Source organism: Alcaligenes sp. SMD-FA (assembly GCF_025960365.1).
Taxonomy (GTDB): Bacteria; Pseudomonadota; Gammaproteobacteria; order Burkholderiales; family Burkholderiaceae_B; genus Alcaligenes; species Alcaligenes aquatilis.
Window position 1 is genome coordinate 1,084,176 of the sequence record NZ_CP110108.1, and the last position, 57,671, is coordinate 1,141,846.

Genomic DNA, 57,671 nt, shown 5'->3' on the forward strand with positions numbered 1-57,671 from the left:
GGGTATGGCTAAACTGGTGGCAGACAAGCTGATTGCGCAGGGTATCGATACAGCGATTTTTGATCAGGTACAGCCCAATCCCACTGTAGGTAACGTCAATGCAGGCTTGGAAGCGCTGAAAGCACACGGTGCAGATATGATTGTCTCCCTGGGCGGCGGCTCCTCCCACGACTGTGCTAAAGGTGTGGCCCTGGTTGCCAGTAACGGTGGCAAGATTGCCGACTATGAAGGGGTCGATAAATCCGCCAAGCCGCAACTGCCGCTGCTAGCCATCAATACCACCGCTGGCACAGCGTCAGAGATGACACGCTTTACCATCATTACCGACGAAACCCGCCACGTGAAGATGGCGATCATCGACCGTCACATTACTCCGTTCTTGTCAGTGAATGACTCAGAACTGATGGAAGGCATGCCCGCCTCGCTAACCGCTGCCACCGGCATGGATGCCCTGACTCACGCAGTCGAAGCCTATGTATCGACCATTGCCACTCCCATTACCGACGCCTGTGCGGTGAAAGTTGTCGAGCTGGTTGCTAAATACTTGCCTATCGCGGTGCGTGAGCCGCATAACAAAAAAGCCCGTGAACAGATGGCGTATGCCCAGTTTTTGGGAGGGATGGCATTTAATAATGCGTCGCTGGGCTATGTGCATGCTATGGCTCACCAGTTAGGTGGTTTCTACGACCTGCCGCATGGTGTTTGCAATGCCCTGCTGCTGCCGCATGTACAGGCTTTCAATATGCAAGCGGTAAAAGGGCGTTTGGACGAACTGGGTAAGATATTGTCGGACAACAATCCTGACCTCAAAGGTCTGGATGTGATTGCAGCAATTAAAAAGCTGGCCGATATTGTGGGGATTCCGAAGTCGCTGGAAGAGCTGGGCGTGAAGCGGGAAGATTTCTCAGTTCTGGCTGAGAACGCGCTCAAGGATGTGTGTGGCGCGACTAATCCGATTCAGACGGATAAGAAGACGATTGTGGGTATTTTTGAAGAGGCGTTTGGGGCGAGGTAAGAGCTGGCAGACTGAATACTGTGTTCGTTAAAGTTAGTGGTATCAAGTCTGCCGTTGCCCAGCCCAGAAGGCCACTCGGTGAATCTGGTAGGCAGGAAAAAGGGGCTGTAAAAACAGCCCCTTTTTTGCGCGTACCGCACTGGGCGGCACGACGTCTTTCTTACATCACGCGGCTGCGGTATTCGCCAGTGCGGGTGTCGATTTCGATCTTGTCGCCGATGTTGCAGAACAGAGGCACGCTGATTTCGGTACCTGTGTTGATCTTGGCAGGCTTTAACACTTTACCGGAGGTATCGCCTTTCACGGCAGGTTCGGTGTAGGTGATTTCGCGCACGATGATGGTGGGCAGTTCAACCGAGATGGCACGACCTTCGTAGAAAACGGCCTCAACGGACATGTTTTCTTCCAGGTAGTCCAGGGCGTCGCCCATGCTTTCGGCTTCGATTTCGTACTGGTTGTACTCTTCGTCCATGAAGACGTACATGGGGTCAGCGAAGTAGGAGTAAGTGCATTCGCGCTTTTCAAGCTGGACAACTTCAAATTTTTCGTCAGCTTTGTGCACGGCTTCGCTGTTCGAGCCGGTCAGCAGGTTCTTGAACTTCAGTTTGACAACGGCGGAGTTGCGACCGGATTTGTTGTATTCCGTTTTCTGAACGACCAGAGGGTCGCCATTGACCATCGCGACGTTACCAACGCGCAGTTCTTGTGCGGTTTTCATTAAAAAAACTCCGAATGGGACAGGCTCCGCCAAACGCAGTGTCAGGGAGCTTTTAAGAAGTAATCTGTTATTTTAGCGTTTTCGGGCGACTTGGGTGTAAAAACTCAGCAAACTGCTGGCCAAATCGGCTTGTTCAGCCAGTTTTGTACTATATGCACGGGCTTCTTGTTGCCATAGACGCAACACCTGCGGTTCCAGACTGCGGCGCAAGGCGGCGGCAGCACCGGCCTGATCCGCACTGCTCCAGGCCAGATGCAGGGCTTGAACCGGCTCGGGTAGATTGCCGGTATCCAGCCAGGCTTGCAGCTTGTCCAGATGGGCCTGTTCTTCCTGTACGTAGGGCTGCCACAGCATGGGTTGCCCGGCCCAGATGGCACGTACCAGGGAATCTTCGCCACGTACTATATTCAGTGCGCTACGCCATAGCAGGGCATCAAAGTCGGCCTGATTCACAGCAGGGATGCGTTGGATCAGCAGGTGGCCTTTGGCTAATTCCGGGAGGTGCTGGGCAACGGACTCGGGCACCAGCAGCAGGGTTTTCTGCTGTAGCGAGGACAGCACTTCGGGCAGAGCCAGCACGGGTGCATCGGGATAGCAGAACAGGAACATTTGCTGCATCTCGCCCTGGAGCAGGGCTTGGACGTGTTTCTGCGATACGCCCAGACGGTTCAGCATGGCCTGATAGGCCGTATCGTCCTTCAAGAAGGTGTCGCGGCGGGCCAGCAGATCGCTTTCACGCAGCAGGCCCCCTGTTTGCGGGACAAAGCCGGGAAAGAAGAAATATTTGTTCGCCCCACCTGCTTGCGGGGAGGGCAGGCCGTGGCAGCCCTGTACCCAGGGCTCGGCGCTTAGGTAATCCAGATTGATCCACACATGGCTGTCGGCCTTCAGTTGCCGAGTCATGGTCTCGGGCGGCTCGCAGGCAAAGGCCTCGATGACGAAGGGGTGTGGCGCGGGGTAGTCTTGGCGCGCGTTGTGCCAATGTTCGATATCTACACCTTGTAGACGCTGGCTTTGCAGGCTGCTTTGGATTTCGGACTGGATGCGGCTAAAGCTGTGCAGATCATCCACCCACAGGCGTAGCTGGGCGACCTCGGGTCTGGCAGCCAACTGACGGGCCAGCCGCCAGCACACGCCTATATCCCCCAGATTGTCGATAACACGGCAAAACAGGTCTATGGATACAGGCTGGGAAACAGTAGCGGTGTTCAATTTAGTGCAGTTGTACGGGGTCCAGATCGATTTCGTCCGGCAGTTCCGGGTGCTGCATCTCGCCGTTAATGTCCGGAAAGAAAGGCGCGTTGCAATCGTCGCAGGTCTCGGTGGAGTGTAGGCCCGGCAGGCGCTGAATCTGGACCAGGCCCAGGGTACTGAGCAGGGCAGCAATGACGTCCGGGATGTCGACATGGTCATCGCTGTGGAAAGAGGACTCGGCCTCTTCCTGACTTAATACAGGCCAGATACAACCATAAATGACGGTAGGCGAGGAAATGGTGCTAAAACCCACGCGGTACTCTTCAATCTGCTCTTCACCGCAGGCGACGATGACGGCACGCAGTTGGTCGGGCGAGAGCTTGACCGCCGTTTGCAGCCAGGTGATGCCAGCCTTCAGAGCCAGTGGGCGAATCTCACGGTCCGACTCGCGGTTGTTCATGTAATACGCGTTAGGAGCCAGAAACTGCAGTTGGCAGCCGGTAAACAAAGGCGTGACGATGGCGGAATAACGCGCTACCCATTGTTCGACGCAACGCAGGTGCTCAGCTTGCAGATTGTCGCTGGATTGCTGCCAGCGAAACAGGGCTTGGCCTACCGGAGCCATGACTACGCCAATCAGAAAGCGGGCGTCGGCCAGCAGGCTGCTGGCTTCTTCTGGCTTGTTCACAGGGGCAGGGTCTTGGCTGTGGCCCAAGGCTTGCGCGGTCAGGCTGCGCGTCCACGCGTAGGCTTGCTGATAGGTTTGCGGCATCTCGTCGTAATTGACCAGATTGGGCAGCAGGGCGCACATTGTGCCTTCGGCCAGAACGGTGGCGCGTAAGGACTCTTCCAGTTCCTTGTGCTGTTGGGGCTTGAGTTCGCCTTGGGGTAATTGATAGCGTGTCCAGGCGGTCAGCGGAGCTGAAAACAGCAAGGCGTCGTACAACACGCCTTCATGCTCGATTTGCTGACATTCGGCGTGGGACTCGGCCAGTTCCATTAAAATTTCGTAATGCTGACTTTGCTGTTGGCTGCCCAGCAGTTCCAGCGTCTGTTCAACAGCCGTATTACGTCGTCCGCTATAGAGCTTGTCCAGCAATTTGGCGGTCAGCCCTTGCCAGTAGCGGTCTTCGATCTGCGAGCCAGAACGAACCAGCGCGTCCGTGTAATTGAGCAGCCGCTGGATTTCTTTGGGTTGTTGGGCGAGCAGTTTGGAGTTGAGTTGCGACATGGACATACAAAACCGGTAGAGGGACAGCTTAGTTTACCCTTTGCTACGACCGGGGTGTGTGAATGAGGGAAGCTCCCTAGAAAGGAGCGTGAGGCAAAAAACCGCCGCATCCGGAAATGCGGCGGCTTCTGTTGTGATGCGACTTGGCTGAGATCAGTACAGTACCCTGGGCAGCCAGAGGCCGATGTCAGGGAACAGGTACAGGACGATAATCGCCAGGATCTGGATCCCCATGAAGGGCAGCATGCCCAGGAAAATCTGGTTCAGGGTGACATGGGGTGGCGAGACGCCTTTCAGGTAGAAGGCCGACATGGCAACCGGCGGCGACAGGAATGCCGTCTGCAGGTTCAGTGCGACCAGCAGACCGAAGAACAGCGGATCGATCTGGTAGTGCGCCAGCAGCGGCAGGAAAATGGGCATGAAGATAATGATGATCTCCGTCCATTCCAGTGGCCAGCCCAGCAGGAAAATAACAACTTGAGCCAGGATCATGAACTGGATGGGCGTCAGATCCATCGACAGCACCCAGTTATTGATCAGTTCTTGGCCGCCCAGCAAGGCGAAGGCGGCCGAGAAGATACTGGAGCCGACGAACAGCCAGCAGACCATGGCACTGGTCTTGGCGCTGAGGTACACCGATTCGCGCACCATGGAAAAGTTCAAGCGGCGATAGGCAAAGGCCAGCAGGATGCCGCCCAAGGCCCCCAAGGCCGCCGCCTCGGTGGGGGTACAAAGGCCGACGATGATACTGCCCAACACGGCCAGGATCAGCATGGTCAGCGGAAAGAAGGAGCTGAGCAGCATCTTGAAGATTTCCAGCCGAGCGAAATTCAGCATGGCGTAGTAGAACAGCAAGGCCAGACTGCCCACGATCAGAAAGATCCAGAATGTCATCGGCGCAGCCTGGCGCTCTGCTGTCCTGGCTTCTTCGGTGGCCGCTGCCTGCGGGGCGGGAGCCCCTGTACCCAGCTCGTTTGTACCCAGCGAAACGAGTGGCTCACTACCTTCGGGTTCGGACAGACCGCCAGCCCCCGGAGGTTCTGCCAGCCCGCCGCCACTGTAGTCATTGTCGAAACTACTGAAACCGCCGCCCATTTCCTGCAGCTCGTAGTGCTCGGCGGTCTTGGGCGCGGTGACCGATTGATAGCTAAAGCCCATGACAGCGAGGAAGATTGCAGCGGGCAGCAGGGCGACTGCCAGATTTTTTAACAGCAGCTTCATGGGTACATCGACATTGCGAGGCCCCTTCATGGCGCTGATCAGGCCGGGCACAGCACGGTCCGTGATGGTTTCCTTGATGGTTTGCGCGAAGGCGGGCAGTGGCACAATGCGGTCTTCCGCCGAAAGAGGGGGCGCGACGCTGGGCTTGAGCTTGGCCAGGATGATCACGTACAGCACGTACATTACGGCCAGCAAGAGGCCTGGGAAGAAGGCTCCAGCATACAGTTTCACGACCGAGACACCGGCGACAGCGCCATACAGGATTAGCAGCACGGAGGGGGGCAGCAAAATACCCAGGCAGCCTCCCGCAGTAATGGAGCCGGCTGTCAGTTGTACGCTGTAGCCCGCCCGCAGCATCGCGGGCATGGCCAGCAACCCCATCAGAGTCACCACCGCACCTACAATGCCAGTGGCTGTGGCAAAGATGGCGCAGGTGGCAATAGTGGCCACCGCCAGCGAACCAGGGATTCGTGCCATGGCCAGGTGCATGCCCTGGAACAGGCTTTGGATCAGGTTTGCGCGTTCAACCAGATAGCCCATGAAGATGAACAAGGGCACCGCAATCAGGACATCGTTGGTCATGACGGCGTAGGTGCGCAGAACCATTAGGTCCAGGGTCTGCTGGATAGCTTGCTGTGTGCCCATGTTGCGGTACGCAAGCCAGGTAAAGATCACTCCCATCCCCATCAGCGTAAAGGCTGTGGGAAAGCCCAGCATGATGGTGACGACAATCAGGGCCAGCATGAGCAGGCCCAAATGACCATTGGTCATGTCCGCAGGTGCCGGCATGAACACGGCAATGCTCAGAACAATGCCGATCAGGATAGTAAGCCCGAACCAGATTTCTTTTCTCATGTCGGACTCCCTTTTTTGCCGCCGACTTTGACAAAGGCATCCAGTTTTTTAATATCGTCGCTGTTGACGTCCACCATGTCCATGAGCTTGTCCACATCGACTTCTTCAACGTCCTTGTCGCGCGAAGGCCATTTCCCGTCCCGCAGACAGCGCACGCAGTACACCATTTCCACAAAGCTTTGCAGTAGAAGGCACAAGCCTGCCAGCGGGATGATGGCTTTGAACGGGTAGATGGGCGGTCCGTTAGCCGTAATGTTCGAGTGCTCCATGATGGCCCACGACTCGGCAGCGAAGTAGTAGCCGGCCCAGAACATGGCGACCACACCGGGAATAAAAAACAGGATGTACAGGACCAAGTCCAGGCCCGCCTGCAGGCGGGGCGGGAAAAAACCGTACAGCACATCCCCACGGACATGGCCGTTCTTGGAGAGCGTATAGGCGCCGGCCATCATGAACAGGCTGCCATACAGCATGTTCATCATGTCAAAGGCCCAGGCGTGCGGGTTGGATAAAACGTATCGAGAGAAAACCTCGAAGGAAACGAACAGGGTCAATGCCAGGATTAGCCAGCCGAACAACTGGCCTATCCACGTATTGAACCGGTCGATAAAGGCCAGGATTTTCTGCATGGTCGGGTCACCTTGCTGGCGCGGAAAGGGTCTGATGTGTGTCGACTGCGGCTTTGGGCGCGGCCGGCCTGGAGTCAGGGAGGAGACGTCATCCACATCCGAGTAGACGGGATGACGCGGTACGATTGCCGATAGGAGCTAGCTTTAGGCTTGGGGGGCCTTGCGGCCGAAGTAGTGGTTGTAGGCCATACGACGGTTATTGTTGGTGTCCATGTCCCACGCCATGGCACGTGCCGCGAATGCGCGTTGCGACGCGTCGATTTCCTTGAAGAGGGGGTTGGTCTCCGCCTTTTTGGCGATGATCTGGTCCCAAACAACCAGTTGTTGCTGCAAGATGGCGTCAGGCGTTTTGTAGAATTTGACGCCGTCTTCCTTTTGCAGGCGCTGGTAGTCTTGCGAGTAACGGTCAACCGCCTTCCAGGACATGTCGGCCGATGAGGCCTCGACCGCGTTGTCGACAATGGCTTTCAGTTGTGTCGGCAAGGCGTTGTATTTGTCCTTGTTGAACATGATCTCGAAGGTTTCGGAGGCCTGGTGAAAGCTTTGCAGCATGCAGACCTTGGACACGTCCGGAAAACCCAGGGCGCGGTCTGATGTGGCGTTGTTGAACTCGGCACCATCGAGCAGGCCGCGGTCCAGGGCGGGGACAATTTCACCGCCTGGCAGCGCGTTGACGGCAGCCCCCATTTCGGTGAACAGGTCGATAGCCAGGCCATTGGTACGGAATTTCAGGCCCTTGAGGTCTTCGGTCTTGGCGATGGGTTTTTTGAACCAGCCGAACGGTTGTGTGGGCATCGGGCCGGTCAGGAACGAGACGACATTGCCACCGATGGCATCGTACAGCTTGGCCAGCAACTCCTTGCCGCCACCGTATTTGTGCCATGCCAGCACCATATTGGCGTCCATGCCGAAGGCCGGACCAGACGAAAATAAAGCCAGGGCATTTTGCTTGCCGTAGTTGTAACCCAGTACGCCGTGGCCGCCGTCCAGCGTTCCCTTGGAGACGGCATCCAGCAGGCCAAAGGCCGGTACCACTGCCCCGGCGGGCAAGACTTCGATTTTCAGGTCTCCACCGGTCATATCGTTGATTTTCTTGGCAAAATCGAGGGCGAATTCGTGGAAGATGTCGACGGTGGGCCAAGTGCTTTGAAAGCGGAAGTTGATGGGACCCTGCGCGCGAGCGATGGCAGGAAAGCCCATCGTTGCTGCAGCCGCGGTGCCGACTGCCGCACCGCCCAGGAACTTGCGCCGAGATGCGCCAGTGTGTTCGTGTGGCGCGGTGCTTTTTTTGATCCTGTTTCTCATGAGGTGTGTCTCCGAAGTGGCTGTAAGCGTTCGAGAGCAAACTGCAGCAATCCGATACTGTTTTTCAGCTTTTCTTCAGTTTGCTTTCAGCTTTATAGGCGATTCAAACGCCAGACGTACATAAGGAGTAACCACAATGATAGTAGGGGTATACCCGTGGGCAGCCAATCGTGCATATGTGCACGGCCAACGTCGGCTGACGCTTGATACCCAGGCTTTTTTGTCTGTGTCTTGACAGGTGGATCATTTCAAAGGGGCAAAGAAAAACGCCTTCGCCGCATGAAGCGGCGAAGGCGTTTTTTGCAAGCGCTAGGGCTTACAGACCTACGGAGTCAGCAATTTCCTTGAACTCTTCGATCTGGTCGAAGTTCATGTAGCGATAGATGTCTTCGCTATTGGCTTGCAGGACACCCATGTCGGCCAGGTACTCTTCGCGGGTCGGGATGCGACCCAGACGCGAGCAGATGGCGGCCAGTTCAGCCGAACCCAGGAACACATTGGTGTTCTTGCCCAGACGGTTGGGGAAGTTACGGGTACTGGTGGACATGACGGTGGCGCCTTCGCGAACCTGTGCCTGGTTACCCATGCACAGCGAGCAACCGGGCATTTCCATACGAGCACCAGCCACGCCCAGAACGCCGTAGTGGCCTTCTTCGCTCAACTGTTGCTGGTCCATCTTGGTCGGAGGAGCGACCCACAGACGGGTTGGAATGTCGCGCTTGCCTTCCAGCAGCTTGGAGGCAGCACGGAAGTGACCGATGTTGGTCATGCAGCTACCGATAAACACTTCGTCGATCACGGTGCCGGACACGTCGGACATGGTTTTCACGTCATCAGGGTCGTTGGGGCAAGCGACGATAGGTTCGTGGATTTCAGCCAGGTCGATGTCGATAACAGCCGCGTACTCAGCGTCTGCATCGGGTTCCAGCAGCTCAGGGTTGGCCAGCCAGGCTTCCATGTTCTTGATACGACGCGAGATAGTGCGCTCGTCCTCGTAGCCATTGGCAATCATCCACTTGAGCAGCGTGATGTTGCTGTTCAGGTATTCGATGATGGGCTCTTTGTTCAGACGAACGGTACATGCAGCGGCGGAACGCTCAGCCGACGCGTCGGACAGCTCGAAAGCCTGTTCGATCTTCAGGTTAGGCAGACCTTCGATTTCCAGGATGCGACCGGAGAAGATGTTCTTCTTGCCGGCTTTTTCCACGGTCAGCAAGCCTTGCTTGATGGCGTACAGAGGAATGGCGTTAACCAGGTCACGCAGCGTGACGCCGGGCTGCATTTCGCCCTTGAAGCGCACCAGTACGGATTCTGGCATGTCCAGAGGCATCACACCGGTAGCCGCAGCAAAGGCCACCAGACCGGAACCGGCGGGAAAGCTGATGCCGATAGGGAAACGGGTGTGCGAGTCGCCACCGGTACCCACGGTATCGGGCAACAACATGCGGTTCAACCAGGAGTGGATGATACCGTCGCCTGGACGCAGGGAAACACCACCACGCGTGCTGATGAAAGCAGGCAGTTCGTGGTGAGTTTTAACGTCCACAGGTTTGGGGTAAGCGGCGGTGTGGCAGAAGGACTGCATCACCAGATCGGACGAGAAGCCCAGGCAAGCCAGGTCTTTCAGTTCGTCGCGAGTCATTGGGCCCGTGGTGTCCTGGCTGCCAACGGTGGTCATGCGTGGTTCGCAGTAAGTACCGGGGCGCACGCCTTGACCTTCAGGCAGGCCGCAAGCACGGCCAACCATCTTCTGGGCCAGGGAGAAGCCTTTACCGGAGTCGGCAGGGCTTTGTGGCAGGCGGAACAGGGTGGTTGGGGGCAGACCCAGTGCTTCACGAGCACGGGTGGTCAGGCCACGGCCAATGATCAGGGGAATACGGCCACCAGCGCGCACTTCGTCGAACAGCACGTCGGACTTGACCTGGAATTCGGAGATCAGTTCGCCATTTTTGAAGGCTTTGCCTTCGTAGGGACGCAGCTCAACCACGTCGCCCATTTCCATGTTGGAAACGTCCAGCTCGATAGGCAAGGCACCGGCATCTTCCATTGTGTTGTAGAAGATAGGAGCAATCTTGCTGCCCAGACATACGCCACCAAAGCGCTTGTTGGGAACGAAAGGAATGTCTTGGCCGGTGAACCACAACACGGAGTTGGTAGCCGATTTACGCGAAGAGCCGGTACCGACCACGTCACCTACGTAGGCAACCAGGTGGCCCTTTTCTTTCAGGGATTCGATAAAGCTGACAGGGCCTTTCTTGCCGGGCTCTTCAGGTTCGATACCTGGGCGTGGGTTCTTCAGCATGGCCAGCGCGTGCAGCGGAATGTCCGGGCGGCTCCAGGCGTCAGGGGCGGGGGACAGATCGTCCGTGTTGGTCTCGCCGGTGACTTTGAAAACAGTGACGGTCAGGCTTTCGGGGACTTCAGGACGGCTGGTGAACCACTCGCCGTCGGCCCAGCTTTGCAGCACTTCTTTTGCAAAGGCATTGCCCTTTTCGGCTTTTTCCTGAACGTCGTGGAACGAGTCAAACATCAACAGGGTGTTTTTCAGACCGTTGGCAGCGATCTGGCCCAGTTCGGGCGAATCCAGCAGATCGATCAGAGGGCTGATGTTGTAGCCACCCAGCATGGTTCCCAGCAGCTCAGTGGCACGCTCGCGGCTGATCAAGGCACAGGTTTCTGTGCCCAGCGCGATAGCGGCCAGGTAAGAGGCTTTGACTTTGGCAGCATCGTCTACACCGGCGGGGACGCGGTGCGTCAGCAGGTCGACCAGAAATGCTTCCTCACCGGCAGGTGGGTTCTTGATGAGCTCGATCAGCTCGGCGGTCTGCTGAGCTGACAAAGGCAGCGGGGGAATGCCCAGAGCAGCGCGCTCGGCAACATGTTCGCGGTAAGAGTCCAGCATAGTGCGGGTGCCTATCGGTAAATGGTTGATATGAAAATGCAATAAATCGCGTGTTGCCCCAATTGTAATTTGAAGCGCACAGCGAAGCAATGGTCTTATATCTTATATAAGACTTGCAAAAGGCCGAATATTGCTGGGTTCAGGCCTGCAAGTCGGCGTATTCAGGGTGGCGGCGTAGATAGACCACGGCATAGCTGCAAATCGGGCGTACTTTCCACTGTTGGTTTTTCGCCGTCTCCAGTGCAAAGCGGGTCAGTTGCCCTGCAATGCCGCGGCCTTCCAGTTCGGGCGGCACGCGCGTATGGGTGATGCTCATGATGGCATCATCCAGTTCGTATTCGATCACGCTGCGCAGGTTTTCAACATCGCAGTAAAACAGATGTGCTTGCGGGTCGTGGTGGATCTCGGTGGTCAAGGCAGGCTCCTTCAAGTGGGGTTGGAGTGCAGGGCGATTAGAATCCAAACGGCCAGCATGCTGATCATGCCCAGAAAGCAGCCGCCCCACAGTCCCATCAGGGGCCATTTGACGCCCATGGGAACCTCGTCGGGCTGGACGTGCCTGAGCAAACGGTTGGCATTGCCAAACAGCGAGCTTTGGCGTTTGGGAAAATTCAGCCGTAAAAAATAATCCAGCAGTATGCCGGCCTTCAGGGGGAAACTGAGTTTTTCCCAGGGGTACTGGTCCAGATAAGGGTGGCGTAGCACCTGGTTGCTGCGGCGCAGATTGAACAGCAATAAATAAGCACCGGACACGAGTGTGGTCAGGGCACAGGCAATCATCAGAGTGCCGGCTAGCGGCAGGGCGTAGCGTACAAATTCAGAGAGCATGGAAGTCACCAGCAAGACGGCCCCGCGTGCGTAATGCAGCGGGGCCGTGAGTTAGATCACAGGCGAATAATAGCCCAGGATCTGTGACTTATGGGCGCTGGTCCAGAGGCACAAAGCTTTGGTTTTCAGGGCCAATGTAGTTGGCGGTAGGACGAATAATCTTGTTGTCCACGCGCTGCTCAATCACGTGAGCCGCCCAGCCAGCCGTACGCGCGATCACGAACAAAGGCGTGAACATGGCGGTAGGCACGCCCATGGTGTGGTAGGACACGGCCGAGAACCAGTCCAGGTTGGGGAACATTTTTTTCACTTCCCACATCACGCTTTCCAGACGCTCGGCAATGTCGTACATGCGGGTGTTGCCATCGGCCACGGCCAGCTCTTTGGCCACCGATTTGATGACTTCGTTGCGTGGGTCGGAGATGGTGTAGACGGGGTGACCGAAGCCAATAATGACTTCCTTGTTTTCCACACGCTTGCGGATGTCTTCTTCAGCCTGGTCAGGTGTCTCGTAGCGCTTCTGGATTTCAAAAGCCACTTCGTTGGCACCGCCGTGCTTGGGACCGCGCAGAGCGCCGATCGCACCGGCAATCGCGGAGTAGAAGTCCGAACCCGTACCGGCGATCACGCGGCTGGTAAAGGTGGAGGCGTTGAACTCGTGCTCGGCGTACAGGTTCAGCGACACATGCATGGCTTTTTCCCACTCGGCCGAGGGCTTTTCGCCATGCAGCAGGTGCAGGAAGTGCGCGCCGATGCTGTCATCGTCGGTTTGCACATCAATCATTTCGCCGTTGTGGCTGTAGTGGTACCAGTACAGCAGGGCTGAACCCAGGCAAGCCATCAGACGGTCGGCAATGTCGCGCGCGTCGGGCAGGTTGTGGTCGTCTTTTTCAGGCAGCACGCAGCCCAGAACCGATACGGCGGTGCGCATCACGTCCATGGGGTGGCTGTGGGCAGGCAGGGTTTCCAGAGCGGTTTGCAGGGCCAGAGGCAGGCCGCGCAGGCGCTTGAGCTTTTGCTTGTACGCGCGCAGTTCGTCGCGGTTGGGCAATTTGCCGTGAATCAGCAAATGCGCCACTTCCTCAAATTCGCAAGCCTGGGCCAGATCCAAGATATCGTAGCCGCGATAGTGCAGATCATTGCCACTGCGACCGACCGTGCACAAGGCGGTATTGCCTGCCACAACGCCAGACAGGGCAACAGATTTCTTGGGCTTGAAGCCAGTGCTAGGGGTGTTCTCAGTACTGCTCATAAAGGTCTCCTGGTTGCTGGGCAGCCAGCACGAGGCTGGCTGCTAAATGGGGTTTTACCCGCGCAAAGGCCCTGTCAAAGGGCCGGGCGGGAGCCTGTGGGGGCTCAGGACTTCTTGTTTTTCTGGAACAGCTTGTCGAGGCTTTGCTCGTAAGCATGGTAGCCGATACGATCGTACAGTTCTTCACGAGTCTGCATCAAATCGATGACATTTTTTTGATGTCCGTCACGACGGATCGCCTGGTAGACAGTTTCGGCGGCCTTGTTCATGGCGCGGAAGGCGGACAGGGGGTAGAGCACCATGGCCACATTGGCCGAAGCCAGTTCTTGCACGGTGAACAAGGGGGTTTGACCGAACTCGGTAATGTTGGCCAGCACAGGCACATCCAGTGTTTCGGTAAAGCGGCGGTATGTGTCCAGGTCGTAGCAGGCTTCAGCAAAAATGCCGTCTGCACCCGCTTGCACGCAAGCCTGGGCACGTTCCAGGGCGGCGTCCACACCTTCAACCGCAATCGCGTCGGTACGAGCCATGATGAAAAATTCTGGGTCGGTACGGGCGTCAACAGCGGCCTTTACACGGTCTGCCATTTCGCCGGTGCTGACGATTTCTTTGCCGGGGCGGTGACCGCAACGCTTGGCACCCACCTGGTCCTCGATGTGGCAAGCGGCGGCGCCGAACTTGATCAGGCTTTTGATCGTGCGGGCGATGTTAAAGGCCGAAGCACCAAAGCCGGTATCAATGTCCACCATCAATGGCAGATCGCATACATCGGTGATGCGGCGAATGTCAGTCAGCACGTCATCCAGGGTGTTGATGCCCAGATCAGGCAAGCCCAAAGAGCCAGCCGCTACACCGCCACCCGACAAGTAGATGGCGCGGTAGCCGGCGCGTTGGGCCAACAAAGCGTGGTTGGCGTTGATGGCGCCGATGATTTGCAAAGGCTGTTCTTCACGCAGGGCCTGGCGGAAACGGGCGCCTGCCGATGTCAGTTGGTTTTGGCTCATTTGGGGCTCCAGATCACAAGATAAGAAAATGTCGTCAGCGTGATGCTGCGATGGGTTATTACTTTTAAAGCAAATGCTGTGCCAAGTTCAGCGGTGGGGATGATGAAAGCTCTGAAGCCAGACGAGGCGGGAATGTCTTGAGCGCTCGCAGGTGTCCCTCTTTTTTACAAATACGGTATTTCATTGTTTTGTGTTTCAATATTGAAACGTAATTTGAAACAATGTCGCATTGTTGATGCCTGGGTGAAATCACATGCCTTATCCTTCCTCCCCTCCTGCTCGGCTGCGTCTGGTGGCTTTTGGCCTGCATGGACTGCGTTCTCTCTTGGAAGAGTTGGTGCCGCAGTTCCGCGCCCAGGCCGAAATCCTGATCGTGGACAAAGCCTATGGCGAGGCTGTGCAAGCCGTGCAGGTTTTGCGACAAACCGGTGCAATCGACGTTCTGGTGTCCGCTGGTTCCAACGGCAGTTATTTGCGTGAGCATCTGGACTTGCCGGTGATGCTGGTGCATCCGGGTGGCTTTGACATTATGGGCAGTCTGGCCTCGGCACAGGCCGAGCGTAAAGCCGTGGTGACCTATGGCGAAATGCCGCTGGAACTAATGGAGTTCGTGCAGCGTTTTGATCTACCCGTGGAGCTACGCAGCTATCGCAGCGAGGCTGATGCACGTAGCTGTGTTCAGGATTTGAAAGAACTGGGCGTGGAGTGGGTGCTGGCCCCCGGTCTGGTGGTGGATCTGGCGCGTGAGAATCAAATGGAGGGCGTGCTGCTGTATTCACAAGGAGCCGTTCGGCAGGCGCTGGAATCCGCTATCGAACTGGCCCGTGTTGCGCGCGCTGAAGCGGCCCGTCGGGATCGCTTGAATACGATTCTGGCGCAGTTGCGTGACGGTGTGGTGTCAGTGGACAGGGACGAGCGGATTGAAACCGTTAACCCGGCCATGGAGGCCTGGTTGGGCCAACCCGCCCAAGCCGTGATTGGCCGCCGCTTGGGTTCCTTGTACCCCGAACTGGATCTGGCCGGTACGCTGCGCAGCCTGGAAGTGCAACTGGATACGGTGCAGCAAGTGGCTGGTCGCACCGCGATTGTGACCCGTATGCCGATTTTGGAGCAGGGGCGCTTGAGCGGGGCCGTGCTGCTATGCCAGGACCCGGCTGCGATTCAGCGATTGGACCGCAGTTTGCGTTCACGCAGTCAGCAAGTGGCATCGCGTCATGCCCGGTACGAGTTATCCGATCTGGTGGGGCAAAGTTCGCCCATGTACAAGCTGCGTGCCCAGGCTCAGGCGTGTGCACAAAGCACGGCGACCACCCTGATTATCGGCGAGAGTGGTACAGGTAAGGAGCTGCTGGCTCAAGGGATTCATAGTGCCAGTGCCAGACGCGCACAGCCCTTTGTAGCGGTGAACTGTGCCGCTTTCCCCGACAGCCTGCTGGAAAGCGAGCTGTTCGGCTATGTAGAAGGCGCATTTACAGGCTCCAGCCGGGGCGGCAAAGTCGGGCTGGTGGAAGCGGCTCACACTGGCACCCTGTTTCTGGACGAGATCGGGGAAATGCCCTTGCCCTTGCAAACTCGTTTGCTGCGTGTGTTGCAAGAAAAAGAAGTCCTGCGTATTGGGGCGATTGAACCCACGCCGGTGGATGTACGTGTGATTGCGGCCACTCACCGGGATCTGGCCGCGCAAGTTAAAGAAGGCGTGTTCCGTCAGGATCTGTTTTATCGTTTGAATATTCTGGTGCTGCGTTTGCCGCCCTTGCGTCGGCGTACACAGGATTTGCCGGAACTGGTGGAGCATCTCTTGGCAAAAGTGGCCCAGCGTCTGGGTGGGGCTGTAACACTGAATCCGGATTGGCTGGCTGAGTTGTTGGAGCTGGGTCGTCACTACTCCTGGCCCGGCAATATCCGCGAGTTGGAAAACCTGATCGAACGTTTGATGGTCCTGGGCACAGTGCAAGGCGATCAGGCTGTGGTGCTGGAAGATATTGCGCCGGAGTTGCGGGCGGTGGTGGCCGAGCCTGCCATGCCAGCGCTGCGCGATCAGCAAGAGCGCAGCGAACAGGAGCATCTGGCCAAGGTGTTGGAAGAGTGTGGTGGGAATCGCGCCCTGGCCGCCCAGCAACTAGGGATCAGTCGCAGCACTTTGTGGCGGAAGTTGCGAAAAATGTGATGTCGGCCCCTGTGTGCCAGAGGGGGGACACAGAAGGCCGTTTTTTAGGTCTGTTGCACGTCTTGATGAGCCCTGCTTAAAGCCAGTAATAGAAAACTGATCAGTACGGAGGCCAGCAGGTTGTAGCTCAGGCCGATTACAAAGGCAGAGGCATATTGTTCCGCCTGGGATGAGGCAGCGCTGCTAGCGTTTTGCCCTGCATTAAAGAGTAGTCCAACGACGGCAACCCCAAGGGCGGCTCCCACCTGCTGGATGCTGGAAATGACGCCTGATGCCATGCCTGCCTGGGCCTCGTTTACAAAACCCAGAACCAGATTCAACAAGGGGGTCATGATCAAACCTTGGCAGGCTCCTAAAAAAATTAAGGCCGGAATCAGGTGGACGGGTTCTGTCTGTGCGCCTGCCCAGGCAACCTGGCCGATCAGCCAGGCAAACGAGACGGCGTAGCCAGCAGCGCCAAGCGTAATCACACGGGTGCCGTAGCGTGTAACAAGTCGTGGTGCACTGAGAGAGGCTGCCACAAAGCCCACGCTGGCGGGGGCGAAAATACTGCCCGCGTGGAACGGACTTAAGCCCAGCCCACTTTGCAGTAAAAGAGCAAAGCAGAGAAAGAAAGAACTGGCGGTGGAGTACACCAACAAGACCAGTAGGGCTCCCAAGGCAAAACGGGGCTGTGCCAGAAGCTGCATATCCACCAAGGGTGGGTGTCCTGCGCATCGGCGCCTTTCTTGTTGCTTGTAAAAAATGACGAATAACAAGCCGGCTGCGGCCAGAGCGGCTAGGCTGGAGACAGGCCAGCCGTGCTCCGAACTTTGGATCAGGGGGATCAGTAGCAGGCCCAGGGCAAGGCTGATCAGGACTACGCCTGTACTATCTAGCCCTTGGCCGTGCGGGGCTCGGGTTTCAGGGATATAGCGGGCCAAGGCAATGGCCAGCAGCCCTATGGGGATATTGATCAGGAAAATGCTGCGCCAACCCAGGCCGAACAGGTCGGCATGAATTAGCCAGCCTCCCAGTATTTGCCCGGCAATGGCGGCTAGCCCCAGGGTCATGCCCAGCAAGCCAAAGGCGCGGCGGCTGTGATCGCCCTCAAAGTTGACCCGAATGGAAGCATAGACCTGGGGAAAGAGTAGGGCGGCAGCCAGGCCCTGCAATACCCTGGCGATGATCAATAAAAAAGCGGTGGGTGCCAGACCGCATAGGGCCGACGCCAGCGTAAAACTCGCCATGCCGATGATAAAGAGTCTGCGTCGGCCAAATAAATCGCCCAGCCGTCCGCCTGTAATGAGCAGCACGCCAAAAGCCAGTTCGTAGCCCGCCACGATAAAGCCGATCTGGCTGAAGCTGGCCGCTAGCTGGTTCTGGATATTGGGAATGGCGACATTGACAACGAATAGATCAAAAATGGTGACAAAGCCCGCCAGAAGTAATACTGACAGGCCCAGCCAGGCAGGAGTGTGGGAGGCGCCGGAGGGGGAGTGTGGAGAGTGAGTCTTGGAGTTCATGATGTGTGCTTCAGGTAAAAACCTGTGTATTCTTGAACTCTTTTTAAGCCATTACAATTTAACTGCTTATGCTATTACTGAAAGCAATGGGGTTCTGGTCATGAGAACGCTGGAACGAACGCGCCCGGACCTGTCAGCCTTTTTGCGGGCTTGTCGTGAACGGCTTTTGCCCGAGGAGGTGGGCTTGCCCAGCGGCGGGCGCCGTCGGACTCCGGGGCTGCGTCGTGAGGAAGTCGCCGCGTTGGCAGGGGTCGGGCTGACCTGGTACACCTGGCTGGAACAAGGGCGTGATATCGGAGTGTCGGCCCGCTTTTTGGATAATCTGGCTCGTGTCTTGAAACTGGACGCCGCCGAACGGCGCCACTTGTTTTTGCTGGCGCATGAGCGCCTGCCTGCCGAGCCAGGAGTCACCTGGTGTGTTTTGCCGCCCTTGGTGCGACGCTTGATGCATGATTTGCCTCATCCAGCGTTTGTTTTGAATCTGCGCTGGGATGTCCTGGGCTTTAATTCTTTGGCCGATGAGGTGCTGGGCTTGGGGGCGTATCCGCAGGGGCAGCGCAATCTGCTGTGGCAGATGTTTACGAACCCCGCTTTGCACGCACGCTTTGTGCCCTGGGAGGCACAGGCTTTGGCGATGTTGTCTGGTTTTCGCCGTGATTTTGCCCGCGCAACGGAAGGCACGGATATTCATGAGTTGGCCGATGAGCTCAAGCGTGTGTCACCCGAGTTCAAAATGGGATGGGAGCAGCATGATGTGCAGCCGCCTTGCGGTGGACGGCTTTGTTTGACGGTGCAAGGAGAGCGGCGCGAGTTTGAGCAAACCTCGCTCATCATTGATGAGAGCCGCCATTTGCGTCTGGTGGTGTATGTACCCGCTTTGCAGGACGGTAAAGGCGATGGAAGCGGTCCAGGCTAGTGTTGTATAGGGCTTGTAAAGTGCAAGCCGTAAGTGCTCAGTCGTGCTCTGATAGTGATGGCAGGGCACTGACCGTACGTGCCGGGTTTCAAGCACTTGGCACCAAGGACTTGGCATCGAGCATCAGATAGCGGGCAGCAGGCAGCCGGCAAAAAAAATCCCCGCCGATCAGGCGGGGATTGCAGACACTGGCGGCTTAATTAACCCAGCAGGTCTTTCACACCGTCGCGCTCTTCCAGCAGCTCGTTCAGGGTGTGGTCCATGCGCTCACGCGAGAAGGCGTCGATTTCCAGACCTTCAACACGCTTGTACTCACCGTTTTCGGTGGTGACAGGGACGCCGTAGATGATGCCTTCAGGAATGCCGTAGGAGCCGTCCGAAGGAACACCCATGGTGACCCATTTGCCGTTGGAGCCCAGGACCCAGTCACGCACGTGGTCGATGGCCGCGTTGGCAGCCGAAGCAGCCGAGGACAGGCCACGGGCTTCGATAATGGCAGCGCCGCGTTTGCCCACGGTGGGGATGAAGGTTTCGCGGTTCCAGGCCTGATCGTTGATGATGGCGTCAATCTTCTCACCGTTCACCGTGGCAAAGCGGGTGTCAGGGTACATGGTGGGCGAGTGGTTGCCCCAAACAATCAGGTTTTCGATGTCAGCAACAGCCTTGCCGGATTTGGTGGCCAACTGCGACAGGGCGCGGTTGTGGTCCAGACGCAGCATGGCGGTGAAGTTCTTCGCTGGCAGATCAGGAGCGGACTTCATGGCGATGTAGGCGTTGGTGTTGGCAGGGTTGCCGACAACCAGAACCTTGACGTCGCGGCTGGCCACTTTGTTCAGGGCACGGCCTTGGGCGGTGAAGATCTGGGCGTTGAAGGCCAGCAGGTCTTTACGCTCCATACCTGGGCCGCGAGGACGGGCACCGACCAGCAGGGCGATATCAGCATCTTTGAATGCGGTTTCAGGGTCGCTGTGGGCGGACATGCCTTGCAGCAGCGGGAAGGCGCAATCGTCCAGTTCCATCATGACGCCCTTCAGGGCCTTTTGGGCTTTCTCGTCGGCGAGTTCCAGCAACTGCAAGATTACAGGCTGGTCTTTGCCCAGCATTTCGCCAGAAGCGATGCGAAACAGCAGGGCGTAGCCAATCTGGCCAGCAGCGCCGGTAACGGCGACGCGCATTGCGGGTTTGGACATGAGAGTGAGACTCCGTTTTTGGGTTTGAAGACGGTGACGAAAAACACAGTTTAAATCTTTTGCAGACCGGACGGCTGGCGTGGAAAATGGTTTTTCGCAAGAGGAAAAGCCTCTTTTTTCACTGCGCAGACTAGACCAAAACGATAGCGGCGTCAAACGTCTTATATCTTATATAAGACATAAGAGCGTTAGACATTCGGGGCCGGTCATGCGAAAATTAGTGCACTGTCTATTTTATGAACAAATGCGCGCTGCAGGCTGTATTGATCGCGCATTTTTTATGAGCCCCATGTCTGATAACGTGCCGCCGCTACGCGCCCAGGAAATCGAAAAATCCGCTCCTAGCGCGGCCTATAGCCCTCTGTACCAACAGATCAAGGCTTTGTTGCTGCAGGGGCTGGATCGTGGCGAATGGAAGCCCGGCGAGGCCATCCCCAGCGAGCTGGAGCTGGCCGCCCGTTTTCAGGTCAGCCAAGGGACGGTACGCAAGGCCATTGACGAATTGGCGGCTGACAATCTCCTGATTCGTCGCCAGGGCAAGGGTACTTTTGTGGCCACCCATCACGAGGCCCGCGTGCGCTTTCGCTTTTTGCGCCTGGCCCCGGACGATGGCAAACCCGTTGCTTCCCAAAGCCGTATTCTGGATGTCCGCCGCATGAAAGCGCCCACGGATGTGGCTGTGCTGCTGGATTTGCGCACCTCCGATATGGTGGTGAACCTGCGTCGTGTCCTGTCCTTTGATCAGGCCCCGACTATTTTTGACGATATCTGGCTTCCCGGCTCTGTCTTTAAGGGGCTGACCCTGGAAGCTGTTGAGCAGAACAGGGGCCCGATGTATGCCTGGTTCGAGAGCAAGTTTGGCGTGAGCATGGTGCGCGCCGATGAAAAGATTGGTGCTGTCAGTGCGACCGCAGAGGCCGCCTCGGTCCTGCAGGTCGCTGTCGGCTCGCCGCTCCTGCACGTGGAACGCGTGTCCTATACCTATGGTGATCGACCGATGGAATTGCGCCGGGGTTTGTACCTGACCGAGCGCTTTCATTACCGAAACACGCTTAGCTAGTTCGGCGGCATACGGTATTTGATACTGCACCGTAGTGTCAAATAGGTGAAAATACCAAGGTTAAAAATTTTATGACTTTTTTTTATCTACTTCGAGGCCATCATGTCTGATACCGCACCCAAGCAGCGTCCGCAGTATCGCAATGTCAGCTTGCCGCAGATATTGAGCTACCGCATGCCCCTGGCTGCAAAATCGTCGATTTTGCATCGTGTCAGTGGTGCATTGCTGTTTCTTTGCCTGCCGCTCGTTTTATTGCCACTGTTCTCTTTGAGCGTCAGCTCTCCAGAGTCTTTCGAGACCTTGCGCAGCTACGTCGACAACCCTGTCTGTAAGCTGATTCTTCTGGTCCTCATCTGGGGTTACCTGCACCACTTCTGTGCCGGTATCCGCTATCTGACCTTGGACCTGCACCTGGGTAACGACAAAGAGTCCGCCAAGAAATCGGCCGGTCTGGTGTTCGGGGTTAGCTTGGCGCTGACCGTTGTGTTTGGTTTGAAACTGTTTGGGGTGTGGTAATGGCTAATCGTGAGCGCATTGGCGTAAACCGCCTGGTAGTGGGTGCCCACTACGGTACCTTGGACTTTCTGGCGCAGCGTGTCACCGCAGTCATCATGGCCATCTACACCGTGGTCATCATCGGCGGCATTCTGTTTAGCAGTGAACTGAATTTCGAGACCTGGCGCGGCCTGTTCTCGTTCACGGTCGGCTCCCTGCCTCTGGGTCAGTTGCTGGCAACTTTGTTCTTTCTGTCCTTGTCCTGGCACGCCTGGATCGGTGTGCGTGACATCTGGATGGATTACGTCAAGCCCGCTGGCCTGCGCTTGTTTCTGCAAGTGTTGACCTTGCTGTGGCTGGTCGCCAGTGTCGTCTTTTTTGCAAAAATTATCTGGAGTCTCTAAACCGTGGCTTCCATCACAAAATCTTTGCCCCGCCGTCAGTTTGACGTAGTGGTGGTCGGTGCCGGTGGCGCCGGTATGCGTTGTTCCCTGCAATTGGCTCAGGCCGGCTTGTCCGTTGCCGTGCTCAGCAAGGTGTTCCCAACCCGCTCCCACACCGTGGCGGCTCAAGGTGGTGTCAGTGCCTCTTTGGGTAACATGAGCGAGGACCACTGGTACTGGCACATGTACGACACCGTTAAGGGTTCGGACTGGCTGGGCGACCAAGACGCCATCGAATTCATGTGCCGTGAAGCTCCTCACGCTGTGTACGAGCTCGAGCACTTCGGTATGCCGTTTGACCGTAACCAGGACGGTACGATTTACCAGCGTCCATTTGGTGGTCACACTGCCAACTTCGGTGAAAAACCGGTTCAACGTGCCTGTGCCGCTGCTGACCGTACCGGTCACGCCATGTTGCACACCCTGTATCAGCGTAACGTGGCTGCCCGTACCCAGTTCTTCGTGGAATGGATGGCGCTGGATCTGCTGCGTAACGAAGCTGGCGACGTTCTGGGCGTGACCGCTCTGGAAATGGAAACCGGCGAAATCTACATTCTGGAAGGCAAGCGCGTGGTGCTGGCGACCGGTGGCGCTGGCCGTATCTGGGCGGCTTCCACCAACGCCTTCATCAACACCGGTGACGGCCTGGGTATGGCTGCTCGTGCCGGCCTGCCTTTGCAAGACATGGAATTCTGGCAATTCCACCCCACTGGCGTTGCCGGTGCTGGTGTACTGATTACCGAAGGTGTGCGTGGTGAAGGCGGTATCTTGCTGAATAAAGACGGCGAGCGCTTCATGGAGCGTTACGCTCCCACCCTGAAAGACTTGGCCCCACGTGACTTCGTGTCCCGTTCCATGGACCAGGAAATCAAGGAAGGCCGCGGTTGTGGCGATGGCAGTTACGTGGTTCTGAAACTGGATCACTTGGGTGCCGACGTCATCAAGAAACGTCTGCCCTCGATTCGCGAAATCGCGATCAAGTTCGGTAATGTGGACCCCATCAAAGACCCGATCCCCGTGGTTCCAACCATCCACTACCAGATGGGCGGTATCCCCACGAACTATTACGGTCAGGTTGTAACCCAGACACCTACAGGCGAGAGCAAGATCGTCAACGGTCTGTACGCTATCGGTGAATGTGCCGCGACTTCCGTGCACGGTGCCAACCGTCTGGGTACGAACTCCCTGCTGGACCTGATCGTGTTCGGTCGTGCTGCGGGCAACCATATTGTGGATTCGCACCCCGAGAAAGATCACTCCCACCAGGAAATCAACGAGTCCTCTATCGAGTTCTCGCTGGAGCGCGTCAACCGTCTGGAGTCCCGTACGTCGGGCGAAAAGGCGCAGGACGTGGGCAACAAGATCCGTGTGGCCATGCAGGCCCACTGCGGCGTGTTCCGTACTCTGGATCTGCTGCACAAGGGGGTCGACCAGATCGATTCCCTGGTTCCCGAAGTCAAGGATATCTACTTCAAAGACAAGTCCAAGGTGTTCAATACCGCCCGTATTGAAGCGCTGGAAGTGGCCAACATGATCGAAGTGGCTCGCGCTACGACGAAGTCGGCCGCCAATCGTACGGAAAGTCGCGGTGCTCATGCCCTGAACGACCACCCAGAACGTGACGACGAAAACTGGCTGCGTCACACCTTGTGGTTCTCGGAAGGCAGCCGTCTGGAGTACAAGCCTGTCCAGATGAAGCCTCTGACAGCCGAAACGATTCCGCCCAAGGCCCGGACTTTCTAAGCAGGATACTGACATGAGCCAAAAACGTAAGGTCAAATTTGAAATCTATCGCTACGATCCTGATAAGGACGAGCGTCCCTACATGCAGAAAATCGAAGTCGAGCTGGAACCTACCGACAAGATGCTGCTCGATGCGATCCTGCGCATTAAAAACGACATGGACGACAGCCTGGCGCTGCGTCGCTCCTGCCGTGAAGGTGTGTGCGGTTCCGATGCCATGAACATCAATGGCAAGAACGGTCTGGCCTGCACCACCAACATGCGCGACTTGAAAGAACCTGTGGTCTTGCGCCCACTGCCAGGTCTGCCGGTTATCCGTGACCTGATCGTGGACATGACCCACTTTTTCGATCAGTACCATTCGGTCAAGCCGTTCCTGATCAACGATGCGCCTCCTCCAGAGAAAGAGCGTTTGCAAACGCCTGAGGCCCGTGAGGAGCTTGATGGTCTGTACGAGTGCATTCTGTGCGCCTGCTGCTCGACCTCTTGCCCATCGTTCTGGTGGAATCCTGACAAGTTCGTCGGTCCTGCTGGTTTGTTGCAAGCCTATCGTTTCATTGCTGACTCGCGTGACGAAGCAACGGGTGAGCGTCTGGATAATCTGGAAGATCCATACCGCTTGTTCCGCTGCCACACGATCATGAATTGCACGGACGTCTGTCCAAAAGGACTGAACCCATCGCATGCCATCGGCAAGATCAAAGAAATGCTGGTGCGTCGCGGTATCTAAAAAGGTGGGTATGTACCGATGAGAACATTGACGGAATTGGAGCGTGCGCGCCTGCGTTGGCGTGCGCGCCGGGGCTTGCTTGAAAACGACTTGATGATCACCCGTTTTCTGGATCAATACGAAAACGAGCTGACTGATCAGGACGTCTCGGCCCTGACCCGCTTGTTCGAAATGGACGATACAGTTTTGCTGGATGTCCTTCTGGCTCGCTCCGAGCCAGAAGGGCAGTACGCCACACCGGACATTCAGCGACTAGTAGACATTATGCGAAAGCTATAACCATTGAGGAAAAAAGTGATGGAATTGTCAGATAAAAAAGCCACGCTATCCTTCTCCGACGGTAGCCCTTCGGTTGAGTTCCCTGTACACAAGGGCACCGTAGGTCCGGACGTGATCGATATCCGTAAGCTCTACGGTCAGACAGGTATGTTTACCTATGACCCCGGCTTTATGGCAACGGCGGCTTGCGAATCCGGTATCACCTACATTGATGGCGACAAAGGCCAGTTGATGTACCGTGGTTACCCGATCGACCAGTTGGCACAAAAGTGCGATTTCATGGATGTGTGCTACCTGATCCTGAACGGCGACTTGCCAAACGCAGATCAGAAGCAGGAGTTTGATTCCCTGGTCACGAACCACACCATGGTTCAGGAACAGATGCAGCATTTCCTGCGTGGCTTCCGTCCGGACGCTCACCCCATGGCAATACTGACTGGCCTGGTCGGTGCCCTGTCGGCGTTCTACCATGACTCCACAGACATCACCAATCCTCATCACCGTCATGTGTCGGCTATCCGCTTGATCGCCAAGCTGCCTACTTTGGTTGCGATGGCGTACAAGTATTCTTTGGGACAGCCTTTCATCTATCCCAAGAATGATTTGTCCTACACCGGCAACTTCTTGCGCATGATGTTCGCTACCCCTTGCGAAGACTACAAGGTCAACGAAGTGGTTGAGCGTGCTCTGGATCGTATCTTCATCCTGCATGCAGATCACGAGCAAAACGCCTCGACTTCCACCGTGCGTCTGTGCGGTTCGTCTGGCACCAATCCTTTCGCTGCGATTGCTGCGGGTGTTGCCTGCTTGTGGGGTCCTGCCCACGGTGGTGCAAACGAAGCTTGCCTGAACATGCTCGAAGAGTTGCAAGCCAACGGCGGCATCGACAAGGTTGGCGAGTTCATGGAGAAGGTCAAGGACAAGAACTCGGGCGTTCGCTTGATGGGCTTTGGTCACCGTGTCTACAAGAACTACGACCCACGCGCCAAGCTGATGCAAGAGACTTGCAAGGAAGTTCTGGAGGCCCTGGGCCTGGAGAACGATCCTCTGTTCAAACTGGCCATGGAACTGGAGCGTATTGCTCTGGAAGATCCGTACTTCGTCGAACGCAAGCTGTACCCCAACGTAGACTTCTACTCGGGTATTGTTCAGCGTGCTATTGGTATTCCAACATCCTTGTTCACCGCTATCTTCGCCCTGGCTCGTACCGTAGGCTGGATCGCTCAGTGGAACGAAATGTTGTCCGATCCAGATTACAAGATCGGTCGTCCACGTCAGCTGTACGTGGGCCCAACCCAGCGCGACGTACCTGATCAGCGTTAATCACGGTGGGCTCAGAGGCCTGGATCAATCCAGGTATCAGTAGTCATTGTGCTAACTGAGCCCCTGGTTTTATGCAAGTGCACCAATATGTGGTGCACTTTTTTTTCGCCCTTTTTTTCTTTATCGGGGCACTGTTCAGACATGCTCTTGATACAACGAATCCAGTACAGACCAGGGTTCAGGGCTGCAGGAGCTGGTGGTTGAAACGGGAGAGCCGCTGCTCGCGGGCACTATTTTCTTCCGACTGCCGGACTTTGGCCTGCACATGATCCAGATGCCTGTTGATCTGGTCTCGGGCCAGATCAGCATTGCCTTCCAAAATAGCGTTCATTACGGCTTCATGCTGTTGGGTCAGTATCTCTACTTCGCGTGCATTGTCGAACTCGAACATGGCACGGCGGTTTTCCTTGACGGTGGAAAAGACCAGTTGGAACAAGCCATTCATGATCTGCAAGAGCACCACGTTGTGAGAGGCTTGGGCAATCGCCAAGTGAAAATGAGCATCAGCGCGGGCTGATAGCTCGGTATCCTGATTTTGTTGGTGCTCAACCATGATGTCAAAGCACTGCTTGATCCGTTTTTTATCCTCTTGTGTGGCCCGCATGGCAGCGTGCCAAACCGTACTGGCCTCCAAGGCTCGCCGTGCCTCCAGCACATCGTAGCGATACAAGGGGTCCTGGCTAAGGAGTTGCTCCAAAGGAGCGATGGCTTGGGCGGGCCAATTGATCAATTCGCTTTTCTGCACGAAGGTGCCGCCTCCTCGACGCGTAAACAAGACACCCTGTGAACTGAGTGTGCGTAGTGCTTCCCGTATGGGTACGCGGGACACATTCAGTTGGTCGGCTAACTGGCGCTCGGAGGGAATCCGGTCACCAGGCTGCAGTTGCTCTTGCTGGATGAGCTGGATAATTTTTTCCGTAATCTGGTCTGAGAGACGTGTTTTAGCGTGTGTAGTCATAAATTAATTCTAAGTGGTAAGACCAATTCTTGTTTTTAGTGCCAGTATAGGGGTGAAAAAGGCTAAAAATATCAGGGTTTATGCCGGTAAATAAAAAGTGGTAATACCTCTATCATTCTCCAAGCGACAACAAGAGGGGGGCTGCACTAAGCCGAGGCTGACACCATGGTCTTAGGGCGCTTTCCACACAACGTGCGATCGATACGAAGGAGAACTGGAGATGAATCTTTTATACACCCTGATGGCCCTGGCGCCATTGTTGGTTGTGTTTTTGTTGATGGTGGTGCTGGGGCGCTCGGCGAAACTGTCTATGGGTACGGCCTATATTGTGACAGCCTTGCTGGCTTTGTTCGCGTGGGGCAGCCAGGCCGAGGTTGTTGCTGAAGCCACGCTCAACGGGGTGATGATCGCTCTGACCTTGCTGTTCATTGTCTTTGGAGCCATCCTGCTGCTGAACACCCTCAAGGTGGGCGGCGCGCTAGCAGCCATTCGCCAGGGCTTTATGGATATTTCACCTGACCGTCGTGTGCAGGTCATTATTGTGGCGTGGTTATTTGGATCCCTGATTGAGGGCTCATCGGGTTTTGGAACACCGTCTGCTGTCGGTGCCCCTTTGCTGCTGGCTTTGGGATTTCCCGCGATGGCGGCCGTGATGTCGGTTCTGGTCATTCAGTCCACACCGGTTTCGTTTGGCGCGGTTGGCACACCCATGCTGGTCGGTGTGCGCTCGGGGGTCGATAACAAGCTTGATGTAGCCGCGGCCATCGCTCCTATGCAGCCGATGGAGTATTTGCAGCAGATTGTCGAGAACGTGGCACTGATTCATGCCTTGACCGGCTTTGTGATTCCTTTGTTGCTGTGCGGCTTGTTGACGCGTTTCTTTGGTGAGCGTCGGTCCTTCGCGGAAGGCTTGGGCGCCTGGAAATTTGCCTTGTTTGCCGGCGTGGCTTTCACTGTTCCGTATTACTTGATTGCAGTGGTTTTGGGGCCAGAGTTTCCGTCCATGCTGGGCGCGATGGTAGGGCTGGTGATTGTCGTGACGGCAGCACGCAAGGGCTGGTTTGCGCCATCCAAGACCTTTGACTTCCCCGATCGCAGTCAGTGGCCTTCCCATTGGCTGGGCACGGTTGCCATGGACAATGTTGAAAGCAAGCAGACGTTTTCTGTGCTGCGAGCCTTCTCGCCCTATGTGCTGGTTGTGTTGCTGCTGATTTTTACCCGGACTGTCCCTGCTGTGAAAGCCTGGCTGACCGGTCCGTCTGCGACGATCAAGATTGAAGCGTTGTTTGGTACGAATATTACAACGTCGGTACAGTTGTTGTTTTCACCAGGTGCGATCTTGATTCTGGTGTCCCTGGCATGTATCGCCATCTTTCGCATGAATGGACAGCAGTATATGCAAGGGGTCACGCAATCGCTGCGCACCATGGGCAGTGCTGCGCCTGCCTTGTTGCTGGCTGTGCCTATGGTGCAAGTGTTCATCAATTCGGCTGCTGCCGATGGCTCGATTGCCAGCATGCCCTTGGTCCTGGCCCAAGGTGCGGCGGCTGCTGCCGGTCAAGCGTGGCCAACGATTTCACCCTGGGTAGGTGGCTTGGGGGCCTTTATCGCTGGCTCTAATACGGTCAGCAATATGATGTTCTCGTACTTCCAGTTCTCGACAGCCCAGCAAATTGGTTTGAGTGTGGATCAGTCCGCCATCGTTGTGGCCCTGCAAGCAGTCGGCGGCGCGGCTGGCAATATGATTTGTGTGCATAACGTCGTGGCGGCGGGCGCCGTGGTTGGCATGTTGGGACGAGAAGGGGAGATTGTGCGCAAGACCCTGATTCCCATGGTTTATTACGTTATTCAGGCCGGCTTGATTGGGCAGGCTTTGATTACAGGTGCCGTAGGCTGGTGGCTGGCTGCCGCTGTTTTCCTGGCCGTGACCATCGGTGGTTTGAGCTTGTCTCGGGGCCGTCAAATGGCTCCGGCGATGGCGTAACGCGAGCGCCTGTCGTACATAACAGGGCTTGAATGAGGAATAAAAAACCGGATGTCGCATAAAGCGACATCCGGTTTTTTTATAGCTAGACAGGATTAGCTGTTTTGCTGGGCTTCTTGCTGGGCATCCACAACAGCCAGGGCTGTCATGTTGATGATGCGACGCACCGTGGCGCTGGTGGTCAGGATGTGGATGGGGCGAGCTGCACCCAGCAGGATGGGGCCCATGGCCACACCGTTGCTACCGGTCATCTTCAGCATGTTGTAGGTGATGTTGCCGGCGTCCAGGTTAGGCGTGATCAGCAGGTTGGCCGAACCGCGCAGCGTGCTGTCGGGGAAAGCTTTCAGGCGGATCTTCTCGGACAAGGCGGAGTCAGCGTGCATTTCGCCGTCCACTTCCAGGTCGGGAGCGCGTTCAGCCAGGATCTGACGAGCCTTGGCCATCTTGCGCGAGGACTCGGTCTGGCGGCTGCCAAAGTTCGAGTGCGACAAGAGCGCAACGCGAGGCACCACGCCAAAACGGCGAACTTCCTCAGCAGCCTGGATCGTCATGTCGGCGATTTGCTCGGCTGTAGGGTTCTCGTTCACGTGGGTGTCGCACACAAACAGGGTTTGTGTAGGCAGCATCAGCACGTTCATGGCTGCGAAGGTTTGGGCTTCTTTTTTCAGACCAATGACTTGTTCGACATAGTTCAGTTGGCTGTCGTAGTTGCTGGCCACGCCGCAGATCATGCCGTCGGCGTCACCGCGTTGCAGCAGCATCACGCCGATCAGCGAGTTGTGCTTGCGAATCATGGCCTTGGCGATGTCTGGAGTGACGCCTTCACGTGCTTTGAGCTTGTAGTAGGCGGTCCAGGTTTCGGTGAAGCGATCGTCGTCTTCCGGGTCCACGATTTGCACGTTCTTGCCCGCTTCCAGGCGCAGGCCTGCTTTCTTGACGCGCATGTCGATCACGCTGGGGCGGCCAACCAAAATTGGCTGAGCCAGCTTTTCGTCCACCACGGTTTGCACGGCACGCAATACGCGCTCGTCTTCGCCGTCAGCGTAAATGATGCGCTTGGGCGCGGCCTTGGCCTGCATGTACAACGGACGCATCAGCGGGCCGGTGTGGTAGGTCATGGCGATCAGTTTCTGACGGTAGGCATCCATGTCTTCGATAGGACGGGCGGCAACGCCGGAGTCCATCGCCGCTTGGGCCACGGCCGGAGCGATCTGAACGATCAGACGGGAATCAAACGGTTTGGGGATGATGTACTCAGGACCAAAACGCAGATCTTCGCCGCCGTAAGCGGTTGCCATATCGTCGCTTTGCTCGACCTGGGCCAGCTCGGCAATGGCTTTCACGCAAGCCAGCTTCATTTCCTCGTTGATCACGCTGGCACCAACGTCCAGGGCACCACGGAAGATGAAGGGAAAGCACAGCACGTTGTTGACCTGGTTCGGGTAGTCCGAACGGCCGGTCGCGATGATGCAGTCAGGGCGGGCAGCCTTGGCCACTTCAGGGCGAATTTCAGGCTCGGGGTTGGCCAGGGCCAGAATCAGCGGCTTGTCGGCCATGGTCTTGACCATATCGGCGCTCAGAACGCCAGGAGCCGAGCAACCCAGGAACACGTCAGCATCCACCATGGCATCGGCCAGTGTGCGGGCATCGGTTTCTTGAGCGTAACGAGCCTTGTTGGGCTCCATGTTTTCGTCGCGACCTTTCCAGATGATGCCGCGCGAGTCAGCCACGAAAATGTTGCTTTGTTTCACGCCCAGGGCCACCAGCAGGTCCAGGCAGGCAATGGCAGCAGCGCCCGCACCCGAGCAAACCAGCTTGATGTCGGCGATGTTCTTGTTGACGACCTTCAGGCCGTTCAGGACAGCGGAGGACGAGATGATGGCTGTACCGTGCTGGTCGTCGTGGAACACGGGAATGCTCATGCGCTCGCGCAGCTTCTTCTCAATATAGAAGCACTCGGGGGCCTTGATATCTTCCAGGTTCACACCACCGAGGGTGGGCTCCAGCGCAGCAATGATGTCGACCAGCTTGTCCGGATCGGTTTCATTCAGTTCGATATCGAACACATCGATGCCAGCGAATTTCTTGAACAGGCAGCCTTTGCCTTCCATGACGGGCTTGGCGGCCAGCGGGCCGATATTGCCCAGACCCAGCACGGCGGTACCGTTGGTGACCACGGCAACCAGGTTGGCGCGCGAGGTGTACTTGGCGGCGGCTTCTTCGCCTTCGGCGTGGATGGCCATGCAAGCAGATGCGACGCCGGGGGAGTAGGCTAGCGAGAGGTCATCTTGATTGGCTAGGGTCTTGGTGGGGACCACCGAGATTTTCCCGGGCGTGGGATACGCGTGATAGTCCAGCGCAAGTTTGGCCAGATCGGCGTTGGCATCCATGTTGGTAAAGCTCCTGATAGGATTTTCTAGTGTAAAAGTGAATCTAATTTATAAGAAATACAGTCACCAGGTAGGTGCTGATTTGTTATAGACAGCATATGTGATGGCAACGCTGGCTGCCTGCCTCAAGGTGACCAAGGGCAGGCAGGGCTCAGTTTGGTGGAAAAGGGGCCCGCGAAGCGCGTACTTGCTGCACCCGTTTAGCATATCGGAATTTTTCCTTCATGTGGGGCGGGCCAGAGGTGTCAATCATGATTTGAGGCGCTTCTTTTGTAAGAATTCGCCCCTGTGATAGATCGATGTGTTTGTTAATGCCAACGGTCTGATGTAGTCCCTAAGCATTTTAGATGTCATTAATTGCGCCTTTTGTGTGCGGCGTTATACTAGATCGATACGGCTTGTATAAGGCGTCCTACGTTGCCTTCTGCTCCTGCTATCCGCTAACCGGCGAGGTCCGTGTCGCGGAAGGTTTTCCTGCATCTCAACACGAGTGAAACACTCGGATAGGTGAAGCGTAATAATGTCATCGCAAAAAGAACTGCTCAGTAACTCTTATCTGTTCGGGAGCAATGCTCCTTACGTCGAAGAACTCTACGAGTCCTACCTCGACAACCCAGGCTCTGTCGCCGACCAATGGCGCGAGTACTTCGATCAACTACAGCATCAGCCAGCTACTGACGGCCGCGACAGCACCCGCGATCAAGCTCACGCGCCTATTGTCGAGTCCTTCGCCCAACGAGCCAAAGCCAATGCCTTCCTGACCAGCGCGCAAGCACCGGACCTGACAGTTGCCATGAAGCAAGTGTCGATTCAGTCCATGATTGCTGCTTACCGCTCCCTGGGTGCACGCATTGCTGATCTGGATCCTCTGAAGCGCTCCGAACGCCCCAGCATCCCTGAACTGGACCCTGCTTTCTACGGCTTGACCGAAGCAGATCTGGACCAGGTCTACTCCGCCACCAACACCTACTTCACCAAAGCCGACACCATGACGCTGCGCGACATGCTCAAGGCCTTGCGTGACACGTATTCCCGTTCGGTGGGCGCAGAGTTCATGTATATCACCGACCCGGTGGTCAAGCGTTGGATCCAGCAGCGCCTGGAGTCAGTGCATGGCACAGGCTCTTTCAACGTTGAGCAAAAACGCAATATCTTGAAGCAGCTGACCGAGGCCGAAGGCCTGGAGCGCTTCCTGCACACCAAATACGTAGGTCAGAAACGCTTCTCCCTGGAAGGGGGTGAAAGCTTCATCGCTTGTATGGATGAGGTCGTTAACCACGCAGGCGAGAACGGCGTTCAGGAAATCATCGTGGGTATGGCTCACCGTGGTCGTCTGAACATGTTGGTCAACATCATGGGCAAAATGCCCGGTGATCTGTTTGCCGAATTTGAAGGCCGTCACGCTGAAGGTCTGACCGACGGCGACGTGAAATACCACAACGGTTTCTCCAGTGACTTGTCCACCCGTGGCGGTCCGGTTCACTTGTCCTTGGCCTTTAACCCCTCCCACCTGGAAATTGTTAACCCAGTGGTCGAAGGTTCGGTTCGTGCCCGTCAGGATCGTCGTAGCGACGAGGACGGCAGCCAGGTTCTGCCTGTGCTGGTTCACGGCGACGCGGCTTTTGCCGGTCAGGGTGTGGTCATGGAAACACTGAACCTGGCCCAGACCCGTGGCTACGGTACCGGTGGCACGCTGCACATCGTGATTAACAACCAGATCGGTTTCACCACCTCTGACCCACGCGATACACGTTCCACACTGTATTGCACGGATGTGGTCAAGATGATTGAAGCCCCTGTCTTCCACGTTAACGGCGACGATCCGGAAGCCGTGGTGTTCGTGACTCAGCTGGCTCTGGATTTCCGCCGCGAGTTCAAGCACGACGTCGTGGTTGATATCGTCTGCTTCCGTAAACTGGGCCACAACGAGCAAGACACTCCCTCGATGACCCAGCCGCTGATGTACAAGAAAATTGGTCAGCACAACGGTACGCGCAAGCTGTACGCCGACAAGCTGGTTGCTCAAGGCATTCTGTCCGAGAACGAGCCTGAAGATCTGGTCAAGAGCTACCGTCAATTGATGGAAGACGGCAAGCGCACGGTTGAACCTGTTCTGACAGACTACAAGAACAAGTACGCCACCGACTGGTCCGCTTTCCTGGGCGCCAAATGGACTGACCAGGCTGACACCGCCTTGCCGATGTCCGAGCTGACACGCATCGGTGAAAAACTGACTACCGTGCCAGAGGGCTTTACTGTTCACCCACTGGTTAACCGCATGCTGAACGATCGTCGTGCCATGGCACGCGGTGAAGCTCAAGTGGACTGGGGCATGGGCGAGCACTTGGCCTTTGCAACCTTGGTGAACAATGGCTACGCCATCCGTATTACCGGCCAGGACTCGGGCCGTGGTACGTTCACGCACCGTCACGCTGTGCTGCACGATCAAAAACGTGAGCGCTGGAACGACGGTACCTATATTCCTTTGCAAAACGTCTCCGAAGGTCAAGCCACCTTCACGGTGATCGACTCGGTCTTGTCCGAAGAAGCCGTGCTGGCCTTTGAATACGGTTATGCTTCGGCAGAACCTAATATTTTGACTATCTGGGAAGCCCAGTTCGGCGACTTTGCCAACGGTGCCCAGGTTGTTATTGACCAGTTCATTACGTCGGGTGAAGCCAAGTGGGGCCGTCATTGCGGTCTGACTCTGATGCTGCCACACGGCTACGAAGGTCAGGGTCCTGAGCACTCCTCGGCCCGTATCGAGCGTTTCTTGCAACTGTGCGCAGACAACAATATCCAGGTTGTTCAGCCCACCAACGGCGCCCAGATCTTCCACGTTCTGCGTCGTCAGATGATCCGTCCTTTCCGCAAGCCCTTGGTCATCATGACGCCCAAGTCCTTGCTGCGTAATAAAGATGCTACTTCGCCCTTGAGCGATCTGGCTGAAGGCCACTTCATGCCTGTGATCGGTGAAACGGATCAGGCGATTGATGCAGCCGCTGTCAAACGTGTTCTGGCTTGCTCGGGCAAGGTTTACTACGATCTGGTGAACCACCGCAAAGAGCTGGAGCGCAACGATATTGCCATTATCCGTGTGGAGCAGTTGTATCCATTTGCCCACAAAGCCTTCCAGGCTGAGCTGGCCAAGTACAGCAACGCCAAGGAAGTTATCTGGGTTCAGGACGAACCTCAAAACCAAGGTGCATGGTTCTACGTTCAGCATCACATCTACGAGAACATGACCGAAGGTCAGAAGTTGGGTTACGCCGGCCGCGCCGCGTCCGCTTCGCCCGCTGTTGGTTACCTGGCCAAACACCAGGAACAGCACAAAGCACTGCTGGAGCAGGCTTTCGGCGCTCGCAAAGGCTTCATGCTGACCAAATAACGCACCCCAAATTTTAAATACGGAAAATATAATCATGGCAATTACTGACGTTCTGGTTCCCCAACTTTCTGAATCCATCTCCGAAGCAACCTTGTTGGAGTGGAAAAAACAACCTGGCGAAATGGTTCAGGCTGATGAAATCCTGATCGAAGTCGAAACCGACAAGGTTGTCCTGGAAGTTCCCGCTCCTGCCTCGGGCGTGCTGAGCGAAATCGTCAAGGCCAACGGCAGCACCGTTACCTCCGGCGACGTGCTGGCTCGTATCGACTCCGAAGGCAAGGCCAGCGCTGCTGCTCCTGCCGCTGCCGCTGAAGAAGCTGCTCCTGCGGCTGCCCCAGCCGCTGCTGCTCCTGCCGCCAGCTCCGCCGCTTCCTCGGTTGCTTCGCCTGCCGCTGCCAAGATCCTGGCTGAGAAAGGTGTGGAAGCCAGCTCCGTGGAAGGTTCCGGTCGTGGCGGTCGCATCACCAAGGGTGACGCTCTGGAAGCCAACGCCGCTGCTGCCAGCAAGCCTGCTGCCGCTCCTGTTGCTCCTGCTACGTTGTCCCTGGACGGCCGCCCAGAGCAGCGCGTGCCCATGAGCCGTCTGCGTGCTCGTATCGCCGAGCGTTTGCTGCAATCGCAATCCGAAAACGCCATGCTGACCACGTTCAACGAAGTGAACATGCAAGCGGTGCTGGATTTGCGCAAGAAGTACAAGGATCAGTTCGAGAAAGAGCACGGCGTCAAGCTGGGCTTCATGTCCTTCTTCGTGAAAGCCGCTGTGGCCGCTTTGAAGAAATACCCCGTGCTGAACGCTTCGGTCGATGGCAAAGACGTGATCTACCACGGTTACTTCGACATCGGTGTGGCCGTTGGTAGCCCACGCGGTCTGGTGGTGCCTATCCTGCGTAACGCTGATCAAATGTCGATTGCTGACATCGAAAAGCAAATCGCTGACTTCGGTGCCCGTGCTCGCGACGGTAAACTGACCCTGGAAGAAATGACAGGCGGTACCTTCTCGATCTCCAACGGTGGTGTGTTCGGCTCCATGCTGTCCACCCCGATCATCAACCCACCTCAGTCCGCCATCTTGGGCATTCACGCCACCAAGGACCGTGCTGTGGTTGAGAACGGTCAGATCGTGGTTCGCCCCATGAACTACCTGGCTATGTCCTACGATCACCGCATCATCGACGGTCGCGAAGCCGTTCTGGGTCTGGTAGCCATGAAAGAAGCGCTGGAAGATCCTCAGCGTTTGTTGCTGAACGTCTAAGCACGTGGTCGTTTCAGTCTAGTATGTTTACGGCCAAGTGCTTGTTTCTAAGCCTTGGCCGGCTTTGTTTAAGGCCCTGGGGGCGGGTTTACACCGCCTGATTCTTTCCCGCCTGACTTCTGGACGGTCCAGTCTGCCTTTTTCACATTTATGGAATTTTTATGGCTAAGCAATTTGATGTTGTCGTAATTGGTGCCGGCCCTGGTGGCTACATCGCCGCTATCCGTGCTGCTCAACTGGGTATGAGCGTCGCTTGCGTGGACGCCTGGTCCACCGCTGAAGGCAAACCCGCTCCTGGCGGTACATGCACCAACGTAGGTTGCATTCCTTCCAAAGCCTTGTTGCAGTCGTCCGAGCATTTCGAGCATGCCAATCTGCATCTGGCCGAGCACGGCGTGGATGTCAAAGGTGTGTCACTGAACCTGGACAAGCTGGTCGGTCGCAAAGATGTCGTCGTCAAGCAAAACAACGACGGTATCTTGTACCTGTTCAAAAAGAACAAAGTTAACTTCTTCCACGGTACCGCCTCCTTTGGCGGCAAGGTTGACGGCGGCTGGTCGGTGAACGTGGCCGGTGCCAACGCCGAAGAGCTGGTTGCCAAGAACGTCATCATCGCTACGGGTAGTTCGGCTCGTGCCTTGCCGGGCGCCGAGTTCGACGAAGAGCAGATTCTGTCCAACGACGGCGCTCTGCGTCTGCCCAAGGTTCCCAAGAAGCTGGCCGTTATCGGCGCCGGTGTGATTGGTCTGGAACTGGGTAGCGTGTGGCGTCGCCTGGGTGCCGAAGTCACCATTCTGGAAGGGGCTCCCGAGTTCCTGTCCGCTGTGGATCGCGATGTTGCCAAGGAAGCCCTGAAAGCGTTCACCAAGCAAGGTCTGAAGATCAATGTGGGCGTGAAAGTTGGCGAAATCAAAAAGACGGCCAAACAGGTCACCATCAATTACGTGGACGCCGCTGGTGCCGAGCACAAGCTGGAAGCCGACAAGCTGATCGTCTCCATTGGCCGTGTGCCTAATACCGCCGGTCTGGGTGCAGATACTATTGGTCTGAAACTGGATGAGCGTGGTTTCGTGGTTGTGGACGACGATTGCGCCACCAGCCTGCCAGGTATCTGGGCGGTGGGTGACGTGGTCCGTGGCCCTATGCTGGCTCACAAAGCCGAAGAAGAAGGTGTGGCGGTGGCCGAGCGTCTGGCTGGTCAGCAACCTCACGTCAACTTCGACACCGTGCCTTGGGTTATCTACACCTCCCCCGAAATCGCTTGGGTTGGCAAGACCGAGCAGCAGTTGAAGACTGAAGGCCGTGCATACCGTGCGGGCAGCTTCCCCTTCCTGGCCAACGGCCGTGCCCGCGCACTGGGTGACACTACCGGCTTTGTGAAGGTTCTGGCTGATGCCAAGACTGACGAAGTCCTGGGCGTACATTTTGTGGGCCCTGTGGCTTCTGAGCTGGTGGCTGAAGCCGTAGCAATCATGGAATTCCGTGGCGCGTCTGAAGATATCGCCCGTATTTGCCATGCTCACCCAACCCTGTCCGAAGCCCTGAAAGAAGCGGCCTTGGCAGTGGACAAACGCGCTCTGAACTTCTGATAGACTTTCAGGGTGTTGTTGGAAAAGGGCGGGCACAGGCTCGCCCTTTTTTTCGTCACGAAAGGCTGATCAAAGCAGTCTGTACAGGCTGTGATGCGTGAGATAATTGACCGCGCAGTATGCTCAGGCCCTGCATCAAAAGCAGTACTGCTGTGGACCGCAGTGCATGCTGGCAGACCACCACCTGTCCTGGACAGGTTCTTTTATTTTCAGTGATATGAATGTTCGCGAGTATTACCATCAGGCTTTAGCGGAAAAAGGCTATCGTGCCGACCAGGCACAGGAGCAAGCTATAGACCGGTTGCAACGCTATTACGACGAGTGGGTGGAGTTTCGCAAAATGCGCTCCGGTGCCTTGCGTCGTATGTTTTCCCGCCCGGAAGTGCCGCGTGGTGTGTACCTGTGGGGTGGCGTAGGGCGCGGCAAGAGCTTCCTGATGGACGCCTTCTACCTGACGGTGCCACTCAAGCGCAAAACCCGGATTCACTTCCACGAGTTCATGCGCGGCGTACACAAAGAACTGAATCAGGTCAAAGGCATGAGCGACCCATTGGATGAGGTCGCCAAGCGTATCGCCAAGCGTTATCGTCTGATCTGTTTTGACGAGTTCCATGTCTCGGATGTGGCCGATGCCATGATTCTGTACAAGCTGTTGCTGGGCCTGTTCGAGCGCGGTACGTCCTTTGTGATGACGTCCAACTACGAGCCCTCCACGCTGTATCCGGAAGGTTTGCATCGCGACCGCATTTTGCCCGCCATTGCGCTGATCCAGAAGAATATGGACATCATGAACGTGGACACCGGTGTGGATTACCGCCGCCGTGCGCTGGAGCAGGTGAAAACCTATCTGACGCCATTGGGGCCAGAGACCACCGCCGAGCTGCAATCCATGTTTACGGCCTTATCGGACACCGCCCCCCAAGAGCCTGTACTTAGCATCGAGAACCGTGATGTGAAAGCGGTGGCCTTGTCAGGCTCGGCTGTGTGGTTTGATTTCGAGACCCTGTGCGTTAGCGCACGTTCGCAGAACGATTATCTGGAACTGGCCAACCGTTTCCAGACCGTGATCCTGTCCGACGTTCCCCGTATGACAGCCCGTGATGCTTCCGCTGCACGGCGCTTCACCTGGCTGGTGGACGTTTTTTACGATCACAAAGTCAAATTTATTATGTCCGCGGCGGTGCCCGAGGAAGAGTTGTATGTAGATGGCCCCATGGCCAATGAGTTCCACCGTACTGTCTCGCGGTTGATGGAAATGCAATCGCGCGAGTACCTGGAGTCAGAACGGCGCCAGGCAGTTATTTTGTAGGTCTTGGGCGCGGCCGGTGGCCAATGCACCTGATACCTGACCCTGACACGTAGTTTTATAAGCGTATTTTTTATCATGACGACACGAGTACTGACCGGCGTTACAACGACCGGTATTCCACACTTGGGTAACTATGCCGGGGCGATTCGTCCTGCTATCCGTGCTAGCCAGCAAGCCGATGTCGACGCATTTTTCTTCATGGCGGACTACCACGCCCTGATCAAATGTGACGACCCGGAGCGCGTAGCCATTTCGCGCCGTGCGATTGCCGCCACCTGGATAGCCTGCGGCCTGGATGTGGAAAAGGTAACGTTCTATCGCCAATCTGATATTCCTGAAATTCCCGAACTGTCCTGGATGCTGGGCTGCGTGACGGGCAAGGGTTTGATGAACCGTGCGCACGCGTATAAAGCCTCCGTGGATAAAAACGAGGCGGCTGGCATGGAGCCGGACGACGGCGTGACCATGGGCTTGTTCAGCTATCCTGTGTTGATGGCGGCTGACATCTTGATGTTCAACGCGCATAAAGTGCCTGTGGGCCGTGATCAGGTTCAGCATCTGGAAATGGCGCGTGATATCGCCAAGAGCTTCAACCATTTGTATGGTCGCGGCAAAGAGCTGTTTGTACTGCCTGAGGTGCAGGTCGAGGAAGATGTGGCTCTGTTGCCGGGCCTGGACGGTCGCAAGATGTCCAAGAGCTATGACAACACGATTCCCCTGTTTGAAGGTGGTGCCAAAGCGCTGAAGTCCGCCATCGCCCGCATTGTGACGGACTCCAAAGGCCCGGGTGAACCCAAGAACCCGGATGACTCCCACCTGACCGCCTTGTACAAGGCCTTTGCGACGCCAGAGCAGACTCAGATCTTCCGCCAACAACTGATCGAAGGGATGGCCTGGGGCGAGGCCAAAGAAGCTTTGCATCAGATTCTGGAAACCATGATCGCCCCCATGCGCGAGCGTTATGAATCTCTGATGGCTCGCCCTCAGGACATTGAAGAACTGCTGCAAGTGGGTGCCCGCAAGGCTCGTGCCTATGCAACGCCTTTTATTCACGAACTGAAGGCTGCTGTGGGCCTGCGTGACCCGATCAGCGTGGCGGCTACCAAGACTGAAACCAAGGCCCGTAAAGCCCGGTTTGTGAATTTCCGCGACGAAGACGGCACGTTCCGTTTCCGCCTGCAGGATGCGGCCGGACATGAGTTGTTCCTGTCGCGTTCCTACGCTGATCCCAAACAGGCGGGCGTGGCAATCAAAGGTTTGCAGACTGCGGCGTTCGCCGAGGTCGTCAAACAAGATGGCTCGGAACTGCAAATCCATTGTGCCGGAGAGGAAGTCGCTCGCGTATCGGCAGATCTGCGTGATGCACTCGAAGCCGCTTTGGATTCGATGCGAGACTAAGTCGTGTGCCGGTGGCAGGACTGATCCTAGGTTGGATGCAGTAAGTCTCTTTGTGCCACCGCACCCTACCTTGAAGCACGTTTGAAAATAAACAGCCCCAAAAGCGAGATGTTCATCTCACGTTTGGGGTTGTTTTGTTTTTTATTTTTTAATCAATACCTTGAAAGGTGGTTGAAGATAAAACCTGTGGCAGAGATATCCCGGGTATTGGCTTCAGCTACAAAGGCTACTCTGCATTTGCAGCTCCCTAAGGCAAGGGTTCAGGTCTGAGTCGTAGACCGCTGATCCCAGTTCTGGCTGGCCAGTTCCAATGCTGCAATATCTTCTGCACAGATCACGTCGCGCAAGGCCGTGAATTTTTCCTCTGGCCAGTCATATATTCTCAAGGCCAGCAGCCGCTCAATGCTTGCCTCATCAAAGCGTTTTCGCACGGGCACAGCCGGATTCCCGGCCACGATGGTATACGGTGCCACGCTCTTGGTCACAATCGCCCCCGAGGCCACCACAGCGCCTTCACCAACCTCGACACCGGGCATGATCATGGCCCGCATACCGATCCAGGCACCGTCCTGGATGTGGGTGTCACCTTTGCCCACATAGGCGTCCGTAATCTTGTCCACGAAGGGATACAGGCTGAACCAGTCCATGCGATGGGTATGGTTGCCGCCCATCAGAATCACGGCCTCGGCACCGATACATACGTAGTCGCCAATATGTAGCTGGTCCACCGGCCATTGAGAGTCCCAGGTCTTGCGGCTGTATTCGTCCCCGTACAAGTAACGCACCACGCTTTCTTCAAAACTGCCGGTCCAGGCATGGCTGTAGTAGCTGTGTGTGCCACGTATATGAATATTGGGATTGGATACGGTTTCGTGCAGGAGTTCGACCTGCGACCAGTGCTTTTGCACCATGCTTCTCCTTCTGGACCTTGCCGTGCTGGTTCTGGCTTTGCGCCAGTAAGGGCAAAGTGGGCTGTTCGTATTGAAGCCAAGCGAGGCTAGGAGGCTCGTTTGGTTGACCTTGATGGCGCGACTCGTCCAGTGCGCGTTGAGGCGCTTTGTATTCAAACCAGCCATAAAGCATCAAGCCCTGCGTAAACATTCATGCAGGGCTTGATGATGGGCTTGGGCCGGCAGGAATAGCTGCCTTATTCGGCTGGCTGGGCCGGAATATCCAGCGTTTCACACAGGCTCAGAATTTCTTCCAGGCTCTCGCGTTTGACCACGATCAGTTGAAACTCCTCGTCATAGCTTTGGGCAAACTCCAGCAGACAGTAGGAGGGGTGAAACTCCTGCAACTGCTCGTTCGCCCATTGGAAAAAGCCATCTACGTCCTGAAAAGGCATGTCGTCGTAAGGAAAGGCGGGCAGGTCCTGATTTTCAAACGCGGCCAGAATTTCTTCCCACAGTTCATCGACGGTATCGGCCAGGGCCAGATAATCATCCAGTTCGTAGCTGATGGCCAGGATCAGAGCGCCATCCGGATCGTGTTCCATCAGGTTCTGCGCGTGCTTTCCATACGCCTCACCCATCGCTGCCGGGCTGGCGCTGGCAGTCAGTACGGACCGGCTGATGGCTGCAATATCCTCTTCCTTCTGATCAAATCCGGTCAGCAGATTGAGCAGACGCGTCAGTTGGGAAAGGCGCTCGGTCTCAGTCATGGCTTATCTCCGAAGTTTGCTAAAGGCCGCTGCCATGGCACCGGTTGGTGCTGGTTCAGCTTGCCGGTTGGGGCGATTGTTTCCAGAGCGGCGTTGGGGAGCGTTGCTCGTGCTGTTGGAACCACGCACTGGGGCGCTGTCGTCGTTCAGGCGCATGGTCAAACCGATACGCTTGCGGGCGACATCCACTTCCTGGACTTTAACTTTAACCGTCTGACCCACGCGAACCACATCACGCGGATCTTTCACAAAGGTATCAGACAGAGCCGAGATATGCACCAGACCGTCCTGGTGTACCCCTACGTCCACAAAGGCACCAAAGTTGGCTACGTTGGTGACCACGCCTTCCAGAATCATGCCGGGCGTCAAATCGTTCAGGGAGTTGATGCCTTCCTGGAACTTGGCCGTCGTAAATTCAGGGCGAGGGTCGCGACCGGGCTTTTCAATTTCGTTAAAAATATCACGCACGGTGGGCAAACCAAAGCGTTCATCCGTGAAGTCTGAAGGGGACAAACCTTTCAGTGCGCCGGATTTACCCATGACATCGCTGGCTTCGGTCTGCAGACGCTCCAGAATACGGGCGGCAACCGGATAGGCTTCGGGGTGAACCGCCGAGGCGTCCAGAGGGTTGGCTGCGCCGGGAATACGCAAAAAGCCCGCTGCCTGCTCAAAGGCTTTTTCACCAAAGCGGGGCACGTCACGCAACTGCTTGCGGCTTTGGAAGGCACCATTTTCGTCACGCCAGGTGACGATGTTTTTGGCCAGCGTGTTGTTCAGGCCGGAGACGCGTGCCAGCAGGGGAGCAGAAGCGGTGTTGACGTCCACACCCACCGCGTTAACACAATCTTCGACCACGGCATCCAGGCTGCGAGCCAGTTCGCGCTGGTTCACGTCGTGCTGGTATTGGCCAACGCCAATGGATTTGGGGTCGATCTTGACCAGTTCGGCCAACGGATCTTGCAGGCGGCGGGCGATGGAGACGGCACCACGCAGGCTGACATCCATATCAGGAAATTCCTGGGCAGCCATTTCCGAAGCAGAGTACACCGATGCCCCTGCCTCGGACACGACGACGCGGGTCAGCGGCAGTTGCGGGAAGGCCGACTGCAGGTCAGCCACCAGTTTCTCGGTTTCGCGCGACGCTGTGCCGTTACCAATCGCGACCAGTTCAACTTGGTGGCGAGTAGCCAGACCGGCCAGGGTACGAATCGCGCCTTCGCGGTCACGACGGGGCTCAAAGGGGTAGACGGTGGCCGTATCCAGCACCTTGCCGGTTGCATCGATCACAGCGGCTTTCACGCCGGTACGAATGCCTGGGTCCAGGCCCAGAACGGCTTTATTGCCCGCAGGGGCGGCCAAGAGTAAATCGCGCAGATTGGCGGCAAACACGCGGGTGGATTCCTGCTCAGCTTGTTCGCGCAGACGACCAATCAGCTCGGATTCAAACGCCGTCAGCAACTTGACGCGCCAGGTCCAGCGGCAGACCTCGGCCAACCAGTGGTCACGTGGGCTGGCGTCGGCGGAAAAGTCAGCGCCAATATCGGTCAGCTCTGCCACTTTCAGCACACAAGGGTGGGGCAAGAGCTGATCCTGTTCGGGGTTCAGGCCCAGGCGCAGGTCCAGCGCACCTTGCTGACGACCGCGCAACAAAGCCAGCACGCGGTGAGAAGGCAGTTGGCGCAGCGCTTCGTTAAAGTCGAACCAGTCGCGGAATTTGTCACCTTCCTGCTCCTTGCCTTCGGCAACCTTGGAGTACAGGTGGGCGGACTTCCACAGATAGTCGCGCATGGCTTCCAGCAGGTCGGCTTGCTCGGCAAAGCGTTCGGCCAGAATGTCGCGGGCACCGTCCAGAGCAGCTTTGGTCGTGTCGATCTTGGCTTCGGCATTCAGATAGCCTTCGGCCAGTGCCAGAGGGTCGGCATCCTTCTGGGCCAGAATGGCGTCCGCCAGCGGCTCCAGACCGGCCTCGCGGGCAATCTGGGCACGGGTACGACGCTTGGGCTTGTACGGCGCGTACAAGTCTTCCAGACGCTGCTTGGTGTCCGCCGCCAAAATGGCTTGCTCCAGCTCGGGCGTCAGTTTTTCTTGCTGGCGGATCGATTCCAGAATGGCATGACGACGCGATTGCATATCGCGCAAATAGATCAGGCGCACTTCCAGATCGCGCAGGACATTATCGTCCAGGCCACCGGTGGCTTCCTTGCGGTAACGGGCAATAAAAGGGACCGTGGCCCCGTTGTCCAAGAGCTCAACCGTCGAGGCGGCTTGTTGGATGCGGATGTTCAGTTCAGAGGCCAGTAGCGCCAGAATCTGTTGGTGATCCTGTTGCTGGGCGAGGGTTTCCACAGTCATTTCAGTTATGGGTCCATCGTTGTAAAAGGGTCTGCAAGCGCCGCATTTTGCCATAAAGACCGGCAGCGACCCAGAATTGGCAGGTATCATCTTGTATGTATTCCACTGTGATTGTAGACAGTTCTGTCATTCGTCACCTCTCCCTGAGCGGTTTTGCCCCATGTTGTTGCAGGATTATTCCGATATCTTTTCTCCCCAAGGCCCTCTGGCAGAGTCTGTCCCGCACTATCGTCCGCGGCAGGCTCAGTTGGAGCTGGCCCAAGCCATCAGCGAGACGGTCGCCGATTCTGGCGTACTGATCGCCGAGGCGGGCACAGGCACAGGCAAGACCTGGGCCTACCTGGTTCCGGTGTTCATGCAAGGCGGTAAAGCGCTGGTCTCGACCGGAACGCGTACCTTGCAGGACCAATTGTTCCGTCGGGATATTCCCCACCTGCGTAAAGCGCTGGCTTTGCCGGTCGATGTGGCCTTGCTCAAGGGCAGAAGTAATTACGTCTGTCATTACCATTTGGAACGGTTGGGGCAGGATGACCGGGCTCTGAAGTCTCGTGCGGAAATCGCTTATCTGCGTGCTATCCAGCTCTTTACAGAGCGCAGCCGTAGCGGCGACAAGGGTGAGCTGGCCGAAGTCCCCGAAGATGCGGATATTTGGCACCGGGTCACCTCAACGCGGGATAACTGCCTGGGGCAGGACTGTCCCTTTGTGCGCGACTGCTTTGTGATGAAGGCTCGCCGTCATGCTCAGGATGCCGATGTGGTGGTGGTGAACCACGCCTTGTTCATGGCCGATTTGGCCTTGCGCGAAGAGGGTGTAACGGATTTGCTGCCCAGCGTGGATCTGGTGGTGTTTGACGAAGCGCACCAACTGCCCGACGTGGCTACCCGTTTTTTGGGTAGCAGCGTGTCCTTGTATCAACTGACGGATTTGTGTCGGCAGATAGAAGCGGCGGGTCTGGCCCAGGCCCGTGAGACCGTGGACTGGAGCCAGGTCGCCCGCAAGCTGGAGCAAGCGGCTCGGGATTTGCATTTGCGTACCGCGTCGCTGGCGGCTCAAGGTGGCCGCGCCACTTTCCAGGCCTTGCCCGAGCCTGAGCTTTTTGATGAGGCGCTGGAGCATTTGCTGGAGACCTTCGATAAGGTCATCAAGATGCTGGCTATGGTGGCTGAGCGCCATCCTGATCTGGCAGCAGCGCATAAAAGTGCCTTGGAGATACGTGCACGCTTGTTCCAGTGGAGTCAGCCAGATCGCCAGGGCCGCCACGCCTATCTGCCAGAAAGTGAAAAGGATGAAGACCAGCCCGACGAATTCGTGCGTTGGGTAGAAAGTGGCCAGCACTATTTGCGTTTGCACAGTGCGCCTTTATCGGTGGCCAAGATTTTCTCGCGTTACAGAGGCAAGGAGCAGTCCTGGGTGCTGACCTCGGCGACCTTGTCGGTACATGGGGATTTCAATCATTTCAAGCGGCAACTGGGCTTGTTCGATGCCCGCACCGAAGCCTGGGCTTCACCGTTCGACTATCCGAATCAGGCACTGTTCTATGTGCCCAGCACCTTGCCGCTTCCCAGCCATCCGAATTTCAATCAGGCTTTCGTGGATGCGCTCATTCCGCTGATCAAGGCGGGTCAGGGCGGTGTGTTGGTGCTCTGTACCACCTTGCGCTCGGTAGAGCGGATTGCGGATATGCTGCGAGACCGATTTGATCGGGAAGACATAGAGCGCAATGTGCTACGCCAAGGGGAGCGTTCGCGCCAGGTTCTGCTGGACGAGTTCCGTGCGCGTGGCAATGCGGTGTTGGTGGGCAGTGCCAGCTTCTGGGAAGGGATTGACCTGCCCGGTGATGCCTTGACACTGGTTGCGATCGACAAGCTACCCTTTGCTCCGCCGGATGATCCGGTGCTGGAAGCTCGTATCAAAGAATGCAAGGACAGAGGCGGGAATCCCTTTATGGAATACCAGTTGCCCGAAGCAGCCATTGCCTTGAAACAAGGGGCTGGGCGCCTGATCCGTACCGAGCGCGACTGGGGCGTGCTGATGGTGGGCGATACCCGCATTGTCGAGAAACCCTACGGCAAATTGCTGTGGCGTGGTTTGCCACCTTTCGCTCGGACTCGTGATCCTGCTCGTGCGCTGGCGTTTTTGCGGGAGCAAAAGGCCAAGCGGCAGAGCGATGAAGCAGGGCAAGTGACGATGGAGGACGGCCTGGAGCAGCCGTAAGGAGACAGTTGACCGACTGGTTTCTTGCCCCCAAACATAGTCCAGGCCAATCCTGGTGAGGTGTCTGTGTCCAAGGGCAGGGAATGCGTTTTGTTTTCTGAGTACAATCACGGCCATGGCTAACCTTGCTTACCTCACACTGAAACCGGTTAATTACCGGGGCGCAGCCATGCCTCGCGGACACTTTCATTCCGTCACACCCCCTTAGGGTGCACTAGCGCGGCAAGAGCGCTCTTTCCTTGCTTTGTCCTTTTCTCTGTCTGTCGCTGTTTGCCGCGACGGGCATGCCCATGTTTTTGCCTTGCGTGTCCAGACGGTGACTGTTTAGCTGGATACGGTAAGCGCGTCTCTCTTCTTTGCTAAATGCGGTGTTTATGTTTATTGAAAAAATCAGAACGGAATGGTTCTCCAACGTTCGGGGTGATTTGCTGGCTGGCCTGGTGGTGGCATTAGCCTTGATTCCGGAAGCCATTGCGTTCTCCATTATTGCCGGTGTGGATCCTAAAGTTGGCCTGTATGCCTCTTTTTCTATCGCGACGCTCATCGCTTTTGTCGGTGGCCGACCAGGCATGATTTCGGCTGCGACCGGGGCGATGGCCTTAGTGATGGTGACGCTGGTGAAAGAGCATGGGCTCGACTACTTGTTGGCGGCGACCATTCTTGCAGGGATGCTGCAAATGTTGGCTGGCTTTTTTCGCCTTGGGCAGCTTATGCAGTTTGTCTCGCGCTCGGTCATCACTGGCTTTGTCAATGCCCTGGCGATCTTGATTTTTATGGCTCAATTGCCGGAGTTGACGAATGTCACCTGGCCCGTTTATGCCATGACGGCGGCTGGGCTGGTCATCATTTATGGATTGCCTTATATCACCAGGGCAGTGCCTTCGCCTTTGGTGGCCATTGTCGTTCTAAGCATTGTCTATATGGTTTTTGAGCTGGATATCCGCACCGTGGGTGATATGGGGGCCTTGCCTGACAGCCTGCCCAGCTTTTTGATCCCGCAGGTTCCTTGGACATGGGAAACACTGCAAATCATTTTTCCTTACTCTGTCACCTTATGTGTTGTGGGTCTATTGGAATCCTTGATGACGGCCACTATCGTGGACGATATGACCGATACCACGAGCAACAAAGACAGAGAGTGTGTAGGACAGGGTATTGCCAATATCGCCACGGGCTTTGTAGGAGGGATGGCTGGCTGTGCCATGATTGGGCAATCGGTGATCAATGTGAAATCAGGTGGGCGTGGCCGACTGTCCACCTTAACAGCGGGTGTTGTGCTGTTGATACTGGTTGTCTTTCTGGGGGAGTGGGTCAAGCAGATACCGATGGCTGCCTTGGTTGCCGTGATGGTGATGGTGTCCATCAGCACATTCAATTGGCGTTCAATCAAAGACCTGGTCGTGCATCCCAGAACATCCAGTGTCGTCATGTTGGCGACGGTGGTGGTCACTGTTGCCACCCACGACCTGGCCAAAGGAGTGCTGACAGGTGTCCTGTTCTCCGGGGTATTCTTTGCACACAAGGTGCGCCGTATTTTGCACATCACCTCAAGCCTTAGCCAAGATGGCCAGACACGTACTTATATTGTTTTCGGGCAGGTGTTTTTTGCCTCGGCAGAGAACTTTTTTTCAAAGTTCGACTATCAAGAGAAAGTGCCGCATATCTGTATTGATGTGAGCCAGACACGATTTTGGGACTTAAGCTCGGTTGCGGCCTTGGATCGGGTTGTGTTGAAGTTGCGTCGTGGCGGTGCCCAGGTGCAGGTGCAGGGGCTCGATGCCAGTAGCACGACAATGATCGAACAGTTTGCTCGTTACCCCAGCAGTGACGGTGCGAGTCCCGTAAACCCTCATTAAATAGCGTGGCCGGCGCTGGATGCGCCGGCCTTAACTGCCATCGTCTGCTCCTTCCTGGGTTCTGAAGGGGACATTTCAGTCCCGGTCGTGCACCTCCAGCCCCACGCAATTGCCTGGAAATAATAATTCAAGCTTAAACAAGAATCTGGGTGCGACGCAGGGTAATCCCCATCCTTCAAGACATTGACGCTCTACATCAAGCTAACTACCATCACAACATACAGATATGTATGTTATGAATCCACTTATGTTTGGTGAAGCGAATGACGACAGAAAAAACGATGCCGCGGGTGATGCGTTTCAATGATTTGGCGTTCCAGCCTCGACAGGAAAAGCCCGAGATGGCGCAGTTGGCGGAGATTGTGGGTGAGCAAGATGGCACGCCTCTCAGTGCTGGTTATGCCCGTCTGAGCAAGGCGCGAATTGAATGGACTGTGCTTTACGACGAAGTGGTCACGGTAATTGAAGGCAGCATCAATATTCATACCCCGCAAGGTGTTTTGAAAGCAGGGCCCCTTGACTGCGTTTGGCTGCCCGCAGGTACTCCCCTGATCTACGAAGCAGAGTCTGCTCTGATCCATTATTGCCTGCATCCCAGCAACTGGGCCAGCGCACGGACGGCCGCATGAGCACCAAGAAAATTATGCACCTGCCGGAGAACGACAAGACCAATGGGTGGAGTCGGCTTCTGGCGCCTCGCATGGCCAAGCCAGCCTTAGGTAAAGATATACAAGCCGATTGGGTGATTGTTGGCGGTGGTCTGGCCGGTTTGGCCGCAGCTCGTCGCCTGGCAGAGAATCGTCCCGATGACAGCATCGTGGTGCTGGAAGCGGATCAGGTGGGTGAAGGGGCTCAAGGCCGAAACTCCGGCTTTGCGATTGATAGCCCTCATAACGTTGGCAGTTCCATGGGCGAACTGGACGCCGCCCGCTCGCACGTGCGCTTGGCGCGTACGGCAATTGCTTATCTGAAAGCTCAGGTAGAGCGTTACAGCATTGAGTGTGATTGGAGCCCCATCGGGAAATTCCATGCGGCGGTTTCCGAGGAAGGCGTACGCACAACCCTGAAGCCTACGCTTCAGGTGCTGGAGTCCTTGAAAGAACCGCATGAGTGGCTGGACGGGAAGGCTTTGCACGATAAGCTGGGATTCAAGCATTTCCGTACAGGTATTTACACCCCAGGCACGGTGCTGCTGAACCCGGCTGCTTTATCGCGTGGCCTGGCTGACAATATGCCTCCCAACGTTACCGTCTACGAAAAAACGCCGGTGTTGTCTTTGCAGCAAGGTGATGGCGTCACGCTGGACACCCCCGGCGGCAAAGTTCGTGCAGGAAAGATGATTCTGGCCGTGAACGTGTTCGCGGAGCAGTTTGGGTTTTATAGCGGCAAGCTGATGCCGATGGCCGCTCATGCCAGCTTGACTCGTTGCCTGACCGAAAGCGAACAGCGTGAATTGGGCGGTTTGCCCAGTTGGGGTTTGACGCCCGCCAATGCGTTTGTAGGTATCACCATGCGCCGCACCAATGACCAGCGCATTCTGATTCGCCAGCACATGACGTACGCCCCTAATTTGCGTAGCGATGACCAGAGCCGTCGCCGTGTTCGCATCGAGCACAAAGCCCTGTTTGATGAGCGTTTCCCGAATCTGAAGAGCGTGGAAATGGAGCACACCTGGACGGGCTTTATCTGCTTGTCCCGTAACGGCTCGCCCGGCTTTGGGCAGGTGGCGCCACATGTGTACTGCGCGGTGTGTCAGAACGGGGTGGGGCTGACCAAAGGCACGATCTCCGGCATGTTGGTGGCGGATCTGGCCTGTGGCGTGGATAACCCTTTGATTGCTGACATGCAGGCTCTGGGGCAACCCGATGCTTTGCCGCCACGGCCGTTTCTGGATGTGGGGGTCCGGGCCCGTTTGGGCTGGGAGTTGTGGCGACACCGAGCAGAAGCCTGACAAGTGAAGTTTGAACAACAAATTTAAAAGAGATACCCAGGAGGAGTTATGACGCTTTTGAGCAAGACTTTGCTGACGGTGATGTTCAGCCTGAGTGTGGCCACCGTGTCCGCACAAACCATGCGCATTGCAACAGACTCGGGCGCGCAGGGTTCGCCTAGCGGTGACGCTATCGAAAAATGGGCCGCGTTGATTAAAGAGGGCACGCAAGGCGCTTTGTCGCCACGCGTTTTTTATCAGAACCAGTTAGGAGGTCAGGAAGAGGTGTTCGATCAGCACATAGCGGGGGATGTGCAGTTGATGTTGAACTGGCCCATGACTTCCTATGACAAGCGCATTGCGGTGATCTATACGCCTTATATGTTCACCACCTGGGAAGAAGCCCTGGCTGCTTACCAGCCTGGTGGCTGGCTGAATGAAACGCTGGATAGTGTTTACAAGGAAAATGGTCTGAAGTTCTTTGGTGCCTGGCCTGAAGGCTTTAATGGCGTTGCTACCAAAGGCAAACATGCGTTGACGGTGGAGGATGCCAAGAGCATCAAGGTACGGGTACCTCCAATCTCCATAATGCAGCAGTCTGTGCAAGCCATGGGTTACCAAACGGCCGCCATTGATTGGGGGGAGGTGTTCACTTCCATTCAAACTGGCGTGGTCGATGGCGACGCGGCCAATGTCATTTATTACGACTACGAGTATTTCCGCGACACCTTGGATTATTACGTGCGCAGCAAGCAGCAATTCATTACTGGTGTGCTGTCCATGAACCTGGAAGCTTGGGAGGCCCTGAAACCCGAACAACAGGAAGTGATTCAAGCCTCCGCCACCAGCATCATGCAAGAGCAGTTTGCCAAGGCCCAGCTAGCGGACGCGGCTATTGTGGAGAAGTGGAAGGCGCTGGGCAAAAACTACATTGAACTCGACAAGGATCAGCTGGCCGCATTGGGTACGCATGTCCGCGCCAAAGTCTGGCCATCGATGCACGCTGAAGTAGGCGAGAACATCATGGCGCATATCGAGAAAAACGCCTCGGCTCTCAAGTGAACACCTTGGATCAAGGGAGTATGAGCGTGAGTGAGGGTATCCCAATGAAGCGCGGGCCGACCCTGGTTGCCCTGGAATGGCTGGCCATTGTGTCAAGCATCGTGGTGGCGGCAGGTTTGGCCTATGTGGTGGCAGCACGTTACTACCTGAACTGGCCGGCAACAGGAGTGCACACCATTGTGATGGTGGCGGCGATCTGGCTGTACATGACCGGGGCGCTGATCGCCAGTCAGTCCCGTCAGCATCTGGTGGTGGACTATCTGTCACATCGTTTGAAAACGCCACAAGCGCGTGCCATTCACCGTTTTATTGTGTCGGTACTGGTACTGATTATTGTGGTGGCCTTCGCTTATTGGACCTTGCGCATGTTCATGTGGGGCTCCCGCTTCTCCGCCACCATGGCGGAGCTGTCGATTCCTGTCTGGGTGCCTCAGTCTGCAATTGGCCTGAACGCAGTCGGTAGCCTGTTGTATGCCTTGCGCGATGTTTATCAGTCTTTGATGGCCTTGCGCCAGGGAGACGATTGATTATGCATGCTGGATTTTCTGTTCTCTTGCTGCTGTTCCTGCTGGGGGTGGGGGTGCCGGTGGCCTGGTCCTTTGCTGGCACGTTGTTAATGTTGACCTTGGTCTATGACGTCAATTTGAACACCTTGATGCTGCAAGGATTCCGTTCCTTGAACTCCCTGGTTCTGCTGGCCTTGCCCTTGTTCATCATGGCAGGTTATTTGATGCAGGCAGGCGGGATTGCTCATCGTTTGGTGGGTTTTGCCGAAATGCTGGTCAAGAATCGTCGTGGTGGCATGGGGGCCAGCATGGTTCTGGCTTCCGGGGTGTTCGGGGCGATTTCGGGGACTGCCTCGGCGGCAGTGGCTTCCATTGGCACCATCTTGGTCGACCCCATGGAACAACGTGGTTATCCTCGTCAGTACTCGGCGGCCTTGTTGGGTATTTCCTCCTTGCTGGGCATTCTGATCCCGCCGTCCATTACCATGATTTTGTTTGCGGTGGTGACCCAGCAATCCGTGGTGGCCTGCTTTGCAGCGACGATCGGACCGGGCTTGCTCTTGATGTTTGGTTTGATTTTGTTCAATTACGTCGTGGCTGGACGCTGGTTCAAGGAGTCGCCTGCTCAGCCTGCGCACGAAACTCAAGGGCGTTACTCGCTCAAAACCTTGTTCTATGCCATCCCCGCCTTATGTATTCCTGCCTTGATTCTGGGCGGGATTTATGGGGGAGTCTTCACGCCCACAGAAGCGGCTGCGGTAGCTGTTGTGCTGGTCATCGGTATTGGCTGCTTTGTGTACCGTGAGCTGACCTTGCGCAAGCTGTGCGACAGTTTTGTACGTACGGCAGAGACCACGGGGACGGTCATCCTGATCTTGCTGTTCTCTTTCCTGATTGGCCGAATTCTGGTTGCGCAAGGCGTGCCACAGGACCTGGCCACTTTTGTGACCGGTCTGGTCGATAGTCCCATCGGAATTCTTTTGATGGTGAATATCTTTCTGGTTCTGGTGGGCATGATTATCGATGACGTGTCCTTGACCGTGGTGGTGGCTCCCTTGCTGCTGCCGTTGGTGGGGGCGGCAGAGGTCAACCCGGTACAGTTTGCCGCGATTGTGGCATGTGCAGTAATCGTAGGTTCCAACAGTCCGCCGATGGCACCTGTGCTGTATATGTCCTGCCGTATCAGTAAAGTAGCGGTACACCGCTCTTTTAGTCCGGCCATTGCCATGATTGTGTTTGTAGCCATTCCGGTTCAGTTGATTACCACCTTTGTGCCCGCCGTTTCCTTGGCGTTTCCACGAATGCTGGGCCTGTTGTAAGAGGAGCGCCGGTATACTTTGGCGATTAAAGCGACTCTACAAGCAGGCGATATGAGCGATAAGGAATTGATTGAACGTGTGGCCCAAGCCGGGGCGTTGAGCGAGCCTAATGTGCATTTGACGCGGGCGGATTGGCTGGAGGCCGCCATTCGCTTGTTTATGCAAGAAGGTGTGGAGGCGGTGCGCATCACCCGTCTGGCCCAGGTCATGGCCGTCACACGGGGAAGTTTTTATTGGCATTTCAAGGACAGGGACGATCTGCTTGATGGGCTGGTCGGTTTTTGGGAGCAAAAGAATATGCGCTCTACCATGCTGGCGCTAGAGAATGTGGACAATTTGCAAGATGGCATGTTGTCGCTGTTCTCCACCTGGCTGGACGTGTCCCGTTTCGAACCGGGTCTGGATATGGCCATGCGTGATTGGGCAAGGCGCTCCGAGCGGGTGCGTCAGGCGGTAGCGCGGGCGGACAAGGCTTGCATGAATGCCTTGGCTAATTTCTTTCAGCGTATGGGGTTGGAACAGATAGAAGCTCAGACCCGAGCACGGACAACGTACTTTTGTCAGATTGGCTATTACTTGATTGGCCTGCAGGAAAATCTGGAAGATCGTATGGTGTATTTGAATGACACCATGAAGATCTTGGGTGGCCAGCCTTTGGATCCGGCCAAGGCCAAGGCTTTTGCAGAGCGCATGTATAGCGTGCAAAAGGACAATGCCAAGAAAGTGGTGGGATAGTTGGATGCTCTGGAGCCGGTGGGCGTCAGGCGTGCCTAGGGGGCCACAGAGGAAGGAGCATCCTGACTGATAGTCCTTGCTCTGAAGGGCAGGGCAAAGCGAGCTGCCAAGGAATATCAGTTTGAAGTCGGGAAACTAAAAGGGCCGAATCCTGAAGAGGATTCGGCCCTTTTTGGGATTGCGTTCAGTGAGACGTTTTATTGCCGCTTCACAAAGGCAGTCCGTATCTTGTGCTGCTTTGCTGCAAGGCTTAGAACCAGTTGATGGGGTTCCAGTAGTTAACCTTGGTATCCAAGCCTTCCGTGAAGTATTTTGAGTCAGGGAAGTTTTGGTCCATCACGCGTTTGGTGGTGTCTCGCAACTCGGTCTGGCCCATCTTGTCGTAGGACAGGTACATCAGGTACAGCGCACGTTCGGCGATGGGCACACCCTTGAAGTCCGTAATAACGGTTTGGGCACGGTTAACAGCGGCAACGTAGGCGCCACGTTTGTAGTAGTACTCGGCCACATGTACTTCGTTCTGAGCGATGGTGCTGACCAGCCAGGTTAAACGTTTGGCGGCATCGGGTGCGTATCGGCTGTCGGGGTAGCGTTGCAGCAGATCGTTAAAGGCTTCGTAGGATTCACGCAGACCTTTAGGGTCACGCTCGCTGGGGTCCTGCTGGGTAATGTTGGACAGGGCAGCGCTAGGAGGCGTAAAGGAGATCAGTCCTTTCAGGTACAGCATATAGTCGGTGCCGGGGTGGCTGGGGTATTGCTTCTGGAAGCGGTCAATAGCGGCCAGGGCTTTGCCAGGCTCTTCGTCTTTCCAGTTAATGTAAGCCTGGTCGATCAGCGATTGCTGTGCATATGTGCCGAAGGGGTAGCGGGACTCGACGGCTTCCAGGCGGGTACGCGCGTCTTTCCAGTTGCCGGCCGACATTTCTTCACGGGCGTCTTTATACAAACGCTCGGCGGTCCAACCCGAGGTGGGGTCAACTTCTTTTTTGGTAGTGCCGCAGCCAGCAAGCAAAGTGGCAGCCAGCATTAATGCGGCTACTTGGGCCAGCTTGGTACCACGAATACGTGGCAAGTTCAGGTTCAGGCGAGTCACAAAAGCGTCCTTGGTGTTAGCATTGCTGCTCAATTATATGATTTGTCGCCATGCCTGACACAGATACTGAAAAAGATAGTGTTGTTTCTTCCGACGCACTGCGTTTTATCCTTCCCATCACTGCGTCTCCCGATCGTCTGGACAAGACTTTAGCGCGGTTACTGCCTCAGCATTCGCGCAGCCGTCTACAGTCCTGGGTCGAGAGCGGGCATGTTCTCGTCAACGGCCAGGCCGTCAAGGTCAAGCATACGGTTTACCCTGGTGATACCGTGCTGGTCTGGGAGCAACAGGCCCCAGAAGACATGGCTTTTGAGCCCGATGACGTGGACTTCGAGATTGTGGCTCAAAGTGACTCCTGGCTGGTGGTAAACAAGCCAGTCGGTCTGGTCACGCACCCTGGCGCGGGTAACTGGCGCGGCACCTTGCTCAATGGTTTGCTGTTTCGCTTTCCCACTTTGCGACAGGTGCCCCGTGCCGGTGTTGTACACCGGCTGGACAAAGACACTTCCGGCTTGCTGGTGGTGGCTCGCACAGAAGTCGCACAAACTCACTTTGTCCGACAACTGCAAGAGCGTAGCATGGGACGCCAGTATCTGGCGTTGGTCCATGGTGTCTTGCCGGGCCAGGGCTCGGTAGATGAGCCAATTGGACGCGATTTGCGCGTGCCAGTGCGCATGAGCACTGGACCATCCGTTGCCCCCAAGCATGCCGTAACGCATTATCAAATGTTGCGTCAGGGTTATGTGGGTGAAGAAGCGGTCACCGAAGTGGCTTGCCGACTGGAGACAGGGCGTACCCACCAGATTCGTGTCCATCTCAGTTCGATCAAGCATCCCCTGCTGGCCGATACCCTCTATGGTGGCCGCGTGGTTGCGGGGGCACAGCGTCAAATGCTGCATGCGCACGTGCTGGAGTTTGAAGATCCCGATACGGGCGAGCGCCGCAGCTTCTCGGCAGAGCCACCGGCTGATTATCAGTCTGTTGTAGAGTCTATTGAATGGCACACTCAACGTTGATTTCTACGGTTAGCGGCCCCGCACAAGCGGGGCTGCTTTATTTTTGTACGACTCGGGCCGGTGGCGTCAGCCAGGACGAGCGCGACAGCCTGAACCTGGGCTTGAATACCGGCGACGATCCGCAGCGGGTGCAGGTCAATCGGCAACGGCTTGCGGACTTTTTGAGTGCGGAGCCCATCTGGTTGGCACAGGTACATGGTACAGACGTGCTGGATGCGGATCAGGAGGTCCTGCCTGCCGTGCCCAGGCAGTTTGATGCCGCTATCACCACGCGCCGGGATCGCACTTTGGCCATCTTGACGGCGGATTGCCTGCCGGTTGTCATTTGGGATGAGCATGCCCAGGTGCTCGGTGTGGCCCATGCCGGTTGGCGTGGGCTGCAAGCCGGAGTCTTGGAAAATACCTGGCAGGCGATGGCCGCCCGTTGTCCCCAAGCGCAATCCTGGCAAGCCTGGATTGGGCCGGCGATTAGCCAGGAGCACTTCGAGGTCGGGCAGGAGGTCTTTGATGCCTATGTTCTGGACGAGCCTGAATTGGCCGCCTTTTTTATTCGGGGAAAGCGCCCTGGAAAATGGCAGGCGGATTTGCCCGGTATTGCACGCCACCGATTGGAAAAATTGAGCCTCGGAAAAATAACTGTGCATTTAAGTGGCCTGTGCACGTTTCAAGATAATGATTTGTTTTATTCTTATCGGCGCTCGCCCTTGACTGGCCGACAAGCCACGATTGCTCGCCTGAACCCGCGTTAACGGTTTTTTGCTCGTTTTTAAATACCATATGGAATTTTTAATTCCGTCTATTGGCGCGCCAGCCTAATTAATTACCCCAATTGACTGCCTTTGTGACGAACGTCATGCTCTAAGCGTATTTGCAATTCGTTTACAGGTGGCAGATGTCGAGTAATAACAGTGCTTTTCAAGGTTTTGGCAAACCGATGGATGCTACCGGCTGTGCTGAACTCCAGGCTCGTTACATGCAGCAGTGGCAGGAGCTGTGGGACCAGGCCCAACGGGGAGCCTTGCCTGCCCCGCAGGATCGTCGGTTTGCGGATGCCGCCTGGCAGCGTAATCCTACTGCCTTGTTCAATGCCCATGTCTGGCAGCTTAGCGTTCAGGCCATGAACGAGATGCTGGACCTGATGGAGCTGGACACCGCACAGCGGGAGCGTCTGAGCTTTTCCATGATGCAGTGGGCCGAGGCCATGTCGCCCAGCAATTACTTGATGCTCAACCCCCAGGCTCTACAAACCATGATGGACACGGGCGGCCAGTCGGTGCTGGAAGGCATGTCCAACTTTATGGATGACTGGCAAAAGGGGCGCATGACCCAAACGGATGAAAGCCAGTTTCAGTTGGGGCAAAACGTGGGCACCACTGCAGGTGCCGTGGTGTTCCAGAATGATATTTTCCAGCTGATTCAGTACTCACCCACCACCAGCATGGTGCATGCCGTGCCTTTGCTGATCGTGCCCCCGTGTATTAACAAGTTCTACATTCTGGACTTGCAACCCGAGAACTCGTTCGTACGCCATGCCCTGGATCAGGGGCTGACGGTGTATCTGATGTCCTGGCGCAATCCCCAGCCGAACGATGCAGCCCATATCCATGCCCTGAGCTGGCAGGACTATCTGGAGCAAGGCGTGCTGGAGGCGATT

46 protein-coding genes (2 of these 46 cut by a window edge) are annotated in these 57,671 nt (G+C 56.3%); 27 read left to right on the forward strand and 19 right to left on the reverse strand.

Going from position 1 to position 57,671, the window contains the following annotated elements; translation table 11 throughout:
- A protein-coding gene (locus OKX01_RS05015; protein WP_125276948.1) for an iron-containing alcohol dehydrogenase crosses the window boundary here: on the forward strand, positions 1-1,015 show its 3' portion. The gene continues 134 nt to the left of window position 1, outside the view; the window shows 1,015 of its 1,149 coding nt (coding positions 135-1,149); its start codon lies beyond the left edge, outside the window; it ends in the stop codon at positions 1,013-1,015.
- 160 nt (positions 1,016-1,175) lie between these two features.
- Here OKX01_RS05015 and efp read toward each other — a convergent pair whose 3' ends face one another.
- The 11 genes from efp to prpB form a co-directional block, all read right to left on the reverse strand.
- The gene (gene efp, locus OKX01_RS05020; protein ID WP_003802564.1) at positions 1,176-1,733 is read right to left on the reverse strand and encodes an elongation factor P; all 558 of its coding nucleotides are present in this window, start codon (positions 1,731-1,733) and stop codon (positions 1,176-1,178) included.
- A 72-nt stretch (positions 1,734-1,805) separates the two neighbouring features.
- The gene (gene earP / locus OKX01_RS05025; RefSeq protein WP_264672572.1) at positions 1,806-2,945 is read right to left on the reverse strand and encodes an elongation factor P maturation arginine rhamnosyltransferase EarP; all 1,140 of its coding nucleotides are present in this window, start codon (positions 2,943-2,945) and stop codon (positions 1,806-1,808) included.
- A 1-nt stretch (position 2,946) separates the two neighbouring features.
- Complete coding sequence (locus OKX01_RS05030) at positions 2,947-4,158, reverse strand: DUF2863 family protein (RefSeq protein ID WP_238988581.1); 1,212 nt, start codon at positions 4,156-4,158, stop codon at positions 2,947-2,949.
- 153 nt (positions 4,159-4,311) lie between these two features.
- Positions 4,312-6,234 carry a TRAP transporter large permease gene (locus OKX01_RS05035; protein WP_264672573.1) on the reverse strand — a complete coding sequence of 641 codons (1,923 nt, stop codon included), beginning with the start codon at positions 6,232-6,234 and terminating at the stop codon, positions 4,312-4,314.
- Positions 6,231-6,863: a TRAP transporter small permease subunit gene (locus OKX01_RS05040; protein WP_094195938.1), complete on the reverse strand. Its 633-nt coding sequence runs from the start codon at positions 6,861-6,863 to the stop codon at positions 6,231-6,233. Before OKX01_RS05040 ends, OKX01_RS05035 begins: the two co-directional genes overlap by 4 nt.
- Positions 6,864-7,007: 144 nt before the next feature.
- Positions 7,008-8,168: a TRAP transporter substrate-binding protein gene (locus OKX01_RS05045; RefSeq protein WP_094195939.1), complete on the reverse strand. Its 1,161-nt coding sequence runs from the start codon at positions 8,166-8,168 to the stop codon at positions 7,008-7,010.
- 316 nt (positions 8,169-8,484) lie between these two features.
- Positions 8,485-11,070, reverse strand: a complete 2,586-nt coding sequence (acnB, locus tag OKX01_RS05050) for a bifunctional aconitate hydratase 2/2-methylisocitrate dehydratase (protein WP_094195940.1) — start codon at positions 11,068-11,070, stop codon at positions 8,485-8,487.
- A 139-nt stretch (positions 11,071-11,209) separates the two neighbouring features.
- Entirely contained in the window at positions 11,210-11,485 is a 276-nt protein-coding gene (locus OKX01_RS05055) for a GNAT family N-acetyltransferase (RefSeq protein WP_094198281.1), read from the reverse strand.
- An 11-nt stretch (positions 11,486-11,496) separates the two neighbouring features.
- Positions 11,497-11,898, reverse strand: coding sequence for a hypothetical protein (locus tag OKX01_RS05060; protein ID WP_094195941.1), 402 nt, complete (start codon positions 11,896-11,898; stop codon positions 11,497-11,499).
- A gap of 88 nt (positions 11,899-11,986) precedes the next feature.
- On the reverse strand, positions 11,987-13,150 hold the full coding sequence (gene prpC / locus OKX01_RS05065; RefSeq protein WP_094195942.1) for a 2-methylcitrate synthase: 1,164 nt from the start codon (positions 13,148-13,150) through the stop codon (positions 11,987-11,989).
- 104 nt (positions 13,151-13,254) lie between these two features.
- Positions 13,255-14,154: a methylisocitrate lyase gene (gene prpB, locus OKX01_RS05070; RefSeq protein WP_230019146.1), complete on the reverse strand. Its 900-nt coding sequence runs from the start codon at positions 14,152-14,154 to the stop codon at positions 13,255-13,257.
- 253 nt (positions 14,155-14,407) lie between these two features.
- Between prpB and prpR the strand changes: the two genes are divergently transcribed.
- Positions 14,408-16,321 carry a propionate catabolism operon regulatory protein PrpR gene (prpR, locus tag OKX01_RS05075; RefSeq protein ID WP_264672574.1) on the forward strand — a complete coding sequence of 638 codons (1,914 nt, stop codon included), beginning with the start codon at positions 14,408-14,410 and terminating at the stop codon, positions 16,319-16,321.
- 44 nt (positions 16,322-16,365) lie between these two features.
- Here the strand turns inward: prpR and OKX01_RS05080 are convergent, their stop codons facing one another.
- Entirely contained in the window at positions 16,366-17,826 is a 1,461-nt protein-coding gene (locus OKX01_RS05080; protein ID WP_264672575.1) for an MFS transporter, read from the reverse strand.
- A 100-nt stretch (positions 17,827-17,926) separates the two neighbouring features.
- On the opposite strand from OKX01_RS05080, the gene OKX01_RS05085 reads away from it, so the two are divergent.
- The gene (locus OKX01_RS05085) at positions 17,927-18,742 is read left to right on the forward strand and encodes a helix-turn-helix transcriptional regulator (RefSeq protein WP_108728742.1); all 816 of its coding nucleotides are present in this window, start codon (positions 17,927-17,929) and stop codon (positions 18,740-18,742) included.
- 200 nt (positions 18,743-18,942) lie between these two features.
- Here OKX01_RS05085 and OKX01_RS05090 read toward each other — a convergent pair whose 3' ends face one another.
- Complete coding sequence (locus OKX01_RS05090; protein WP_022983546.1) at positions 18,943-19,932, reverse strand: malate dehydrogenase; 990 nt, start codon at positions 19,930-19,932, stop codon at positions 18,943-18,945.
- A 289-nt stretch (positions 19,933-20,221) separates the two neighbouring features.
- Here OKX01_RS05090 and OKX01_RS05095 point away from each other — a divergent pair, with 289 nt between their 5' ends.
- The 7 genes from OKX01_RS05095 to gltA all read left to right on the forward strand — a co-directional run bounded on the left by OKX01_RS05095 (position 20,222) and on the right by gltA (position 26,005).
- Positions 20,222-20,992: a GntR family transcriptional regulator gene (locus OKX01_RS05095; protein WP_094198283.1), complete on the forward strand. Its 771-nt coding sequence runs from the start codon at positions 20,222-20,224 to the stop codon at positions 20,990-20,992.
- A 102-nt stretch (positions 20,993-21,094) separates the two neighbouring features.
- Complete coding sequence (gene sdhC, locus OKX01_RS05100) at positions 21,095-21,508, forward strand: succinate dehydrogenase, cytochrome b556 subunit (RefSeq protein WP_094195945.1); 414 nt, start codon at positions 21,095-21,097, stop codon at positions 21,506-21,508.
- On the forward strand, positions 21,508-21,891 hold the full coding sequence (gene sdhD, locus OKX01_RS05105) for a succinate dehydrogenase, hydrophobic membrane anchor protein (protein ID WP_094195946.1): 384 nt from the start codon (positions 21,508-21,510) through the stop codon (positions 21,889-21,891). The genes sdhC and sdhD overlap by 1 nt, the downstream gene beginning before the upstream one ends.
- Positions 21,892-21,894: 3 nt before the next feature.
- A complete protein-coding gene (gene sdhA, locus OKX01_RS05110; RefSeq protein ID WP_094195947.1) occupies positions 21,895-23,673 on the forward strand; it encodes a succinate dehydrogenase flavoprotein subunit in 1,779 nt (592 codons plus the stop codon).
- Between the two features lie 13 nt (positions 23,674-23,686).
- Positions 23,687-24,403 (forward strand): succinate dehydrogenase iron-sulfur subunit, encoded by a 717-nt coding sequence (locus OKX01_RS05115; RefSeq protein WP_094195948.1) that lies wholly within the window; start codon positions 23,687-23,689, stop codon positions 24,401-24,403.
- Between the two features lie 18 nt (positions 24,404-24,421).
- Complete coding sequence (locus tag OKX01_RS05120) at positions 24,422-24,682, forward strand: succinate dehydrogenase assembly factor 2 (protein WP_003802528.1); 261 nt, start codon at positions 24,422-24,424, stop codon at positions 24,680-24,682.
- A gap of 18 nt (positions 24,683-24,700) precedes the next feature.
- A complete protein-coding gene (gltA, locus tag OKX01_RS05125; RefSeq protein ID WP_094195949.1) occupies positions 24,701-26,005 on the forward strand; it encodes a citrate synthase in 1,305 nt (434 codons plus the stop codon).
- Between the two features lie 178 nt (positions 26,006-26,183).
- On the opposite strand, the gene lldR is transcribed toward gltA, so the two are convergent.
- Positions 26,184-26,963 carry a transcriptional regulator LldR gene (gene lldR / locus OKX01_RS05130; RefSeq protein ID WP_094195950.1) on the reverse strand — a complete coding sequence of 260 codons (780 nt, stop codon included), beginning with the start codon at positions 26,961-26,963 and terminating at the stop codon, positions 26,184-26,186.
- Positions 26,964-27,183: 220 nt separating this feature from the next.
- Between lldR and OKX01_RS05135 the strand changes: the two genes are divergently transcribed.
- Positions 27,184-28,947 (forward strand): L-lactate permease, encoded by a 1,764-nt coding sequence (locus tag OKX01_RS05135; protein ID WP_264672576.1) that lies wholly within the window; start codon positions 27,184-27,186, stop codon positions 28,945-28,947.
- Between the two features lie 95 nt (positions 28,948-29,042).
- Here the strand turns inward: OKX01_RS05135 and OKX01_RS05140 are convergent, their stop codons facing one another.
- Positions 29,043-31,337, reverse strand: a complete 2,295-nt coding sequence (locus OKX01_RS05140) for an NADP-dependent malic enzyme (RefSeq protein ID WP_264672577.1) — start codon at positions 31,335-31,337, stop codon at positions 29,043-29,045.
- Between the two features lie 520 nt (positions 31,338-31,857).
- On the opposite strand from OKX01_RS05140, the gene OKX01_RS05145 reads away from it, so the two are divergent.
- The 5 genes from OKX01_RS05145 to OKX01_RS05165 all read left to right on the forward strand — a co-directional run bounded on the left by OKX01_RS05145 (position 31,858) and on the right by OKX01_RS05165 (position 40,273).
- Positions 31,858-34,725 carry a 2-oxoglutarate dehydrogenase E1 component gene (locus OKX01_RS05145; protein WP_108727918.1) on the forward strand — a complete coding sequence of 956 codons (2,868 nt, stop codon included), beginning with the start codon at positions 31,858-31,860 and terminating at the stop codon, positions 34,723-34,725.
- Positions 34,726-34,759: 34 nt separating this feature from the next.
- Positions 34,760-35,977: a 2-oxoglutarate dehydrogenase complex dihydrolipoyllysine-residue succinyltransferase gene (odhB, locus tag OKX01_RS05150; protein ID WP_094195954.1), complete on the forward strand. Its 1,218-nt coding sequence runs from the start codon at positions 34,760-34,762 to the stop codon at positions 35,975-35,977.
- A 161-nt stretch (positions 35,978-36,138) separates the two neighbouring features.
- The gene (gene lpdA, locus OKX01_RS05155; RefSeq protein WP_094195955.1) at positions 36,139-37,566 is read left to right on the forward strand and encodes a dihydrolipoyl dehydrogenase; all 1,428 of its coding nucleotides are present in this window, start codon (positions 36,139-36,141) and stop codon (positions 37,564-37,566) included.
- Between the two features lie 217 nt (positions 37,567-37,783).
- Complete coding sequence (zapE, locus tag OKX01_RS05160; RefSeq protein WP_162496938.1) at positions 37,784-38,875, forward strand: cell division protein ZapE; 1,092 nt, start codon at positions 37,784-37,786, stop codon at positions 38,873-38,875.
- 75 nt (positions 38,876-38,950) lie between these two features.
- A complete protein-coding gene (locus OKX01_RS05165) occupies positions 38,951-40,273 on the forward strand; it encodes a tryptophan--tRNA ligase (RefSeq protein ID WP_121738434.1) in 1,323 nt (440 codons plus the stop codon).
- A gap of 260 nt (positions 40,274-40,533) precedes the next feature.
- On the opposite strand, the gene OKX01_RS05170 is transcribed toward OKX01_RS05165, so the two are convergent.
- The 3 genes from OKX01_RS05170 to OKX01_RS05180 all read right to left on the reverse strand — a co-directional run bounded on the left by OKX01_RS05170 (position 40,534) and on the right by OKX01_RS05180 (position 44,285).
- Positions 40,534-41,184, reverse strand: a complete 651-nt coding sequence (locus tag OKX01_RS05170) for a CatB-related O-acetyltransferase (RefSeq protein ID WP_094195958.1) — start codon at positions 41,182-41,184, stop codon at positions 40,534-40,536.
- A gap of 236 nt (positions 41,185-41,420) precedes the next feature.
- Complete coding sequence (locus OKX01_RS05175; protein ID WP_264672578.1) at positions 41,421-41,933, reverse strand: hypothetical protein; 513 nt, start codon at positions 41,931-41,933, stop codon at positions 41,421-41,423.
- A 3-nt stretch (positions 41,934-41,936) separates the two neighbouring features.
- A complete protein-coding gene (locus OKX01_RS05180; protein ID WP_094195960.1) occupies positions 41,937-44,285 on the reverse strand; it encodes a Tex family protein in 2,349 nt (782 codons plus the stop codon).
- A 160-nt stretch (positions 44,286-44,445) separates the two neighbouring features.
- On the opposite strand from OKX01_RS05180, the gene OKX01_RS05185 reads away from it, so the two are divergent.
- From OKX01_RS05185 to OKX01_RS05220, 8 genes are all read left to right on the forward strand, one after another.
- On the forward strand, positions 44,446-46,500 hold the full coding sequence (locus tag OKX01_RS05185; protein ID WP_108727915.1) for an ATP-dependent DNA helicase: 2,055 nt from the start codon (positions 44,446-44,448) through the stop codon (positions 46,498-46,500).
- A gap of 374 nt (positions 46,501-46,874) precedes the next feature.
- Positions 46,875-48,356, forward strand: coding sequence for a SulP family inorganic anion transporter (locus tag OKX01_RS05190; protein ID WP_094195962.1), 1,482 nt, complete (start codon positions 46,875-46,877; stop codon positions 48,354-48,356).
- A 263-nt stretch (positions 48,357-48,619) separates the two neighbouring features.
- Positions 48,620-48,985 carry an ethanolamine utilization protein EutQ gene (locus tag OKX01_RS05195; RefSeq protein WP_230019153.1) on the forward strand — a complete coding sequence of 122 codons (366 nt, stop codon included), beginning with the start codon at positions 48,620-48,622 and terminating at the stop codon, positions 48,983-48,985.
- Positions 48,982-50,307 carry an NAD(P)/FAD-dependent oxidoreductase gene (locus OKX01_RS05200; RefSeq protein ID WP_264672579.1) on the forward strand — a complete coding sequence of 442 codons (1,326 nt, stop codon included), beginning with the start codon at positions 48,982-48,984 and terminating at the stop codon, positions 50,305-50,307. The genes OKX01_RS05195 and OKX01_RS05200 overlap by 4 nt, the downstream gene beginning before the upstream one ends.
- A 48-nt stretch (positions 50,308-50,355) precedes the next feature.
- Positions 50,356-51,348 carry a TRAP transporter substrate-binding protein DctP gene (dctP, locus tag OKX01_RS05205; RefSeq protein WP_094195964.1) on the forward strand — a complete coding sequence of 331 codons (993 nt, stop codon included), beginning with the start codon at positions 50,356-50,358 and terminating at the stop codon, positions 51,346-51,348.
- Between the two features lie 20 nt (positions 51,349-51,368).
- Positions 51,369-51,875 (forward strand): TRAP transporter small permease, encoded by a 507-nt coding sequence (locus OKX01_RS05210; protein WP_108727913.1) that lies wholly within the window; start codon positions 51,369-51,371, stop codon positions 51,873-51,875.
- A gap of 2 nt (positions 51,876-51,877) precedes the next feature.
- Positions 51,878-53,173, forward strand: coding sequence for a TRAP transporter large permease (locus tag OKX01_RS05215; RefSeq protein WP_094195966.1), 1,296 nt, complete (start codon positions 51,878-51,880; stop codon positions 53,171-53,173).
- A gap of 51 nt (positions 53,174-53,224) precedes the next feature.
- Positions 53,225-53,908, forward strand: coding sequence for a TetR/AcrR family transcriptional regulator (locus OKX01_RS05220; protein ID WP_108727911.1), 684 nt, complete (start codon positions 53,225-53,227; stop codon positions 53,906-53,908).
- 250 nt (positions 53,909-54,158) lie between these two features.
- Here OKX01_RS05220 and OKX01_RS05225 read toward each other — a convergent pair whose 3' ends face one another.
- Positions 54,159-54,956, reverse strand: a complete 798-nt coding sequence (locus OKX01_RS05225; RefSeq protein WP_199827906.1) for an outer membrane protein assembly factor BamD — start codon at positions 54,954-54,956, stop codon at positions 54,159-54,161.
- Between the two features lie 95 nt (positions 54,957-55,051).
- Between OKX01_RS05225 and OKX01_RS05230 the strand changes: the two genes are divergently transcribed.
- The 3 genes from OKX01_RS05230 to OKX01_RS05240 all read left to right on the forward strand — a co-directional run.
- A complete protein-coding gene (locus OKX01_RS05230) occupies positions 55,052-56,017 on the forward strand; it encodes an RluA family pseudouridine synthase (protein ID WP_125276929.1) in 966 nt (321 codons plus the stop codon).
- The gene (gene pgeF / locus OKX01_RS05235) at positions 55,999-56,766 is read left to right on the forward strand and encodes a peptidoglycan editing factor PgeF (RefSeq protein WP_230019156.1); all 768 of its coding nucleotides are present in this window, start codon (positions 55,999-56,001) and stop codon (positions 56,764-56,766) included. Before OKX01_RS05230 ends, pgeF begins: the two co-directional genes overlap by 19 nt.
- A 143-nt stretch (positions 56,767-56,909) precedes the next feature.
- On the forward strand, positions 56,910-57,671 hold the start of the coding sequence (locus OKX01_RS05240) for a PHA/PHB synthase family protein (RefSeq protein WP_108727909.1). It continues 870 nt past the right edge of the window; only the first 762 of its 1,632 coding nucleotides appear in the window; it begins with the start codon at positions 56,910-56,912; its stop codon lies off the right edge, out of view.

Bases quoted from the DNA above. Each gene is read 5' to 3' on its own strand.
- acnB (WP_094195940.1), bottom strand. From the start codon at position 11,070: ATGCTGGACTCTTACCGCGAACATGTTGCCGAGCGCGCTGCTCTGGGC.
- prpC (WP_094195942.1), bottom strand. From the start codon at position 13,150: ATGAGCAGTACTGAGAACACCCCTAGCACTGGCTTCAAGCCCAAGAAA.
- sdhC (WP_094195945.1), top strand. From the start codon at position 21,095: ATGTCTGATACCGCACCCAAGCAGCGTCCGCAGTATCGCAATGTCAGC.
- lpdA (WP_094195955.1), top strand. From the start codon at position 36,139: ATGGCTAAGCAATTTGATGTTGTCGTAATTGGTGCCGGCCCTGGTGGC.
- OKX01_RS05090 (WP_022983546.1), bottom strand. From the start codon at position 19,932: ATGTCCAAACCCGCAATGCGCGTCGCCGTTACCGGCGCTGCTGGCCAG.
- pgeF (WP_230019156.1), top strand. From the start codon at position 55,999: ATGGCACACTCAACGTTGATTTCTACGGTTAGCGGCCCCGCACAAGCG.
- OKX01_RS05175 (WP_264672578.1), bottom strand. From the start codon at position 41,933: ATGACTGAGACCGAGCGCCTTTCCCAACTGACGCGTCTGCTCAATCTG.
- OKX01_RS05135 (WP_264672576.1), top strand. From the start codon at position 27,184: ATGAATCTTTTATACACCCTGATGGCCCTGGCGCCATTGTTGGTTGTG.
- OKX01_RS05045 (WP_094195939.1), bottom strand. From the start codon at position 8,168: ATGAGAAACAGGATCAAAAAAAGCACCGCGCCACACGAACACACTGGC.
- OKX01_RS05085 (WP_108728742.1), top strand. From the start codon at position 17,927: ATGAGAACGCTGGAACGAACGCGCCCGGACCTGTCAGCCTTTTTGCGG.
- OKX01_RS05035 (WP_264672573.1), bottom strand. From the start codon at position 6,234: ATGAGAAAAGAAATCTGGTTCGGGCTTACTATCCTGATCGGCATTGTT.
- OKX01_RS05145 (WP_108727918.1), top strand. From the start codon at position 31,858: ATGTCATCGCAAAAAGAACTGCTCAGTAACTCTTATCTGTTCGGGAGC.
- OKX01_RS05060 (WP_094195941.1), bottom strand. From the start codon at position 11,898: ATGCTCTCTGAATTTGTACGCTACGCCCTGCCGCTAGCCGGCACTCTG.
- OKX01_RS05220 (WP_108727911.1), top strand. From the start codon at position 53,225: ATGAGCGATAAGGAATTGATTGAACGTGTGGCCCAAGCCGGGGCGTTG.
- OKX01_RS05080 (WP_264672575.1), bottom strand. From the start codon at position 17,826: ATGAACTCCAAGACTCACTCTCCACACTCCCCCTCCGGCGCCTCCCAC.
- OKX01_RS05185 (WP_108727915.1), top strand. From the start codon at position 44,446: ATGTTGTTGCAGGATTATTCCGATATCTTTTCTCCCCAAGGCCCTCTG.
- prpB (WP_230019146.1), bottom strand. From the start codon at position 14,154: ATGAGCCAAAACCAACTGACATCGGCAGGCGCCCGTTTCCGCCAGGCC.
- OKX01_RS05230 (WP_125276929.1), top strand. From the start codon at position 55,052: ATGCCTGACACAGATACTGAAAAAGATAGTGTTGTTTCTTCCGACGCA.
- OKX01_RS05215 (WP_094195966.1), top strand. From the start codon at position 51,878: ATGCATGCTGGATTTTCTGTTCTCTTGCTGCTGTTCCTGCTGGGGGTG.
- odhB (WP_094195954.1), top strand. From the start codon at position 34,760: ATGGCAATTACTGACGTTCTGGTTCCCCAACTTTCTGAATCCATCTCC.
- OKX01_RS05120 (WP_003802528.1), top strand. From the start codon at position 24,422: ATGAGAACATTGACGGAATTGGAGCGTGCGCGCCTGCGTTGGCGTGCG.
- prpR (WP_264672574.1), top strand. From the start codon at position 14,408: ATGCCTTATCCTTCCTCCCCTCCTGCTCGGCTGCGTCTGGTGGCTTTT.
- zapE (WP_162496938.1), top strand. From the start codon at position 37,784: ATGAATGTTCGCGAGTATTACCATCAGGCTTTAGCGGAAAAAGGCTAT.
- lldR (WP_094195950.1), bottom strand. From the start codon at position 26,963: ATGACTACACACGCTAAAACACGTCTCTCAGACCAGATTACGGAAAAA.
- OKX01_RS05170 (WP_094195958.1), bottom strand. From the start codon at position 41,184: ATGGTGCAAAAGCACTGGTCGCAGGTCGAACTCCTGCACGAAACCGTA.
- OKX01_RS05030 (WP_238988581.1), bottom strand. From the start codon at position 4,158: ATGTCGCAACTCAACTCCAAACTGCTCGCCCAACAACCCAAAGAAATC.
- OKX01_RS05165 (WP_121738434.1), top strand. From the start codon at position 38,951: ATGACGACACGAGTACTGACCGGCGTTACAACGACCGGTATTCCACAC.
- gltA (WP_094195949.1), top strand. From the start codon at position 24,701: ATGGAATTGTCAGATAAAAAAGCCACGCTATCCTTCTCCGACGGTAGC.
- OKX01_RS05195 (WP_230019153.1), top strand. From the start codon at position 48,620: ATGACGACAGAAAAAACGATGCCGCGGGTGATGCGTTTCAATGATTTG.
- OKX01_RS05040 (WP_094195938.1), bottom strand. From the start codon at position 6,863: ATGCAGAAAATCCTGGCCTTTATCGACCGGTTCAATACGTGGATAGGC.
- sdhD (WP_094195946.1), top strand. From the start codon at position 21,508: ATGGCTAATCGTGAGCGCATTGGCGTAAACCGCCTGGTAGTGGGTGCC.
- dctP (WP_094195964.1), top strand. From the start codon at position 50,356: ATGACGCTTTTGAGCAAGACTTTGCTGACGGTGATGTTCAGCCTGAGT.
- OKX01_RS05210 (WP_108727913.1), top strand. From the start codon at position 51,369: ATGAGCGTGAGTGAGGGTATCCCAATGAAGCGCGGGCCGACCCTGGTT.
- OKX01_RS05180 (WP_094195960.1), bottom strand. From the start codon at position 44,285: ATGACTGTGGAAACCCTCGCCCAGCAACAGGATCACCAACAGATTCTG.
- OKX01_RS05115 (WP_094195948.1), top strand. From the start codon at position 23,687: ATGAGCCAAAAACGTAAGGTCAAATTTGAAATCTATCGCTACGATCCT.
- efp (WP_003802564.1), bottom strand. From the start codon at position 1,733: ATGAAAACCGCACAAGAACTGCGCGTTGGTAACGTCGCGATGGTCAAT.
- OKX01_RS05095 (WP_094198283.1), top strand. From the start codon at position 20,222: ATGTCTGATAACGTGCCGCCGCTACGCGCCCAGGAAATCGAAAAATCC.
- OKX01_RS05190 (WP_094195962.1), top strand. From the start codon at position 46,875: ATGTTTATTGAAAAAATCAGAACGGAATGGTTCTCCAACGTTCGGGGT.
- OKX01_RS05200 (WP_264672579.1), top strand. From the start codon at position 48,982: ATGAGCACCAAGAAAATTATGCACCTGCCGGAGAACGACAAGACCAAT.
- OKX01_RS05140 (WP_264672577.1), bottom strand. From the start codon at position 31,337: ATGGATGCCAACGCCGATCTGGCCAAACTTGCGCTGGACTATCACGCG.